Source organism: Serratia sp. PL17 (assembly GCF_017832355.1).
Lineage (GTDB): Bacteria > Pseudomonadota > Gammaproteobacteria > Enterobacterales > Enterobacteriaceae > Serratia.
In genome coordinates, this window is sequence record NZ_JAFIBY010000010.1 from 57,546 (window position 1) to 114,663 (window position 57,118).

Sequence of the window (57,118 nt, forward strand, 5' to 3'; positions counted from 1 at the left end):
CGCTTGGACGCAGCAGTGAATTGACACTGCAGAGTAATTGGCCGCATCCGAATTTCCTTGGCAACTTTTTGCCGGATGAACGTAAAGTGACGGAAAAAGGCTTCAGTGCTCGCTGGCGCAGCACCTGGTTTGCCAACAACATCAACAGCGCTTTCCATTACGACGACGAAATTCTCGGCGAAGAAAAATTGCCGACCTTCAGCACCAGCCTGATTGAACCGGTGGATCACTACCAACTGACCGAGCGCGCAGTGAAATATGCGGTGTTGTTTATCGGCCTGACGTTTATGGCGTTCTTCTTATTCGAAACCTTGACCGGTCTGCGAGTACACCCAATCCAGTATCTGTTGGTGGGGGCAGCATTAGTGCTTTTCTATCTGATCTTGTTGGCCTTTTCCGAGCATTTCGGTTTCGGCAAAGCCTATCTGTTGGCCAGCATTGCCTGCAGCGGGCTCATTGCCTTTTACCTCAGTGCGGTGCTGCGCGGCAGGCTACGCGGGGGGCTATTCGCCGTCAGTTTGTTGATGTTATACGGCGTGTTGTATCTGCTGCTGCAATCAGAAGATAACGCATTGGTACTCGGGGCCGGGTTGTTGTTCGCAATTTTGGCGGGAATTATGCTGCTGACGCGTAAATTAGACTGGTATCAGGTGGCCGATCCGGCACGGTTGAGCGGTGAAACACCGGTTGATGAAGGGGAGAGCCGTTTCCGTTTATGGAAGTAAAGATGGCGTGGGCGCGGTTACCGCGCCCATTGGCATTACAGCAGCGGTTCCATTTCCAACAGGATTTGTTCACACCATTGTTGCAGACGCTCGTCACTCATGTCGTATTGGTTCACATCATCCAGCGCCAGGCCGACGAAGTGTTTGCCGTCAGCGCTTAGCGGTTTCGGGCTGGTAAATTCGAAGCCGTCAATCGGCCAGAAGCCGATAAACTGTACGCCGAGTGGGGCAATGTGATCGTGTAGCATACCGAGCGCATCGAGGAACCATTCGCCATAACCGAGTTGATCGCCCATGCCATACATGGCGACAATTTTCCCCTGCAAATCCAGCGTGGTCAGCTGTGGCCAGATCGCTTCCCAATCTTCCTGCAGTTCACCGAAGTCCCAGGTTGGTATCCCGAGGATCAGGATGGAATACGCTTCCATCAGTGCGGGGGAGACGTCTTTCAGGTTATGCAGGTCGACCAGGTCTTCACCCAGAATCTCACGGATTTTTTCTGCCGCCATCTCGGTGTAGCAGGTGCTGGAGCCGTAAAACAGACCAATCTTCATGTGTAAACCGTTATATTGCCGTAGGTAGAATTGCGTCGAGTATACCCGATTTGTACCGGTTTAAGGCATAATGCCTGTGGCATAAACGCAACAAAGGGAGGACCGCGTGCAACAGCAAGATCATGCATTGATTGAGCAATTCCTGGATGCGCTGTGGCTCGAACGCAATCTGGCAGAAAATACGCTGGCCTCTTATCGGCTGGATCTGCAAGCGCTGGTCGCCTGGCTGAACCAACAAAATACTCCCCTGTTACAGGCGCAAGCGTTGGATCTGCAGGCCTTTCTCGCGGAACGGGTCGAAGGGGGCTACAAGGCCACCAGTTCTGCGCGTTTGTTGAGCGCCATGCGTCGCCTGTTCCAATACCTGTACCGCGAAAACATGCGCACCGACGATCCCACAGCGCTGCTTGCCTCGCCGAAGTTGCCGCAACGGTTGCCGAAAGATCTGAGCGAAGCGCAGGTCGATGCGTTACTGCAGGCGCCCTGCGTGGACCAACCGCTGGAACTGCGTGACAAAGCGATGCTGGAAGTGCTGTATGCCACCGGTCTTCGTGTTTCTGAACTAGTTGGGTTGACCATCAGCGACGTCAGCCTGCGCCAAGGCGTGGTGCGCGTGATCGGTAAAGGTAACAAGGAACGACTGGTACCGCTGGGCGAAGAGGCGGTGTACTGGATAGAAAATTACCTGGAGCATGGGCGTCCGTGGATGGTGAACGGCCAGGCACTGGATGTTTTGTTCCCGAGCAACCGTTGTCAGCAAATGACTCGACAGACGTTCTGGCATCGCATCAAACACTATGCGATCCTAGCGGGCATTGACAGTGAGCGGCTGTCGCCACACGTGTTACGTCATGCATTTGCCACCCATTTGCTGAACCATGGTGCCGATCTCCGTGTCGTACAGATGTTATTGGGGCATAGCGACCTCTCAACAACACAAATTTATACGCATGTAGCGACAGAAAGACTCAAACAGCTACATCAACAGCACCACCCGCGTGCCTGACACGCCGGGTTCAAAAGGATTGGAAGAATGAAGAAAGGTTTAATGCTGCTCTCCCTGCTGGTGGCGTCTGTGACTGGCGCGGCCCATGCCGACGATGCTGCAATCCAAAAAGCACTCGGCAGCCTGGGTATTCAGCAGGCAGACGTACAGCCTTCACCGGTTAATGGGTTGAAAACCGTGCTGACCGATAGCGGCGTTCTGTACGTGACTGAAGACGGCAAACACATTCTGCAAGGCCCGTTGTACGACGTGAGTGGCAAAGAGCCCGTGAACGTCACTAACCAGCTGCTGACCACCAAGCTGGAAGCGTTGAAAGATCAAATGATCGTTTACAAAGCGCCGAAGCAAAAACACGTGATCACGGTGTTTACCGACATCACTTGCGGCTATTGCCACAAGCTGCATCAACAGATGAAAGAGTATAACGATCTGGGCATTACCGTGCGTTATTTGGCCTTCCCGCGTCAGGGGCTGAATTCCCAGGCCGAGAAAGACATGCAATCAATCTGGTGTACCGCCGACAAAGCCAAGGCTTTTGACCTGGCAATGAAAGGCGACGCAGTTTCACCAGCCACCTGTAAAACCGACATCAGCAAACACTATGCGCTTGGCGTGCAGTTCGGTATTCAGGGGACCCCGGCCATCATCCTGGAAAACGGCATGATGATCCCTGGCTATCAGGGGCCGAAAGAGATGGCCGCTATGCTGGACGCGCACCAGACCGCAACCAAAACCGGTGGTTAATCGCCGGTGAGCATCAAAACACAACTACGCCGCCGTGCGGTGACGGACGAGAGCCATTTGCCTGCCAGCCTGCATCCGCTGCTGCGCCGTTTATACGCGTTGCGCGGCGTTCAGGCTGAGCAGGAGTTGGAACGCAGCGTCAAAGGTATGCTGCCCTGGCAGCAGTTGGACGGCATTGACGCCGCTGTTGGCATTCTGCAACAGGCGCTGGCCGATCATCGTCGCATTATGGTGGTGGGCGATTTCGATGCCGATGGTGCCACCAGTACCGCGCTGACAGTGCTGGCGCTACGCAGCATGGGGGGCAGTGCGGTCGATTACCTGGTACCGAACCGCTTCGAAGACGGCTACGGCCTGAGTCCCGAAGTCGTGGAACAGGCAGATGCACGTGGTGCGGAATTGATCTTGACCGTGGATAACGGCATTTCTTCCCATGCGGGCGTCGAAGTGGCACACGCCAAGGGCATGCAGGTGCTGGTGACCGATCACCACCTGCCGGGGGAAACCCTGCCGGCAGCGGAAGCGATCGTCAACCCAAACCTGCGCGGCTGCGCGTTCCCGTCCAAGTCTTTGGCGGGGGTGGGGGTGGCTTTCTATTTGATGCTGGCATTGCGTGCACGGCTGCGTGACAGCGGTTGGTTTGAACAACGCGCACTGGCGATGCCGAATCTGGCAGAGCTGTTGGATCTGGTAGCGCTCGGCACGGTTGCCGATGTGGTACCGCTCGACGCCAACAACCGTATTTTGGTGTATCAGGGCCTGAACCGCATTCGCGCCGGCAAGTGCCGGCCAGGTATCCGGGCTTTATTGGAAGTGGCTAACCGTGACGCGCGCCAATTGGCGGCGAGCGATCTCGGTTTTGCGTTGGGGCCGCGCCTCAATGCTGCCGGGCGTCTGGACGATATGTCGATCGGTGTGGCGTTGTTGCTGAGTGACGACATCGCGCAAGCACGTATGCTGGCCAACGATCTCGATGCGCTCAATCTGACACGACGTGAGATTGAACAGGGCATGCAGGTTGAAGCTCTGCAACTGTGTGACGAGCTTGAACGCAGCAGCACCACGTTGCCGTATGGGCTGGCGATGTATCACCCTGAGTGGCATCAGGGCGTGGTGGGCATTCTGGCATCGCGTATTAAAGAACGTTTTCACCGCCCGGTGATCGCGTTTGCGCCAGCGGGTGATGGCATACTGAAAGGTTCTGGGCGTTCGATAGCCGGTTTGCACATGCGGGATGCACTGGAACGGTTGGATACGCTGAATCCTGGGCTGATGATGAAGTTCGGTGGCCATGCGATGGCCGCTGGCCTGTCGCTTGAAGAGGCCAAGTTCGACGAGTTTCGCCAGCGCTTTGGTGAGCTGGTCGGCGAATGGCTCGATCCGGCAATGCTGGAAGGTGTGATCTGGTCTGACGGCGAATTGGCGATGCAGGAACTCTCACTGGAAACGGCTGAACTGCTACGTGAAGGCGGGCCTTGGGGGCAAGCATTCCCTGAGCCGACGTTTGACGGGACATTCCGCATTTTGCAGCAGCGGTTAGTGGGTGAGAAACACTTGAAGCTGATGGTTGAACCGATCGGCGGCGGCCCGTTGCTCGACGGTATCGCTTTCAATGTAGATACCACCCTGTGGCCGGACAGCAGCGTGCGCGAAGTGGAACTGGCATACAAACTGGACGTTAACGAGTTCCGCGGTAACCGCAACGTGCAGTTACTGATCCAACACCTCTGGCCACGTTAATTTACGGCGGCCTTAATCCGGGGTTTGCTCTGCCAAACCCCGGCATGTTTTCTTCCCCCCACAAAAACTAGCCAACTCGCTATAAACTGACGGCTGGATCCGCTAGAATTACCGGTTCTAATGGCATTTCGCCATCGACGCCATCAACGAAAAAGAACGCTAAAAACATGTTTGAAATTAACCCGGTAAAAAACCGAATTCAGGACCTGTCCGCGCGGACTGCCGTTCTTAGGGGGTATCTTTGACTATGATGCCAAGAAAGAACGCCTAGAAGAAGTCAACGCCGAGCTGGAACAGCCTGACGTTTGGAACGAACCTGAGCGCGCACAGGCGCTGGGTAAAGAGCGCGCTGCGCTCGAAGCCATTGTTGAAACCATCGATCAACTGGTACAGGGCGGCGAAGACGTCACTGGTCTGTTGGAATTGGCGATCGAAGCCGACGATGAAGAAACCTTTAACGAAGCGGTCGTTGAGCTTGATCAACTGTCTGCCAAGCTCGAGCAATTAGAATTTCGTCGTATGTTCTCTGGTGAATACGACAGTGCTGATTGCTACCTGGATATTCAGGCTGGCTCCGGCGGTACAGAGGCTCAGGACTGGGCCAGCATGTTGCTGCGCATGTACCTGCGCTGGGCTGAAGCCAAAGGCTTCAAGACCGAAGTGATTGAAGAGTCCGACGGCGACGTGGCAGGGCTGAAATCCGCCACCATCAAGATCATCGGCGACTACGCGTTCGGCTGGTTGCGTACTGAAACCGGCGTACATCGCCTGGTGCGCAAGAGCCCGTTCGATTCCGGCGGCCGTCGTCATACTTCGTTCAGTTCGGTGTTTATCTACCCGGAAGTGGACGATGATATTGATATCGACATCAACCCGGCGGACCTGCGTATCGACGTTTACCGCGCCTCGGGGGCGGGTGGTCAGCACGTGAACAAAACTGAGTCGGCGGTGCGTATTACCCACTTACCGACCAACATCGTAGTGCAGTGTCAGAACGACCGTTCTCAGCATAAGAACAAGGATCAAGCGTTTAAACAGCTGCGAGCCAAGCTGTACGAGTTTGAGATGCAAAAGAAAAATGCTGATAAACAGATGATGGAAGACAACAAGTCCGATATCGGTTGGGGTAGCCAAATCCGTTCTTACGTGTTGGATGACTCCCGTATCAAGGATTTGCGCACTAACGTTGAAACGCGCAACACGCAGGCCGTATTAGATGGCGACCTGGATAAATTCATTGAGGCAAGTTTGAAAGCCGGGTTATAAGGAACAGAAATGTCTGAGCAACAACCACAAGGCGCCGATCAGGCGCTGGATCTCAATAACGAGTTGCAGTCACGCCGTGAGAAATTGGCCGCGCTGCGCGAGAACGGCATTGCGTTCCCGAATGATTTCCGTCGTGACACCACGTCCGACAAGCTGCACGCTGCATACGGCGATAAAGACAATGAAGAGCTGGAAGCGCTGGGTGTAGAAGTCACCGTTGCCGGCCGTATGATGACCCGCCGTATCATGGGTAAAGCGTCATTCGTTACGCTGCAGGACGTTGGTGGCCGTATCCAGCTGTACGTCGCGCGCGACGATCTGGCGGAAGGCGTTTATAACGAAGAATTCAAGAAGTGGGATCTGGGTGACATCCTGGGTGCGCGCGGCAAGTTGTTCAAAACCAAGACCGGCGAATTGTCTATCCACTGTACCGAACTGCGTCTGCTGACCAAAGCCCTGCGCCCGTTGCCGGACAAGTTCCACGGTCTGGCGGATCAGGAAACCCGCTATCGCCAGCGTTACCTGGATTTGATCGCTAATGAAGAGTCGCGCAAGACGTTCAAGGTGCGTTCTCAGATCATGGCGGCAATGCGTAACTTCATGGTAGAACGCGGCTTCATGGAAGTCGAAACGCCTATGATGCAGGTGATCCCGGGTGGGGCTTCTGCGCGTCCATTCGTTACTCACCACAATGCGCTGGACATTGATATGTACCTGCGTATTGCACCAGAGCTGTACCTGAAGCGTCTGGTTGTTGGTGGCTTCGAGCGCGTGTTCGAAATCAACCGTAACTTCCGTAACGAAGGCGTATCTCCGCGTCATAACCCAGAGTTCACCATGATGGAACTCTATATGGCATACGCGGATTACAAAGACCTGATTGAACTGACCGAGTCACTGTTCCGCACCCTGACCCAGAACGTGCTGGGCAATACTCAGGTGCAGTACGGTGATGAAGTGTTCGACTTCGGCAAGCCGTTTGCGAAGCTGACCATGACCGAGGCGATCAAAAAGTATCGTCCTGAAACCGATCTGGCCGATCTGGCCGATATGGGTAAAGCGGTTGCGATTGCTGAATCCATCGGTATCAAGGTTGAGAAGAGCTGGGGCCTGGGCCGTGTAGTGACCGAGATCTTCGAAGAAGTGGCGGAAAGCCATCTGATTCAGCCGACCTTCATCACGGAATATCCGGCAGAGGTTTCACCGCTGGCGCGCCGTAATGACGTTAACCCAGAAATCACTGACCGCTTCGAGTTCTTCATCGGTGGCCGCGAAATCGGTAACGGCTTCTCAGAGCTGAATGATGCGGAAGACCAGGCGCAGCGTTTTGCTGACCAGGCTAATGCGAAAGACGCTGGCGATGACGAAGCGATGTTCTACGACGAAGACTACGTGACTGCGCTGGAGCACGGCCTGCCGCCGACCGCAGGTCTGGGTATCGGTATCGACCGTATGGTCATGCTGTTCACCAACAGCCACACCATTCGTGATGTGATCCTGTTCCCGGCAATGCGCCCACAGAAATAAGGCCATATACCGAAGAGATTTCAAACCGCAGGAAGGTATAGCCAACACCCCTGCGGATTGAAAGACAAAGGGTATTAATATCAGCCGGTACAGGTCACTGTGCCGGTTTTTTTTCGCCTGATGGGGGAGGAGAGAGGAAAGCTACGCTAACTGCCTAAAACATCAGCAGTTACATGCTATCTTCGCTTGCCCAGCGGGGATAACCGGTTATAATGGCAGCCGCACACCGATGCGGGTGTAGTTCAATGGTAGAACGGCAGCTTCCCAAGCTGCATACGAGGGTTCGATTCCCTTCACCCGCTCCAATCCAATCCAATCCAATCCAATCCAATCCAATCCAATCCAATCCAATCCAATCCAATCCAATCCAATCCAATCCAATCCAATCCAATCCAATCTGTTCCTTAAGTCCCTTTCGCTAACAACCCAAAAGTCATGACGTATTTGAACGTGTGTATGCCCACAACCGCATTGCGGGGAAGAGCTTCTGTGGTAGCGCGGTTTGGTATTATTACGCCTTCATATTGCTATGAAGGCGTTTTAGGGGACTCGACGGTGGGATATGCCTGGCAGGGCGGGAGCGTTTACTCCTGAAGACATTCCCGCTGGTTAGGTACAGAGACCAGCACGATGGTGTTAGCGATGCTGGAAAACAGTAACAGGAAAATCAGCATATTCACTGCACTCACGCCCAGCATCCCCATTATCCAGATATAACCTGCCGAGAACGCGATCTGGCAAATGGCCAGCACGGAACTTGCCAAACCGGCATTTTGCTTAAACGGATTCAAGGCTTGGCTCATCAATATCCCGAAGCCCATAGCAAAACCGACACCGATCATGGCGAACCCGACGAGGTTTAAATAAGCATTCAGGCCCAGGGCTTGTGTGAGTGCAAAGATAACAGCACAGGTTAAAAATAGCGCTTGTGATAATAGCAGGAGCGTTTTTTGCCCAAATTTTGACAGGAGATAGGGCGTTAAAAATGAAGTGGCCATGCTAAAGCCAGCCAGCCCTGTCATTGATATTGAATACTGCCCTGTAGACAACCCCATCTGCCCCATTAATATGATTGGCGAGGTGTTTACATAGGTCAAAATTGCAGTGATAGACAAACAGGTAATAAATAGTCGGCTGATGAATAATGTTGATAATAAACTTTCGCCACTGATTATTTTACTGTTCGGCTGCGTCTCTTTATTATTATGGTAGGTTTCATCTAACCAGAATATACAGACTAAACATGAAATCCCAGCGAAGATGGCCATACCGGTGAAGAGGCTTGGCCATTCAAAGCTCATTAACAGTAAATACCCCAGAACCGGTGCAATAACAGGAACGATGCAAGTAATACCATTAATTACTGACAACACTTTTGAGCGTTTATCATCGTCCAGGGTATCTCTAAGAATGGCAAAGGTGACAACATAGCAGAAGCCGGCACCCACGCCTTGCCAAAATCGTGCAAAAAGAAATTGTTCGGCAGAAACCGTCAACGCGGCTCCGTATGACGCGCAGACAAAAATCAACGCACCCAATAATGCGATGGGTTTCCGGCCGAATCGGTCGGATACCAGTCCTGCGATAATCATGGTCGATGCCATGCCGGCCAAATAAATAGAAAAAGCAGTATGAAGGTCAACGGCAGAGGCATTTAAGTCTTTGGCAATGTCGGGTAAGCCAACAAGGTATAAGTCCACGCCCAGGGGGTAAATTAGCACTAACATAAAGCAACATGCGAGGTATTTGAACATACTGACTTCCTGCAGATTTCAGATCATAAAGTGATAAAAACGCCTAATCAACACAAACACATGCTCAAAAAGTATTTGCACAGAATGTCGCACATACCTTATGTATCAGTCGTTACGATGGCCGCTGCGCTTGTCAGGCATCACATAAGATAAGTTACTTATTTTATCTTAATAATAGCCTTTTTCTTTGAAGATTAACGCTTAATGACGCTGAGCATGGTTCCAATTCATAGATAGATCAAGGTTTTTTTAAGTGATCGTGAATATATATAACAAGCAAATAATGTTTATTGTTATAGTTGCTATTTAAAATAAAAAAAATAACTTTACATTAAGTTGCGCGTTTGTATACTTTGTTCGGAATTTGTAACATAAAGTAATGGGTTGTTTGGTTTTTATTGTCCGTTATTGAATAAGCACTTGTAATGACAACACGGATAGTGACTGTAATAAATTGATAGGGAGTGTTATTCCCCCATGTATCCATTTTTCATACCATATGCATGTTTTTAAATTTTTGACATGCGCACTTCAAGATACAGCTTTTATACACCTATCAGTAATGATCTGTCATCGCATGAAAAATTGAAATTAAATATGACGTGTCCTGGGTTTTTACAGCGTATATCAAATTACTTTGATATTGAGTGTAATAGTAATATACGAAATTATTTTGTTATTAACTAACCTCAAAGGAGATAATGTGTGAGGCATTTATCACGGAATGTTAAGTTGTCATCACTGGGACTATTAATTGATTTATCTGATTTTAATCTTAAAGACATTATCACTAAAAATAAATTCACCCTTTACAATCAAGAGATTAGTCCATATATCGTTAAAAGTATCGCTGAGGAAAATATTCGCAAACAGTTAGCCAATGATGTTGATGTTTACTCTGAGCTATCGTGGTTCTCAGAACGGCAGAAATATGGCTATCTATTAATGAGGAATTGTTTTTCAACCGATAAATTACCGCCGACGCCTTGCAATGATGAAGCACCCGATGCGAGTTTATGGATTGAACCAGCGTCAACGCTAATGGCTATGTTAGGTGTCACAGGTCATACCGTGTCCTCTTATCTTAATGAAATGCAAGGCAGATTGGCGCATATGGTTATGCCCGCCAAGAATAATGAGAAATCGTGGTCTCGCTCTACAAAGTCCCTTTCCCCGCATACAGAAGTCGTCAATGGCCATTGGTCAGAAATGCTTCCTGATGACACAAGAAATCAAGTGATTGCCCCCGAGGTTTTTGCCTTGGCCTGCCTAAGAAACCCGATTCAGGCAGCGACAACGGTTTGGTCACTGGATGATATTTTGAATAACTTAAGTTATTCAACGATAGAGCAGCTGATGAAGCCTGAATATATCGCCAGTAGCCAGTCCAGCTTTGATGTTGATTCAAAAATAGAAAATATCAGTGTGATTGGGGATATCAATGGTCGACTGGTCATAAGATACAGCCATTCTAAGCTTGTCGGGATCAATGACGAAGCAAATGAAGCATTGGAAAAACTAAAAACACACCTGTCCGATCCGAAATACATCAACAGAGTTGTCCTACAGCCCGGTGATGTTCTTATCATAAATAACAGGATTGCTTTGCATGGCAGAGATAACCTTTCAAGTTCTGCAAATTATGATGGCAACGATCGCTGGTTAATTAGAATGTATGGTTTTTCACATAACTCGTGGAAAAAGCTAAAACACCTTCCAGAAAAACAACATATTGCTTCGGCTTGAAAACAAGGATGATAGGCATGATTTCACCATTAGTTGGCAGCGACAGACTTTTAGACTCACATGGGCAACCTATTCAGTTTAGAAAGGGGAAAGGGTATCGCATAGAGGACAGTAACGGAAATCAGTACCTGGATTTTGTTTTGGGTATCGGGCCGGTTATTCTTGGTCACAGTCATCCAGAATTTAACAGAAGGCTGACTGACGCCTTAAGCTTGGGGTTGTCGTTCCCAGGATTTGGAGAGGTACATAGCCAGGTATCAGACGTATTTGAAAACGTTTATGTCGGCTATAACGTTGTCTCTTTATTTAAAACCAGCTCCGAGGCAGTAACGGCTGCATTTAGATGTGCGATGATGCAAACAGAGCGAAAAAAAATCGTACGATGTGGTTTTTTGGGATGGCATGATGCCCAACTCTATATGTCGCCGAGCTGGCATGAAGCATTGGGCAGTGAGAAAAGAAACGATTTACGCTATTTGAATGGCATGCGCGGCGTCAGCGGTGAAGAGGCTGTTTTCAACTGGGTTAATGGCGACCTGACTGAGCTAGAACACATCTTGCAAGAACATGGAAATGATATTGCCATATTCGCATTGGACGTATACCAGCTGGCTTTCTTCTCAGAAGAGAAGATTAAAGCGGCAATCGCCATGTGCAAGAACTATGGCGTGAAGTTGTTATTAGACGAGACCAAGACTGCGGGGAGAACGAACCCGGGTGGCTATCTGGCGAATAACGCCTCTTTCGATCCTGATTACGTGGTTTTAGGTAAGGCGATCGGTAACGGTTTGCCCCTTGCAATCCTTATGGGTAAGCCTGATAGCATTGCTGTCTACCGTGAAGCCCGTATTGGCGGTACTCACACCAAAGAAATACTTTCCCCTCATGCCGCAATTGCTGTAGCAGAGATTATGGGGGAGTGTGACGGTTATAACCTGGTTTCCCAAGCGGGCAAGGCTATCGTCGCGACGCTCAACTTGGCACTTAAAGAAGCGGGTGCAGATAATTATGTGAACGCCAAGGCGCTTTTCGACAATGCTTTGTTTGACTTGGTCTTTAGTCAAGAGATCGTCAACAATTATGCGTTAAGAAGCCGTTTCAAGGCTGAGCTTTTAAAGAATGGCTTATTGATTATGGAAGGGCATAACTCCTTCGTTAGCCTTGCACACTGTGATCTAAACCATGACGAGTTGTTTAGTTTAACTTATGCAGCAGCGAAAAGTTGGGTAGCAGCGATGTAGCCTATGGCGCAAACAGCACATTGGGGTGGTATCGGGTGTTTTTTGATGCTGCACACCTCACCCTTTCACGGATTTAAAATATTGCCACGTGATGTGCATGAGTATTTTATTGGTTTCATTATTTTATAATGCAAAGTGAGTATAACGTCATGAAAAATGAAATATCCAGTTTGTTAGAAGGCTATAAAACAAGCTATGCGAAAGAAGAAGAACATAAATGCAATATGCTGAATATTCTTCGTGAGCAAGATAATGTCTTCTATGAAGAGTCAAAGCAGGGGCACTTCACTGCCTCCGCATGGGTGCTCAATCATGATAAAACGAAAGTGCTCTTGACGCTTCACGCCAAGCTAAATCGATGGTTTCAGTTAGGTGGGCACATCGAACCGACTGATTTGTCGTTTTTAGATGCTTGCTTGAGAGAAGCGCAAGAAGAAAGTGGTATCCAAAGTATTAGTGCAGACGACGCTTTCGTCATTGATGTTGACATACATAAAATACCGGAAAACCCTAAAGCCTCTGCGCATCTCCATTATGATATAACCCTGTGTTTTGTTGCAGGCCAGAATGCTGAAATCAGTATGTCCAAAGAATCAAAAAAATTGGAATGGATCCCGGTTAATAAGGTTAAAGATATCACCGACGATCTTGCTGTTATCCGCATGGCAGAAAAAACGCTGCAATTGTTTTAATTGTTATCGTTAGTGAAAGAAGGGGGCTTTGACATGTCGCGGAAGCACAGCTGTTATGTAAGCAGCCGAGGGCTTTTTAACACCTTTGCGGGGTGTTTTTCGCGGCATGTTCAATGTACCTCTTGTGGGGATGCCGGCGGGGCATGTGTTAATATTAACGGCTTGACGTGACGGCCCCAAATGTCTCAATGGAGGCGCTGCTATAAAATCCATTGTGGGGTTCGTTATCTTGAATTTTAAGTATGATTGATGTGGATATTAACAATGAACAAAATGGAACTCAGTGGCTTATTGCAAAACGTTAAAGAGATTGCTTTATCTTCCTTCTCCATTATTGAAAGCAGAAAAAATGAAGTAACATTTTTCGAAAAGAAAGACTTGAGCATTGTTAGTGAAGCAGATATTGAAACTGAAAAATATATCCGGGATAGCTTGCAGGCTCTGACCCCGCACATTCCTGTTTATGGTGAAGAACTGGGTTGTGACATTGCCGATGACTGCCAATTATATTGGCTTATCGACCCTATTGATGGCACCACATGGTACAAATTAGGCATGCCAGTATACGGTTCCCTGATTGCGCTAATCCAAAACGGTGAACCTATACTCGGCTCTATTGGGCTACCCGCAATAAATACGTTGGTATATGCAGGAAAAGATCTGGGGTGCTTTATGAGCGCCGGAAAAAACAATGCCAGGCAGTTGTTGAGTGAGCCAGCTCAAACCGCGCCAATAGGTGTAGAGCAAGCGACCATAACCTCCTCAGGGATGCATGGCACTTCCACATGGATTGAGAATGGCGATACGCCATGGAATCTGATTTCTGTTCTTGAGAGAGCAAAATTGTTTAAATTTTCCGCGGATTGTATCCAACACGTCTCAGTATTAAATGGGGCGTCAGATGCGGCTATTGATACCATAATGAAACCCTGGGATAGCGCGGCTATCATCATTTGCGCCAGAGAGGCAGGCTTAACCGTCATGGATCTTAATGGCAATCAGCACGGGATATTAAAAAGCGGTAACTTATTAACCGCCAAAAGCGAGCATTTAGCCAAATCGCTGGTTCAGTTATTAACGCCTTGATGATGAGCCACTCGGTTTATAGTTGGTCAACGAATACAGCAGGTGCCGTGCCGTAAAGGCCTTGAGTTTGTGCTCGCGCCTATCTCGTTGTAAAAAGCCCCTGTTCTCGCAGGGGCTTTTTACTGACACTACGTGGGTGATGTGGATTTTGGTTATTCTGCTGCCCATTACCCAGAAGTCTCTTTGCGTATGATGCTCCGCTACCTTTCGCTGGCGAGCACTTCAAACAGCATGTCAATTTCTTGCTGGGTATTGTAATGCATCATCCCGACGCGCAGCACGCCGCCGCAGTCCTGCAGCCCCAACTGTTGAATTAAACCCAGAGCATAGAAGTGCCCGCTGCCGACGCAGATATTGTGTTGGCCTAAGCGGCGAGCAACCTGTTCCGGGGTATGTTCCTTGAAGGTTAACGCAAAGGTCGGCGTGCGGCGCTGGGTATCCGCGGAAGGTGATCCATAGAGTTGGATACTGTCTATGTGCTGCAAACGCTGCAAAAAGTACCGGCACAGGCTCTCTTCATGTTGGTGATAACCGGCAAAGCTTTCTTGCAAGCGCTGCCTGAGTGGGGCCCCTGGCGTGCCCCATTGTGCCAGGTAGTCGATGGCTGCCGTCACGCCGGCGAGCCCTTCGAAGCTCTGTGTCCCCGTTTCAAAACGCCCTGGCCCGATGTCGGTGGCCGGCTCGACTTTATACGGCTGCAGACGCTGCAACCACTGGGGTGCGATATAGGCCATGCCGATATGCGGCCCGAAGAATTTATAGGCGGAACAGACTAAAAAGTCACAACCAAGCGCTTGCACATCGATCAGGTTATGCGGAGCGTAGTGCACGGCGTCGACATACACCTGTGCGCCGACACGGTGGGCGGCGTCGGTAATGGTTTTAATGTCGGCGATGCTGCCGGTAACGTTGGACGCATAGCTGACGGCCACGAGTCTGGTCTTGGCGGTGATGCTTTCACACAGCCGGGCCGCGTTCAACGAGCAATCCGCGCGCTCCAGCGGTATTTGATGCACCTTGACCTGTTTGTCGGCTGCCGCCTGCTGCCAGCTGGAGACGTTGGCGTAGTGATCTAACGCAGTGACGATAATCTCATCGCCGGCTTGCCAGTTACGGCTAATGATACGGCTGAGGTGGAACGTCAGCGAGGTCATGTTCATGCCAAAAACGACATTGTCGGGCGACGGCGCATTTAAAAAGGCACGTACCGATTCCCGTGCCTGGTTCATGACTTCGGTCGTCTTATGGCTGGAGAAATAGTGTCCGCCCAAATTGGCGTTATATTTCCCCAGATAATCCGTCATTTTTTCCAGCACGGCTTGCGAAACCTGAGATCCCCCTGGCCCATCGAAAAAGATCGCGGGTTTATCATCATAACGCTGGGATAGCGCACTAAATTGGGCTCGGGCGAGTTCGGGCGAAAAAGTCATGCTTTTTCTCCCCGAGCTGTCAGGACAAAGAGATCAAGATATCCTTCTTCTTCCGGGACGATGGTGCTGATCGGCGTAGCGTTATGCCATAGTTTACTGTCCGCCAGTAAAACGGCTTCGCCATCCGCCAGGGCTTTTTTAAAGAACGGCGGCTGGTGACTATCGGCGTATAGCATGATTTCGCCGCCGACAATGTTTTGCCTGTGGATAGCGATCATCGCGATATGGTCAAAACCATCTTGATGAATACCTTCCGGCGCTACCTGCGTTTCGTTATGAATGGCGACAACGCGCATCTGGTGAATTTCAATTTCGGCTCCTTCTGGCAGATCGTTGCTTTCTGCAAACAGATTACACATTTCCTCCAGCCCGGCGCTTTGCAGCACGGCACTGTCAATCGGCTCGAAGCGGCGTACCACGTTGCCCTGAAAATGGTTGATCTCATCAGACTGAACGAAATTGCGCGGTCCAATCTCGCTCACATGGCCATTGGCGTGCTTGACGACCGAATAGCGTCGTAAGCGGTACTTGCCGTCAGCGTGTTGTGTGTGGGGCAATGAAGAAAACGAGGGCATTAATTGTCGGGTGGCTTGATGGCTAAGTACAGTCATACTTATTACGTTTTCGTGTTTCTGCAACATAATCACCTCTAATATGAATCAATATTGTTTTTGTAGGGAGGTATTTCGATTGAATTGTAGTCGACACTATAGCCAGCGCAATTTTTAGTCGGTGTCGATCGCGGCCCTGCTGTTGCAGCTGTAAACCGCGGTGAACACAAGAAGGGTATAATCAAAGAACAAGGGGCGCCGAATGACGAGCTCAGCTTCACAAAATGATAAATTTGAGACGGTTATATGATTGAGATACGTGAGATAGATCGCGAAAATGTTTTTGATGTTTGTGAACTGACGTCGAACAAAGATGGTGTCGGGACATTATTTGAAGCATTTATTTGCTGCAATGCGATCTCCATTTCTGAGGCGGCTTATTTTCCTGAATGCCACCCCAGAGCGCTGTACCGCGACGGGGAGTTAATCGGTTTTTTCCTGTACAAACGCTGGGCGAATCAACTGACCGATGCTGAGATCTGTCGCTATATGCTCGACCACAAATTTATCGGCCAGGGGCTGGGCCGCGCTTCCTTTGAGGCAATGCTGAGCTACTTCAAAAAGAACGGCGTTAAGCAGGTAACGCTGATGATTGATGAACACAACCTGGTTGCGCAAAAAATGTATTTCTCTTTTGGGTTCACCTTTACCGGCAAAGTCGACAAGGATGAACATTACTACAGCCTGAACATCTAGTGCGCTGTCATCTGGTGTCCTCACAATGCTCGCTCGACACGCGGATGGCAGCAACGGCATCGCCCCACCCAGTCAGCACTTACTGCCGGCAATACCGGCAGTAAGACTAATGCTGGTCCTTTATAAGGTAGGGATAGGGGTATTAGCCATCGGTTGAGCGACTGACGGCTTCCCAGGCATTAATATCAGTGTTCATCTGATGCAGTTTTTCTCTGACATACATGACGGCGTCGCTGCCAAGCAGCAATGATGCCGGTGGCGCAGGGCTATCGAGGAGTTGCAGAATGGCTTTGGCGGCCTTAACCGGATCGCCAGGTTGATGGCCACTGCGTTTTTCACGTGTCTCACGAATCGGCCCAAAACTCTGATCGTAATCACTGATGCTACGCGGTGAGCGCACCATTGAACGCCCAGCCCAGTCTGTCCGGAAAGATCCTGGTTGAATCGCGGTGACCGCAATATTAAAGGGTTTAAGCTCTTTGGTCAGGGTTTCGGAGATACCTTGCAAGGCGAATTTGCTGCCACAATAGTAGCTGATCCCCGGTAAGGTAATGAATCCACCCATTGAGGTAATATTGATAATATGGCCAGCGCGGCGTGTGCGGAAATAGGGCAGAAAAGCCTTAATAACGGCTATTGCACCAAACACGTTGACCTCAAATTGGTGAATGGCGTCACTGATGGGGGACTCCTCCATTATTCCTTCATGGCCATAGCCGGCATTATTTACCAGCACGTCAACGGCGCCAATCTCTTGTTCTACATCGGCAACCAGCGGACCGACGTCGGTAAAATTCGTGACATCAAGGATCCGACCGAAACAGCGGCCAGGTGCCAGAGCGTCGAATTCATCTTTGGCTTGCTGGTTGCGCAGTGTTCCTACTACGCGGTGACCTGCTTCCAGTGCTGCTTCTGCCAGTGCACGGCCAAAGCCGCTGCTGACGCCGGTGATAAAAAATAATTTTGATGAATGCATGACGTTATCCTCGGTAAGGGGGACAAGCAGCATAGGGCGGGTAGGGCAAAATCCGTAGCCATGATCCTCTCTGATGTTTGCCTATTCCTCTGAGCTCGCTGGACGACCCCGTTACTGAGTGTCAAACTTACATTCCCTTCTACGTCGCTTTGCAGGTGTGTATGGCAATTTCTTCTTCTGGGGTTACCGGCCAGATGATCGCGCTGTTGGATAGGCTGACACCGCGTGAAGGCTACAACCTCACGGCTTTGGCTGACGTACGTTTTTTGCGTTCCAACCGTCCGTTGCTGCGCACGCCGGTATTATATGAGCCGGGCATCGTCATTGTTGTGCAGGGAAGAAAACGCGGCTTCTTGGGAAAGGATGTCTATTTATATGATGCACAACATTACCTGATGGTATCCATTCCTGTGCCGTTTACGATGGAAACGGATGCCAGTGCTTCAGAGCCTATGCTGGCTATTTATATGCGATTGGACTTCACCGTCGCGGCCGATCTGCTGTTGCACCTTGCCGATCGTGGGCAGAGCGTCAGCGCACCGCCTCGGAGTATGGTGTCGAGTCCGATGGATGATGCCATGAGCCATTCAGTTTTACGTTTCCTGCAGGTGATGGCGTCACCACTGGATGCCGAAATATTGGGGCAGGCGATGGTGCGGGAGATCTATTACCGTGTTCTGACGGGCGCTCAGGGGCAGACACTCCGCAGTGCACTGACCATGCAGGGGCAGTTTGGGAAAGTGGCTAAGGCGCTGCGCAAGCTGCATGCGGAATATGACTCGTATCTTGATGTGAATGCACTGGCAAAAGAGGCGGGCATGAGCCTGGCCACTTTTCATAGCCATTTTAAAACCATTACTGAGACATCCCCCATGCAATACCTTAAGTCCACGCGATTGCATCAGGCCAGATTGCTGATGTTGCGGAATAATCTCACCGCTTCAGCGGCAAGTGCACGGGTCGGGTATGAAAGCGTTTCGCAATTCAGCCGTGAATTTAAGCGTTTGTTCGGGTTAACGCCGATCGGTGAAGTGGCTCGAATGAAACAGAACTTCTCATTGCCTGCACCGGTTACGCCTTCTGATTTTATTTCTTCTCACTGATTAGCTTGTGCGGATACGCCGTGTTTATCTTCGCTAATATCTTATCGAGGAGGTTATGGCAGAGCGCCTCTTTGTCGCGTGAGCGTATAACGCTCACGATATTGCGATTAAAATACCGATAATGCTTATTATTGCAACCCAAAACCATTTAGAGGTTTTTTCCGGTTTCCACTCTTCACCATACTCAACCTGATAGCCGGGTTTACGATCCTTATTGTTCATCCTATTCCTTGGGATCCTGCATCCATAAATATGCCGCATTTATTTTAAGATGATTCTTAACGCAATTGAATTGAATCTGCTTTTTTAGGTAAAAATCCTAATGATAGGTGTCGAGAACAGCCACTGAATGAGGGTGGCATAAGGCTGCGATAATTACCGCTGGATTACCAATGTACTGTTTTCTGTTTCAAGAGATAGAAAGCCTAGTTCGCGATATTGGCTCATGGTCAGCCTTTCCTCATGTTAAATCAATGCTGACTATTATTTAAAATATTGTGTCTAAAATATATTGTTGCTGTCATTTTGGCTATTTCCTTCATTCCACACATTACGCCGTATAAGACGTTTATTAGGTCTTTTAATGATGTGCTTTTACATGAATGTATGGGTTTGGTAGCCATTCATTTACACGAAAAACATAATGATAACTTTAATAAAACAAACTGGTTTCCGCCTGATTTTATTGGGCTTTTTTAATGATGAAAACTAACTATCTGTGATCTTAATCCCTCAATGAAAATGAAAAGAAGTGAATTATTAATCATCTTAACAATAAAAATGAGGTTCACATGTTATTTACGATTCAACTTATTGTCATACTGATCTGCCTTTTTTACGGGGCCAGAAAGGGTGGTATTGCGCTGGGGTTACTTGGCGGTATCGGGTTAATTATACTGGTTTTCGTTTTTCACTTGCCGCCAGGGAAACCCCCTGTTGATGTGATGCTGGTTATCATCGCGGTAGTGGCAGCATCAGCGGCGCTACAAGCATCAGGGGGACTTGATGTGATGTTGCAAATTGCAGAGCGTTTACTGCGACGTAACCCTAAGTATGTCTCCATTGTTGCGCCGTTTGTTACCTGTATTTTGACCATTCTCTGTGGTACTGGGCATGTGGTATACACGATATTGCCCATTATTTATGACGTGGCAATCAAGAACAATATTCGCCCGGAAAGGCCGATGGCTGCCAGCTCTATTGGTGCACAGATGGGGATTATTGCCAGCCCGGTATCCGTGGCCGTTGTATCGCTGGTCGCCATGTTGGGCAATTTTACCTTTAATGGTAAACATCTGGAATTTCTCGATCTGCTGGCGATTACGATACCCTCTACCCTGTGCGGTATTCTTGCTATTGGCATCTTCAGTTGGTTCCGGGGTAAAGATCTGGATAAAGATGAGAAATTCCAGAGTTTCATTTCAGACCCGGAAAACTACAAATACGTATACGGTGATACAGCAACCTTATTGGATAAAAAGCTCCCAACCAGCAATTGGGTAGCGATGTGGATTTTCTTGGCGACCATCGTTATTGTCGCGCTATTAGGGGCTTTCTCTGAACTGCGTCCACTCATTAATGGCAAACCACTCTCTATGGTGTTGGTTATCCAGATGTTCATGTTGTGTTCTGGTGCGGTAATCATTATTGCTACCAAAACAAACCCAGCGTCTATCTCTAAAAACGAGGTTTTCCGTTCAGGGATGATTGCCATAGTGGCTGTTTACGGTATTGCCTGGATGGCTGAGACAATGTTTGGTGCTCATTTGAAAGAAATTGAGTCAGTGCTGGGCACCATTGTGAAAGAATATCCTTGGGCCTATGCCATCGTTTTGCTTATCGTTTCCAAGTTTGTTAATTCGCAGGCTGCTGCACTTGCAGCGATTGTTCCTGTGGCACTGGCCATCGGGGTTGATCCTGCTTACATCGTTGCTTCTGCACCGGCGTGTTATGGTTACTATATTTTACCGACCTACCCAAGCGATCTGGCCGCCATTCAGTTCGACCGTTCAGGAACGACAAATATCGGGCGGTTTGTGATTAACCACAGTTTCATCATGGTAGGTCTGATCGGGGTTTCTGTGTCGTGCGTGATGGGGTGGGTCTTGGCTGCCGCATACGGGTTCCTGTAACGGATCCGTCGCAGTGGTTGGTTATGCGGAGAGCAACCTCAGGGTCGATGAGATCGTGGGGTGGGAGCGGGGCTCTTCTCTGCCCAGAGTGCTACCTTCATCCCACATTACTGGCGTATGGATATAAAAGATAAAAGCCCTGACAATGTCTGCCAGGGCTTTTAAGGTACTATTGACTTCAAATTTAACATTAATGAACTTACTAATTTCTTACTGCTAAGGTTCTATCGTTAAATGTACAGGTTTAACACAGATAATATTGGGTTAACTCAATCCTCCCTCTATTTACCAGTTTAGACTTTAGGCCAATCTCAATACTCGAAGATTTGGCATATTAAACAGGTACATCTCCCCTCGCGATATAGACTCTTTGATGCGTGGCCTCACTTCCGTTGCGATCTTGTTGCACTGTCTTGAAAAATGATCGCAAACAAATAACAATTAAAACATGGCCTTACATCATCGCGTTTTGGTTCACACCCTGCGATTGTAGATACTGACTACGTGGCCTTAAAGCGTCATATAATGAGAGTGTTGTTTTCTCTACATTAATGGCCCATACAAAAATCACTTCGTGGCCTTTATCGCAAAAATAACTCTATCAACTTAACTTTAATACTTTCACTATTAACAGCAAGCTATTGTTTCGCTGCTGATGATTACTAATCTACTTGTTTTGATAGGGGTGTCAATACTGTTTTTAATAACATGTTTTTAATGACATGTCTTTATTAACAGTATTCATATTAATCATCAGTTAAACATCGCTGAGTGCATATTTTTTACCAACATGATCTCTTCAGAGGGTATCGGTTATGTTGGTTTTCCGTGTGGAAGGAGGCAGCAGCAGAGGGATTTTCCCGTTCCGCCAGTGAGGAAGAATGAGGGCGGCAGAGGGGGGGATATTTCGACGATGAACGCTGTCGGCGTCTGACACAGCCCACTGCAGGTGCAACGGGCTGTTTTCACAACATCACGGCTTGCTGATAAAGCGTGCCAGCCTTTGGTGTAACTGAGTGTTTTCTTTGCGTAGATGCTCGATCTCATCCAGCAACGTCAGCGTCACCGCAATGCCGGGCCAGTCGAGTGCCAGCTCGCGATGCAATTGCTCGGCGCGATGAAAAGTGATCAGTGCGCGATCGTCGAAGATCCACTCTTCAGTTGTGAGATCACGCGGTTGAATCATGCCTAACCCAACGATTTCAGTGAGTTCATCTTGTGTTACGCCGGTGTGCAGGCAAAACTCGGTTATGGTGAAAGTTACTTTTACGTTAGCCATTTTGCTTACTCCACTCTTTACGTGGATCAAAGGTCTTCTGAGCTTCTGCCAGCTGTTGCCACAGTGCAGCGCTTTTCTCGTCCGGTTTTGGTGGCATCATGACTTTGATCACTGCATATAAATCCCCGGTTTCTTTTTTCCCGACCAGGCCTTTTCCCTTGATGCGCAAACGCTGCCCGGTTTGGCTGCCGGCAGGGATGGTCAACAGAATACTGTCTTTTAGGGTCGGTACGGGGACCTTGGCACCTAAGGCCGCTTCCCAAGGCGTTACCGGCAGGACGATCTCAAGGTTGTGCCCGACAATGTCGAACAGCGGATGAGGAGCTATGCGGATAATCAGGTAGAGATCGCCGTTAGCGCCGCCGTCAGTGCCTGGTGCACCCTGGCCTTTCAGGCGAATACGCTCACCATCACCAACGCCGGCAGGGATTTTCACATTAAGGGTTTTAGGAATTTCCTGCTCTACCATGCCGAACGCGTTATACACCGGCAGGCTATAGCGAATAGTGCGGGTTTGCTCTGCCTGTGTTTCTTCCAGGAAGATAGCGACTTCCATTTCAATATCTTGGCCGCGCATGCCTTGGCGCCTTTGGCGATGTTGCTGAGCACGTGCATGTTCACCGAACATAGAGGAAAAGATATCGGAAAAGTCTTCAGCGCTGTGGGCATTGCCATGGCCATGCTGTGTCTGGCGGCCAAAGTTGGGGTCGTTACGGTGTTGCAGAAGTTGATCGTATTCAGCACGTCGTTCGTCGTCTTTCAGTACTTCATAGGCTTCGGCGACCAGTTTGAATTGTTCCTCGGCATTTGATTCGGTACTGACGTCGGGGTGATATTTTCGCGCCAGCCGGCGATAGGCGGTTTTGATTGCCTTAAGATCGTCTGACGGCTTAACCCCTAAAATGGCATAGTAGTCCTTGAATTCCATAGCGTTATCATCTCACTTCAATTTTTCGTCAGGGGAAATCGTTGAGCCTGCATTGGGTGAAACTTTACTTATAGTAGGGCAGTTGGCTGCCGAAGTACCAACCTAATTGTGTGGCTGGGCAGCCAAATGTCAGAGAAAGCGGAGCGGGGTAGCTCCGCTGAGAGATCATGCGCGTTTCAGCTGCCGGGCAACCTGGAATAAGCTGAACGAGCTGAACAGCATTTCGATACCCACAATGGTGGTGACCAGTACCACTGATGTCATTGGGTCAGCGCTGAACAACAGCCAGGCAATGGCCAGATCCAAAATGCCAATCACAAATTGCAGCCAGCTTCCCGGAAGCTCGCGCAGTTTATATCCGGCGATCAACCGTACAATCCCACCCAATGCAAACAAGACGGCGAGGTAAACCGCCATGGCGAAAATACCGACTGCAGGGTGGGTGATAAATACGTAGCCGATAATAAGATAAGCCACCCCGAGCAGAATGCCGCCGATCATCGGCCAGGTATTTTGCAGCCGGTTGGCAATCATACCGAAAATAAGTGCAAAGCCGCTTAGCAACAAGAAAATACCCACGACCACACTGATCGCCGCGCCGGAGGCAAAGGGGCTGAACAGGCAGAAAAGGCCGCCCAATAGCAACAATATTGAGATGATTAACAGCGGGGTACGTTGTTTCTTTAAACTCTGTTCATCGATAATCAACGAATGACGATGGCCCATGTTTAGCATGATAGAACTCCCTTGTTTTGAATGTCCTGTACAGTTTCACTGACAATTATAGTGGAACACGCCACTTTGGGGATGATGCTTCGAAACGGCATCTATTTTGTTGGGATCCAAAAGAGCTGTGTGGGTGGATTCCATAAGGTTTTTCATGGCAGACGTGCCAGAATAGATAAAAGCCAATGCGGCTATGTTGACTGAGATAATAGATACCCAATGATAGACCGCTCCCGCTTACTGAAATTTTTGCTGCCTTATCTCTGGCCCAAAGATAATCTGAAGTTACGTTATTACTTGGTTATCGCCTTTGTTTTCATGGTGATATCTAAGGTAAGCACGACGTTAGTCCCCCTGGCGTACAAAGCCATGATCGACGCCTTGAGCGGCGAAACGGCCAAAATGCTGGCCATACCCATTGGTTTGATCCTGGCTTATGGCGTTGCGCGCGTTGGCGCGGCGTTATTTGAAGAGCTGCGCAACGTGATGTTTGTGCACGTCAGTCAGAATGCTACCCGGTTGTTAGGGCTGCGAGTGTTTAGGCAGTTGCATGCGCTGAGCCTACGCTTTCATCTGGAGCGCCAGACTGGCGGGCTATCGTTATCGATTGAACGGGGTACTCAGGCCGTAGCGACAGTGCTTTCGCGGTTGTTGTTTTCCATTTTCCCCATCCTGTTTGAAATCACCCTGGTGTCGGTGATTATGTGGCATTTGCTAAACGGCTGGTTTGCTCTGGCAATTTTAGCGACGGTCGGCTGCTATATTCTGTTCACCGTGATGGCGGTCAGTTGGCGTACGCGTTTTAGACGCGAACTCAACCAAGCCAATGCCGATGCCAATACCAAATCTATCGACAGCCTGCTCAATTATGAGACGGTCAAATACTTCGGTAACGAAGACTTTGAGGCAGACCGTTTCAACATGTCGCGCCGCTTGTATGAATACGCCGCGATTAAGAACCAGTTCAGTTTTACCGCCCTCAACCTCGGGCAAACCGCCATTATCTCTATCGGGTTGATCGTGATGATGGCGATGGCGGCACAGGGTATCGTGCAGGGGCGGATGACGGTCGGCGACTTTGTGTTGGTGAATGCCTATCTATTGCAACTCTATCAGCCGCTCAACTTCTTCGGCTTTATTTATGCTGAAGTTAGGCAGGCGTTGATCGATATGGAAAACATGTTCGATTTGCTGCAGGAAGAGCAGGAGATTGTCGATAAACCAGATGCAGCGGCGCTGCGGTTGAAAGCCGGTGAAGTGTGCTTTGATTCGGTCAGTTTTGGCTATGATGTGCGCCGTCCCATCCTGAAAAATGTCAGCTTTACCATTCCAGCGGGCCACACGGTGGCTGTGGTGGGGGCCTCGGGTGCCGGCAAGTCTACGCTGTCCCGGCTGTTGTTCCGTTTCTATGATGTGAACAATGGCACCATTTCGATTGACGGCCAGGATATCCGCAGTTTGAAGCAGGCCAGTCTGCGTGGGGCGATTGGCATCGTGCCGCAGGACACCGTGTTATTCAACGATACGCTGGGCTACAACATCGGCTACGGTAAAACGGGCTCAAGCCAGGCAGAGATCGAACGGGCAGCCAAATTGGCGCATATTCATGACTTTATCGTCAGTCTGCCCGACGGGTATGAAACCCGAGTGGGTGAGCGTGGGCTTAAGCTTTCCGGTGGGGAAAAACAGCGGGTAGCGATTGCTCGCACTATCCTGAAAAACCCCGCGATTCTGGTGTTTGATGAGGCAACCAGTGCACTGGATACCCAGACTGAACGCGAGATTCAGGCGCACTTGCGCGAGGTGAGCCGCGATCATACGACGCTGGTCATTGCGCACCGCCTGTCCACGGTCGTTGATGCTGATGAAATCATCGTGCTAGAGGCGGGGGAAATCGTCGAACGTGGGCGGCATGAGGCCTTGCTGGCCAGCAATGGCCGCTATGCCGCCATGTGGCAAAACCAATATAACGACGAACAGCAGCCCTGACGATACACATCCCCAGGCGGCTTAGCCTGGGGAATCACAAGGGTTAAAGATCGCCGGTCAGGTACTGTGCCACGCCATTACCGAAACTCCAGTCGCCCTTGCTGTTAGTGGTAATTGAGACCATCAAGTCATTGCCTTCAATCCCGCAGCTTTCCCGCAGTTCACGGCTGAGTTCAGCATAAAATCGCTGTTTCTGTTCTTCAGGCCGCGGGCTGGTGATCACCCGAACGACCACCAGATTACGAGTGCGGGTCAAATTAAGGCCCGTGTCTTCTATCACCAAATGGTGAGCTTTGTTTTCATGAACAATTTGGTAGCGATCGCGCTGCGGCACGTCGAAGGCGCTGAGTACGGCACGGTGGGCGGCGTCGAGCAGCGTTTTCAGTTCGGCTTCATTGCGGCCCTCGATAACGTCAAAGATAAGTAATGGCATTTTCATAATCCTGTCAGTGAGTTAATGATTTCATGGAGGTGCAGGGCAGCGTTTTATCATCGCCTTTGAGAGCCCATCTTAGCCATGCACCCCTGTGGGAAGAAGCGCTATACTTGAATTCATTGTTTATATAACTGAACAGTCACGATGAAAAAACCCAAAATAGAAACCTTGTGGACCCATTTGCACTGGCTCACCGTATTGGCTGAACAGGGTAGCTTTACCCGGGCGGCAGAGCGGCTGGATGTCAGCAAAGCGGCAATGAGCCAAAAAATTAAAGAGATCGAAACGCTGGCCGGGGTGCCATTGGTACAGCGTACCACCCGCAGTGTCAGACTGACCGAGGCGGGATTGAGGTTGGTGGAAGAGCTACGCCAGCCTTTTGCGCAAATAAAGCAGAGTTTTTCTGGTATTTGTGATGCCGGCGGGCCACTACGTGGCACTGTTCGGGTGACAGCGCCGGTGGCGTTTTCTCGCCAGCAATTGGTACCGCGAATTACCGGTTTTCTGCATGCCAACCCTGAGGTGCGGGTCCAGCTTGAGGTTTCTGATCGACTGGTGTCATTAACCACCGAAGGGTTTGATTTGGCCATTCGCCACAGTGATAACTTGCCCGAAACGCATGTCGCCTGGCGCCTTTGTCAGACTGAAACGCTGGCGGTGGCGTCGGCAGACTATGTGAAACGTCAGGGGATGCCGCTATCGCCGAACGATCTGCAGGTGCATCAATGTCTTTATTACCCGCGTAAAGGGGAACAGCCCGGCTGGCGTTTTGTCACCAAACACCCACAGCAAGGCAACGTGGAAAAGGTTCACGTGCCCGTCAGTGGCCCGTTTGCGACCAATAACAGCGAATCGATACGGGATGCGGCCACTGAAGGCTTGGGGATTGCTCTGCTGCCGGACTTTAGTGCACAACAGGCGCTGGCAGACGGAAGGCTAATAGAGGTACTGCCTGATTGGCGGCCGGTCAATGCCTTTGCAGACAGCCTTTATGTCGTACGGCCCTATGCGCCCCAGGTGTCGCGAGTGGTAACGGAATTCAGTCATTATTTGCGCGGCGCGTTTGCCGACGGATTTTTCATCCGTTGATAATTCAGCCGTGATAAATCGTCCCAATCACCCCTGCAAAGCATTGTGGTCGGGTGTATTGCTGTGATTCACGTCACGCTACAGGTATTTTTACGATTCAGTCACGTTAATGTAATGTCCGGTGAATGGCTTACCCAATGGAGTTAATGAATAACGTTAATGCTGGGTAAATGGCATAAATTCAATAGATAAAAATGATTCGAAATATCGACGCGTTAAATTAAATAATAAACAAATCTAACATGTGAAACGTTAATATATTTATGAAAGTGACAAGCCAACGCAATTTGATGGCGTAAAGAGTACCGGTTGAGAGATGTAAATAGAGAAATAACAGTGCAGTAAAATAAACAATGTTAATAATAACCCACCTGTAATGTACCCACTTTCAAGATTTCCTGGCCGCCGCCATAGCCCAGTTGACAGCCCGCTCGCTTGCGATAAATTTAAATCGTTAACATATTAACAACAACCTCGAAAAAAGAATGGCCCGTTATTTTGGCTTGTCACTCAGGGGTTGCGAACAAGCAAATCGTCATTTATGAGCTTACTAACAGGCAGAGCACATCATGAAGAAATCGACGGGGTATGGTTCGGGAGTCAATGAAGAAAACAGATTACTGGTGATTCTCTTTTTCGTTTTTGGCTGCGTTTTTGTTGATCGTTTAACCATATCTTTCTTATTCCCTATGATTGCTGCCGATTTGCAGCTGAGTAATGTGCACCTTGGCACGTTGTCTGCCGTATTGGCGCTGACCTGGGCATTGTCGGGAGCAGGATTAGGCGCGATTGCCGATCGTTTTAATATCCGCAAGCCCATGCTCATTGCCTCTATTGTGGTGTTTTCTCTCTTTTCTGCCTTGTCGGGGTGGGTTAACGGTTTCGCCATGTTGCTGATATTCCGTGCGTTGATGGGGATTGCTGAAGGGCCCGTATTGCCGATTGCACAGTCATTGATGGTAGAAAAATCACAACCGCAGCGGCGTGGATTCAATATGGGATTGATCCAGGGGGCCGCACCGGGGTTATTGGGGGGCATTATCGCGCCGCCGCTCATTATTTATCTGGCTCAAAAGTGGGGCTGGAGCATGGCTTTCCATCTGACAGCCTTACCGGGGATTATTCTGGCCTGGTTAATTTATAAATATGTCGACGGCAAAAAGAATCCGTCTTTTGTTGACGAACCCGCGGCAAAAGATCGGTTGGAAAAGGCCGCTTACATCGAGCTGTTCAAAATTAAAAACGTGGTGTTGTGCATCCTGATTTCTTGCGTATTCGTCACCTGGTTTATGGTCATTATTACTTTTACGCCCAGTTTCCTGGTGACCGCGCGTGGCTTCAGCGAAGGGGCAATGGGCGGCATCATGAGCGCTATCGGCGTGGCCTGGGTTTTCTGGGGCGTTGCGGTGCCGGCAATTTCAGACCGCATCGGCCGTAAACCGACATTAATTTTCTTCTCACTGCTGGCGATTTGCTGCCCACTGTTTCTGAGTTACGTCGATAACCTGTGGCTTTTGGGTGGGTTGGTGTTTCTGTCGTATACCGGTTTGGGCTGCTTCACCTTGTTTATGGCGACGATCCCTTCAGAAACCGTATCAAAAGCCCGTATTGCCACCGCGCTGGGACTGGTGATGGGCATTGGTGAAGTCATTGGTGGCTGCCTGGCACCTTTTACCGCAGGTTTTATCGCCGATCGTTATGGCTTGGTCAGTGTGATGTGGCTGGCAGCCATTGGGGCTGCTTGCGCCGTGGTCTTAAGTTGTTTTCTCGATGAAACGGCTCCCGCAGTGGTTAGCCGAAGAACGTTGAAAAGTCAGGGTGTCGCCGACGTCTGAAACAGTCTTTTGCCCCCTATACGCAAGGAGAACGAGCATGTCTTTAAATCCGTCAGTATTGAACCAGAACGCCGAGCCAGAGTGGAAGAACTATGACGATTTCGCCAGGGGGATTGATACCAACCGCCTGCCACCGACCCAAGACTGGCGTGGCAAAACGTTGCAGATGGTGTTTGAACAGGGTGAAGAGATGACGTTGCATTTCAGTGCCGATCAACAACGGCTGCACTGGACTTGGCAGGGAGAACAAGGGGAAGACGCTTACGAGGAGGTACGTACTTGCCCATCACAATACTTCTTTAATATTCCTTTGCAGAAACCGGGAAATGAATGCCTGACATTGGTGCTCAACGCGGATAGCGGGCGGGTGTTGATGGTGCGTAGCACGCTGTTGCCTGAACAACAGGTGACGAATGGTTCCCGGTTGGGCCAAACATTCAGTGTGGGTCATCGGGTGGATATTACGCCGAGCGGCTTGGCGCCGCACCTGACCCGTGAGCTGCTTGGCTACCGTACGTTGAATATTTACAGCCCCAACCATTATTACGAACATTTCTACGTGAATACTGAGCGCTATGCCTGGCAGAATCTGCGCGGTGAGCAGTTTGGTCACGGTGATATGGATTACGCCACATACTATAAATTTGCGGAAGAGCAGTATTTGTTCACCTTCCGTGAAAAGATTATCCCGGTTTGCTCGGTGTTCTTTTTCGACTTTACCCTTGGCCGCTGCACAGGGATATTTCTGGGTCTGGATGCCGCCGGCAAGGTGCTAGTGTCCCCCGCCGGCGCTTTCATTCACAAGATGAGTTACAACAGCTACCCCGATGGGGTACAACCGCTGTAATCAGCGGTTACTCACCAGAGAGTCGGCGTTAATGTCCGCGATGGTTTTCGCACCGATCAACGTCATGGCGACGCGCATTTCTTTATCGATCAGTTCGAGCAGGTTGGCGACACCCGCCTGCCCGGCTGCCGCGAGGGCATAGGCAAAGGCACGCCCCAGCAATACACCGTCTGCGCCCAGTGCAATCATGCGTACCACGTCCAGCCCATTGCGAATACCAGAGTCGGCGAGGAGTGTAATATCGCCTTTCACCGCGTCGGCAATCGCTGGCAATGCGTGGGCCGTCGATAACACGCCGTCGAGCTGTCGGCCACCGTGGTTGGAGACCACAATGCCATCGGCACCGAATCGCACTGCATCCTTGGCATCTTCGGGATCCAGAATACCCTTGATGATCATTGGGCCTTGCCAGAACTCACGGATCCAATCCAAATCCTTCCACGAGATAGAGGGATCGAAATTGGCGCCTAACCAGCCGATATAATCTTCGAGGTTGGTCGGTTTGCCGCGATATGCCGAGACGTTGCCCAAATCATGCGGCTTGCCGCACAGCCCGACATCCCAGGCCCATTGTGGATGCGTCACGGCCTGCAGTATGCGTCGCACGGCAGCATTGGGACCACTCATCCCTGAGTGTGCATCACGATAACGCGCGCCAGGCACGGGCATATCGACAGTAAATACCAGGGTTTTTACCCCTGCAGCTTTAGCGCGCTCCAGCGCATTGCGCATAAAACCCCGATCTTTCAATACATACAGCTGGAACCACATCGGTCGATCGATTGCCGGTGCCACTTCTTCAATGGGGCAGACTGAAACCGTAGACAGGGTGAAGGGAATGCCTTTCTGCGCCGCGGCTTTGGCTGCCTGCACTTCACCGCGGCGGGCGTACATTCCCGTCAGCCCGACGGGGCCGAGGATCACCGGCATTGCCAGTTTTTCACCAAACAGGCTGGTTTCCAGACTGAGGTCTGACATATTTCTCAGTATGCGCTGGCGCAGGGCAATACCTGCAAGATCTTCGGTATTGCGTCGTAGCGTATGCTCCGCGTAGGCTCCGCCGTCAATGTAATGGAACAGAAAAGGCGGAAGCTTAGCCTGTGCTGCGGCCCGGTAATCGGTTGATGCGGAGATGATCATATTTTTACCTTATTTCGATAACGTGCTTTTACATTCATAAAGTCAGGATCTGCGCCATAACGGCGGCGATCCCCCCGTACACCAGCAAGGGCAACACGGTCTTTCTTATAATTTTTCCTTCAGCATTGCTGATCCCAAGGATTGAGCAGACGGCGATAATATTGTTCAGGCACACCATGTTGCCCATGGCGCCGCCAACGGATTGCAGAGCCAGCGTCAGATTGACGTTTAGCCCACTGCTCATGGCGATGGAATGCTGAATACCGCCAAATGTTAGATTGGACACGGTATTGGAACCTGAAAAGAACGAACCCAAGGCACCGAGGAACGAAGAGAACAGCAGCCAGCTTTCCCCCGTGAGCGAGGCCAGTGCTTTGCCAATGAGGATCACAGGCGCCTTGTCGCCACCCTGCATCATCAGATTGACCATTACCAAAGCGCCAAACAGGGCGATAAAGGGCTTGGCTATGCGCCCCCCGGTTTCTGTAAACATCTGTTTTACCTGTTTGCCGTTTAGCTTAAACAGGGGAATGCACAGCAAAACCACCAGTAAAAAAGGAATCAATGCAGGCACATACAGCGTTTTGTAGCTTGCGGCAGCAGACGTACCTAATACCTGTTGTAATTCAATGATCAGGGCATCACTGATGCGCAGCTCGCCCAAGCCGCCGAGTTTGCCATTCCATAAAGGTGCATTGCTGTTGAGCAGTGCCTTAATTCCCAACTGATGAATACGCGTGACTATCAAAATAGCAATCAGCAGCAGCGTTGGGGTCATTGCTTTGATGACCTGCACGAATGGCACAGGTTGAGAGGATGTTTTGCTTTCGCTGCGTGTCAGGCCAACCCCGGCGCGTGCCAATAGCACTGACAGCATCAAGCCAATCGCGCCGCCAACCAGTGCAGGAAATTCATAGTTAACCTGTGCCAACAGCAAGTAAGGCACAGTGCAACTCAAGACGCTGAGCAAAATAAAGGGCAGGTTGCGGCGAATCTCATGCCAGGACACGATAAAACGCAGTGCCAGCAACGGGATAACAAACCCAGCGACAAAGTGGATTAATGCGGTTTGGCGGCCAATGTCCAACAGGTCGGCATCGGGAAGCCCCAAATTGGCGAAACCGAACCAGGTGGGTGTGCCGACGGCACCGAACGACACGGGGACAGAGTTCATGACCAGCGTTAGCAGGGCTACGCGCAATGGGTTAAAGCCTAACCCGACGAGGATCGGGGCTGCAATGGCGGCGGGGGTACCAAAACCGCTGGCCCCCTCAATCATAAAGGCAAATGCCCAGCCGATGATCATCAACTGTGCGACCGGGTTAGGGCTGATATTTTCCAGCCAGTTCCGCACCACGTTTTCTGCCCCGCTGATCTGCATCAGCTTATTGAGCAAAATAGCGCCGGCAATGATGGTAATTGGCGTGAAAACCGAAACCAATGCGGTAATGATATTGGCATGCAACAGCAGTGGCAGGCTATCGAACCAAAACAGTTGTACGGCATACACGGCAGCCGCTGTCAGCGGTAGCGCAAAATAGGAGGGAACACCGTTCTTTTTGGTCATCATCCAGATCAGCAGGACGATGGGCGCAATACTGAAAAGCAGGGACATAAAAGCCTCAGGGTTATTATTGTTATTTGTGGCTGTATGTAGCCGAAAGGTTAATTACCGCAACATTTTCATTCTAATCACAACCTTGGGTGATGTTCCATTCAGCAATTATCCGGTATTGAAAAGAAGGGCAGCCTCATCACGTTATTGTTGGCGGTGTGCGTATTGAGGGTTTTTTTATTTGATTTAAAATCAATGCGATAGGTTTGTTTTTTATATGATGAATGTGCTGGCTCACATTAATTACACAATAATCATCAATAGATTATATTCAAAAGTGACGTAATCCCTGGCGGGCGCTATCGGCCCGCTTGGAATAATTATGTGATCTGGTTCAAAAATAGTGGCTGATGCTTTGGTAAGACGCGATGATATGTTCAATCAGAAGTCGGGTTTTTAGCGGTAAATTACGGGTATAGGGATAGACAGCGTAAATGCCTAATACTTTGCCGCAGTGACCAGACAAAATTTCCACCAGTTTTCCATCCTGTAAATCCTCATACACCATACAGCGCGGCACCATGGCAATACCATAACCACCGATCACGGCCTTGCGGATTGCTCTGGCATTATTGGCGGACAGGTTGCCATTAACCTGTAACTCATAAATTTTGCTGCTGCCTGGCTGTTTCATCAACCAGTTGTCGGTCCCGCTTTCCTGATACGTGTAGGTCAGGCAATTATGCTGGAGTAGCTCATCGGCCGAGTGAGGCTCAGGATGCTGCTGCAAATAGCCTGGTGAGCAGACGATCACCCAGCGTGAATCCAGAATAGGGCGAGCAATCAGGCTTGAATCTGGCAGGGTGCCGGTACGGATAGCCAAATCAATGCCTTCATTAACCAGATCAACGAAGCGATTCTCGAGCCGCATCTCAACCTTCAGATTGGGATGGCGGGCGCAGAATTCTGCCACGCTCTCACTCAGCAGCAATTCCCCTGAAATCGTCGGGACCGACATGCGGATCACGCCGGTCAACTCGTCGCTTTTTTCACTGACAACGTTCAGGGCTTGCTGAATTTGAGCGCCAATCTCTTTGGCCTGATGGTATAGGCTTTGGCCGTTTTCCGTCAGCGTCAGGCTGCGGGTGGTGCGGTATAGCAGGCGTGCGCCAAGGGATTTTTCCAGTCGGCCGATACGTTTACTGACCACCGAGCTGGTGATGCCGGCCGTTTCAGCGGCTTTGCTGAAAGAACCGCAGTCAACTATCAGAGCAAACAGGATCAGGTCGTTGGCATATTCATGTGTGGGCAGCATCAGTTGGTGTTTTCCTCATCCCAGAGCAACGCTCAGTGTATACCCGTCATACTTGAAGCGGCATCTTTGTTGGCAAGTTTGTGCGCCTCGATCGACGCGTTATCTCTGCGCCTGAAACTCATCCTCCGCGGAGATGGGCATTTTTGCGGCCAGAGTGCCATCACCAGAGACAATATGAGAATTGTTATTGATATCACTTTTGTGCCGCTTACAATGCCTGCCATCTCAAGATTTAGGGTAAGGGTTCTTCATGGAGTTGCTACGGGTGGTGTACCACCAGTATCGCTGGCCGTTTTTGGCGGTAATGGCGTTAACCATGGCCAGCGCGGCGTTGGGCATAGGTATCATCGCCTTTATAAATTTGCGGCTGATGACGGTAGCGGGCAACCCTCTGGCCGTATTACCCGAATTCCTCGGTTTATTGGCATTGCTGATGGCGGTAACGCTGGGCTCACAGCTAGCGCTGACCACGCTCGGCCATCATTTCGTGTTCCGACTGCGTGGCCAACTGGTCAAGCGCATCCTGGATACGCATATTGAGCGGATAGAACAGCTGGGCAGCGCTTCGCTACTGGCAAGCCTGTCCAGTGATATTCGTAATATCACGATTGCTTTTGTGCGCTTGCCGGAGCTGGTGCAAGGGGTAGTCTTGACGTTGGGATCGGCGGCCTATCTGGGGTGGTTGTCACCGAAGATGTTGGTGGTCACCGCGATATGGGTTGCTGTAACGGTATTGGGTAGCGGCTGTTTAGTGTCTCGCGTGTATCGCCACCTGACCAACGTGCGTGAAGCGGAAGAACGCCTTTATGAACATTACCAATCTGCAATTGATGGCCGTAAAGAGCTGACGCTGAACCGCGATCGTGCAAAAGCGTTGTACCAGCAAGCCTACCAGCCCGATGCCGAAGATTATCGACACCATATTATCCGCGCGGATACTTACCATCTCAGCGCGGTAAATTGGTCGAATATCATGATGCTGGGCGCGATTGGCCTGGTGTTCTATATGGCAAATAGCCTGGGCTGGGCTGATACTGCGGTGGCGGCGACCTATTCACTGACGTTGTTGTTCCTGCGTACGCCGTTGTTGCAGGCGGTGGGGGCATTCCCGACGCTGATTGGCGCAGAGGTGGCTTTCGGTAAAGTCAAAGCGTTACAGCTTGCAGATTACCAACCCGCATTTCCTGCGGTGAGCCCCAAAGCCTGGCAGACCCTGGAACTGTGCGATGTGATGTTCCACTATGGCGCGACGGAGCAAAAAGCCGGGTTCGCCGTCGGGCCTATCAACCTGACGCTGCGCCGCGGTGAGCTGGTATTCCTGATTGGCGGCAATGGCAGTGGAAAATCGACGCTGGCAATGCTATTAACCGGCTTATATCAACCGGTCAGCGGGAAAATTATGCTGGACGGTGTGCCACAGACCCCGGCAGATATGCATGATTATCGCCGTTTGTTCTCCGCTATTTTTACCGATTTCCACCCGTTCCACCACCTGCAGGGGCCAGAGGGGGAGCAACCGGATGCCGAATTGGTAGAACGTTGGCTTAATCGATTGAACATGAAAGACAAGCTGCAATTCGATGGTCTGCGGGTGACAAATCCGCAACTATCACAAGGCCAGCGTAAACGTCTGGCGTTACTGCTGGCCGTGGCGGAAAAGCGCGATGTGCTGCTGTTGGATGAATGGGCGGCGGATCAGGATCCGCAATTCCGCCGTATCTTCTACCGTGAGTTGCTTCCGCAGTTACGCGCACTGGGAAAAACGGTTTTTGCCATCAGCCATGATGACCATTACTTTGAACATGCCGATAGGTTGCTGCAAATGCGTGATGGGCATTTAAGCGAGCTGACCGGCAACGATCGTGAGCGCGCCAGCCGGGACTCGATTTCGCAGATTGACTGAGGCTTATCGTTCGGGCCGCATTGGCGGTCCGAATCGCCGTTGGTCAGCGTATGGCGCTATCCGATGAACACAGCATATAACGTCACTTCTCCAGCCAGCCCCAGTTTAACCTGCCGCAAATTCCCCTTACATAAAGTCAATTAATTGAGTATTGCTTTATTTACCGGTGGTTTAATTTTGATCTGTTGTGTTGTGTCACACTGCGCCATCGTTCACTAATGCAACACACATTCGCCGCCCATGACGCATTATCCAGACCCTTTCTCTATCCCTACCTCGCCTCAAGTGCATAGGTAGCAGATGTTTGTGAAATTACTAGGGCAACAAAACACTTTATTGATCGTTTAAATAGATCAATAATCACGTTTTAATTGATTTAATCTATTATACGGGGTGGCTGTGATAAGCAAGGATGATGCAAATATCAAACGTAAAGCTTGGCTATGCGTATTTATCGGCTGCGGGATGTTTTGGCTGGCCGTCGCCGCCGTGATTTATTGGCTGTTTATTTAGGAAATGTGTCGATGGACAAAAAACGCGTAAAGAAGACGGGGGGCGCCCGGGATGATAGCCCGGCCAAGATCCCCCCTTCCTGGCAGTTGACTCGTGAGCAACGTGAGTTTATCAACGACCTATGGCAAGACGACGCTGTAGAGCCTACATCGGAGCAACCCACGCGGCCCGGTGTTAATGAATAACCCGGTTGCGCCCGGCCAACATGCCGAACAGCACCTGCAGCAGCGTCAAACCCAGCAAAATGGCCAGTGGCAACTGCCAGCCTTGTGTCAGATCGTGTAGCAAACCGAATAACGTGGGCCCCAATGCCGCCAAAAGATAGCCTACCGATTGCGCCATTCCCGACAATTGTGTTGCCTGGTGATGATGACTACTGCGTAGGCCAAAGAAGGACAATGCCAGCACCAAAGAACTCCCCGCCCCCAACCCGGCAAAAATCAGCCACACCAGCGAATTTTCAGGCCTCAGTAACAGGCCGGCTACCCCAGTAAAAATCAGCAGTGAACTGCACAGTGCGATAGTTCGCTGATCCCGTGCGCGCGGCAAAATAAATACCATGACGAAGTTAGCGGCGATCGCCACCAGTTGATAAATAAACAGCTCAAAACCCGCTTGCTGTGGCGAGGTGCCGTGGCTGGCGGCAAAGGCACTGAACCAGCCGATAATGGTGTAAAAGGTGATGGACTGTAAGCCCATAAACAGCGCGACTTGCCAACCGAGTGCACTGCCCCAGGGAGAGCGAGAGGGAATAGGTTGAACACCGGGTGTGGTACTGCTCACGGCAGTGGCGGGGCGTCGCAGCTGCGGCAGCCAGATAATCAATGCCAATAGGGCCGGAAGGCTCCAACACAGCAGAGAAAAACGCCAGCCTAGATCGTTCATCGCTGCCAGCGGCACGGCCAAGCCGGAGGCCGTCGCCGCGACCAGCGACATTACGGCGGCATAGCCTGCAATCATCGCCGCGGCACGCTGCGGAAAGTCGCGTTTGACCAGTGTCGGCAACACCACGTTGGCAAATGCGATGGCGGCGCCAATTAAAACGCTGCCCAGCCACAGCATGCCGTGTTGCGGCAGGGAGCGCAGCACAATGCCGATAACCAGCAGTAATAGTGCCATACCCAGAGTGCGTTCAATGCCCATACGCTTGGCCAGGCCGGGAGTCACTGGCGATAGCACGGCAAACAGCAGCAGTGGCAGTGAGTTAAGCAGGCCGGCAGCGGTAGCGGACAGTGCTAACTGCTGTTGGATTTGTTCAAGCAATGGGCCTACGCTGGTCAGCGCGGCGCGCAGGTTGGCCGCGACCAACATAATGCCGCTGATCAGCAATAATGGATGGCGTAACCGACGGCGTTTTATGGCGGCAGATGTTTGGGGTAAGGCAGAATGGGGCATGAGTTCCTCGCACCAGGGCATGCAGTCAATCAATGCTGCACAGCATGATGCGTTGATTGACGTTAACGCTTACGTACCGACCCTTGGCCGATATCTGCGCGCAGTGTAGGGGAAGATCCCCCGGCCTGACAAGAGGTCACTTGAACGCCGGCGACGCAATTCGGGCATTTGCGATGCCATGCTGGGGAAGCATAATTGCCAATATGTGATCCCGATCACCTGATGAATTAAAAGTCAGCCTGCCAGGCGGTTACACCGCCGCTTTCGTTTTCCGCCTATCATCCGGCTCCTCACCCCGGCAGCTGCGCCCGCTCTGATATTTCACTTTGCTTTTTTCTGCGCTTATAAATTTTCACTTCATTTCGATTCGAAAGGTTTTTAGCCAGTTTTTCTGCTAAAACAGCGCTGTAACCCCGATCACAATTTCATTGCTTTCGCTTTGCTGTAATGCCAGCGCAGTAGAGCGAAAGCCATCTTCTCCCCGGCCCGGCCGGAAAACTGAGGACCGCAGCTCATGCCAGTGAATACCGCAAAACGACGTGAACACATTATCGATCTGTTATGCGAGCACGGTAGCGTGCGCGTGGAGCAGCTCAGCAAGCAATTTGCAGTATCCACGGTAACGATCCGCAACGATCTGCGCTTTCTGGAACGAAAAGGGTGTGCGTTGCGGGCTTACGGCGGCGCCATGCTCAATCAACAATTTGCCTTCGATCGCCCGTTACATGACAAGGGGCGGTTAAACCGCGACGTGAAGTCGCAGATCGCGAGCGTAGCGGCAAGCTATGTGCGTGATGGTGACGCGTTGATTCTCGATTCCGGTTCCACCACCACTCAAATCGTGCCGTTCCTGAAAGGGCGACGCGATTTGGTGGTGATGACCAATGCGCTGAACATTGCTTATGAGCTTTCAGGCAACGATGGGGTGGAAGTGATGGTGCTGGGGGGCAGCGTGCGCCGCAACTCCTACTCGCTCTATGGTCCGGCTGCCGAACAGCAATTGCGCCAGTACCGTTTCGACAAACTGTTTTTGGGGGTCGACGGCTTCGATCTGGCTGCCGGTATCACCACGCCTCACCCCGGTGAGGCACACCTCAACCGTGTGATGTGTGAGGTGGCGCGCGAGATCATCGCCGTGGCGGATGCCAGCAAGTTTGGTCGCAAGAGCTTTTGCATGATTCGTGAAGCTGGACAAATTCATCGGCTGATTACCGACAGCCTTCTTCCGGACGATTACGAGCGGGCGTTAACCGAGTTGGGCGTGGAGGTTGTCATCGCCGATCGGTAGTACGGCGCCTGCGTGGGGGATTCATGCAGCAGTTGTTACAGCTTATTGAGCAGCACAAGGCCGGAAAACCGGTTGGGATATTTTCCGTTTGTTCCGCTCACCCCTGGGTGCTGAAAGCAGCCCTGCGGCAGGCCAAAGAGCGTGGTACACCCGTGCTGGTGGAAGCCACATCGAATCAGGTCAATCAGTTTGGCGGTTACACCGGCCAAACCGCGGCGCAATTCCGCGATGCCCTGTGGCTGCTGGCCGATGACGTGGGGCTGGCACGGGATCGTCTCTGGTTAGGGGGCGATCATCTCGGCCCGAATGCCTGGCAGGATCGCCCGGCTGAAGAAGCGATGATGCTGGCAGAAAGGCTCATCGACGATTATGTCCGTGCCGGCTTTCGTAAAATCCACCTTGATTGCTCCATGTCTTGCGCTGGCGATCCCTTCCCTCTGAATGATGAAACGGTGGCCATCCGTGCTGCACGATTGTGTGCCGTCGCGGAACGCGCCTGGCAGGAAAGCGGCGGTGAGGCGCCGGTCTATGTCATCGGTACAGAAGTGCCGGTACCCGGTGGCGCACAGGAAGCGCTGGAAGGCATGCAGGTCACTACGCCGCAGGCCGTACAGCAAACGCTGGACGTACACCGGCTGGCGTGGCAACGCGCTGAATTGGTCGATGCCTGGACGCGAACCATTGCGCTGGTGGTGCAGCCGGGTGTCGAGTTTGATCATCACAGCGTAGAACACTACCAGCCGCAACGAGCCCAAGCGCTGAGCCACTTTATCGAAAAGCAGCCGGGCATGGTCTACGAGGCACACTCAACGGATTACCAACCGCCTCAGGCTTACCGGCAATTGGTGGGCGATCACTTCGCTATCCTGAAAGTCGGCCCGGCGTTGACCTTTGCACTGCGCGAGGCGTTGTTCGCCCTTGACCATATCGAACGCGAATGGCTGGGCGAGCATCAGTCGGCGCAGCTTTGCGCCACGCTGGAACAGGTAATGCGCGAACAGCCGCAGCAGTGGAGTCGTTATTATCACGGCAACCCGCATCAACAATATCTCGATCGCCACTACAGCCTGAGCGATCGGGTGCGTTACTACTGGCCGCAGCCGCAGGTTCAGCAGGCAGTGGAACACCTGGTCGACAATTTGCGCCGTCATCCGGTCCCGTTGGCGCTGTTGAGTCAATATCTGCCCGATCAGGCCCGTGCAATGAATGCGGGTGAATTGAGCCAGGATCCGCAGGATTGGGTGATGCACAAGGTGACGCAGGTGCTCGATGATTACCATGCCGCCTGTTACCCGGAGGTGCATTGAAATGCCAAATATCCTGATGACGCGTATCGATAACCGCCTGGTGCATGGCCAAGTCGGTGTGACCTGGACCAATACTTTGGGGGCGAATCTGGTGGTGGTCGCCAACGACGAGGCCGCCGCCGATCCGGTGCAACAGAACCTGATGGACATGGTGGTGGCGGAAGGGGTACAGACGCGCTATTTCACGCTGCAGAAAACCATCGACGTGATCCACAAGGCGGCAGATCGGCAGAAGATCTTTTTGGTGTGTAAAACGCCGCAGGATGTGTTGCAGCTGGTGCAGGGCGGGGTGCCGATCCGTTTCGTGAACGTCGGCAATATGCATTTCGCCGAGGGGAAGCGACAGGTGCATAAAACGGTCTCACTGGATGACGATGACGTTGCCGCTTTTCGTGAGTTGGCAGCGCTGGGTGTCGAGTGTGAGGTACGCCGGGTGCCGGATGAAGCGGGTGAGGCGATCGGCAAACTGTTGTTTTGAGGTCGGGGGTAATCATGTTGACTGATGCGTTATTGATTGCACTATTGGCAGGATTGGCAGGGGTCGATTTGTTTGACGGTCTGACCCACTTCCATCGTCCGGTCGTGCTGGGGCCGCTGGTTGGTCTGATTCTGGGGGACGTTTACACCGGCCTGTTGGTCGGGGGCACATTGGAACTGGTGTGGATGGGCATGGTGCCGCTGGCGGGAGCTCAGCCCCCGAATGTGGTGATTGGTGGGGTGATTGGCACGGCATTCGCCATTCTGACCAAGGCTGACCCCAAGGTTGCGATCGGCGTTGCAGTGCCGTTTTCGATTGCAGTACAGGGCTGCATTACGCTGCTGTTTACGCTGTTTTCGCCGATGATGCACCGTTGTGACCGCATGGTGAAAGAACTGAACTGGCGCGGCATTGAACGGGTGAATTATCTCGGTATTACCATCCTGTTTGCGTTCTATTTTGTGGTGGCGTTTCTGCCGATTTATTTCGGTGCTGATGCGGCCAGCGCCATGGTGCAAAAAGCACCGGTTTGGCTCCTGGATGGCCTGGCGGTAGCGGGCGGTATGATGCCGGCGATTGGTTTCTCATTGCTGATGAAAGTGATGATGAAAAAAACCTACGTGGCCTATTTCATCCTCGGTTTCATTTCCGTCACCTTCCTGAAATTGCCCATTCTGGCCGTGGCGCTGGGTGCGCTGGCGATCGCACTGATCGATTTCTTTAACAGTCAACGGGCCGGTGCGGATTCGCTCAAACAGCCTGTACAACAGGAGGATGCTGAAGATGGCATTTAATGATTCCGACGACCTGCTGGCACAAAAAGCGGAACACCGTTTAGCACAGGCGCTGGCCACCAGCCAGGTCGAGCAGGACGACTACGTCGATAGTCAACCCGCTGAGGCGTTGACCCGTGGAGATATCAACCGCATGGCCTGGCGTTCGTTGCTGTTGCAGGCGTCGTTTAACTATGAACGAATGCAGGCCGGTGGCTGGCTGTACCAACTGATCCCGGGTTTGCGCAAGATCCACCGCAATCCACAGGACCTGGCCAACTCGATGAAAATGCACATGGAGTTTATCAATGTGCACCCGTTTGACGTCACCTTCCTTTCCGGACTGGTGTTGGCAATGGAGCAAAACAAGGAGAAGATTTCCACCATTCGCGCAGTAAAAGTGGCGCTGATGGGCCCATTGGGCGGTATTGGCGACGCGTTGTTTTGGCTGACGCTGCTGCCGATTTGTGCCGGGATTGGGGCCTCGCTGGCGCTGGAAGGCAGCCTGTTCGGGCCGATCGTCTTCCTCTTGCTGTTTAACGTTTTCCACTTCGGTTTGCGTTTCGGGCTGGCGCACTACGGTTACCAGGCCGGCACCAGTGCGTTGGCGCTGCTGAAAACGCACACCCGACGAATATCCCACGCCGCGTCGATTGTCGGCATGACGGTAATCGGTGCATTGGTGGCCTCATACGTTCACCTTTCTACCCCGCTGGTGATGCATGCCGGCAAGGCCAGAGTGGCGTTACAGACCGACGTGCTGGACAAGCTTATGCCCAACCTGTTGCCCCTGTGTTTTACGCTGCTGATTTTCTTCCTGATGAAGCGGGGTTTTTCACCCGTCAAATTGATTGGCGTGACAGTGGTGATTGGGGTCGTGGGCAAATTTATCGGTTTATTGTGAGGAAAGGGCTATGCCAGGCATTGTGATTACCGGTCATGGTGGCTTCGCCAGTGGGCTGTTGCAGGCGGTTGAGCAGGTCGTGGGGCCGCAAGAGAACTGCGTCGCGGTCAATTTTCCCGAACAGATGAGCACCGCCCAGTTAAATGTGGCGCTGGGTGCTGCGTTGGCTGAGGTGACGCAACCGGACGGTGTGGTGTTCCTGACTGACATGCTCGGTGGTTCACCGTTTCGCTGCGCCAGTGAACTGGCGGACTTGCATGGCGATTGTGAGGTGCTGACGGGGGTGAATATGCAGTTGGCGGCAGAAATGATGCTGGAGCGAGAAGGGTTGAGTCTGGACGAGTTTCGCGAAGTGGCACTGGCATGCGGCAAGCGTGGCCTCACCAGCCTATGGCATGAAAGACGCCGGGTAAAATGCGAGGACGTGCAAACCGACGGTATTTGAGAGGAACCGGGCGCCGCCATGGTAGGGGGCGCCCGGTCGGTCGGTTAGCCCGCGATGGGCAGTGGGCTCAGTGACATGCGGGCCGGTTGGTTTTCTTCCACACGATTAAAACGCCAGCAGCTTTGATGGTATTTCGCTACGCTGTTGCGGTGCGCCACGCTGACTAAGGTCACCTGCGGTAACTCATCCACCAGTAAACAGTACATCAGTTGTTCTGTCTCGTCGTCCAGCGCACTGGTGGCTTCGTCGAGGAACAAAATGTCTGGGCGGGTAAGAATGGCGCGGGCGAATGCCAGCCGTTGTTGTTCACCCGGCGACAGGCGCTGACTCCAGTTGGCACTGGTATCCAGCCAGCGCTGCAGATGCTTCAGCCGGCAATTTTCCAACACCTTCAACAACTGCTCATCAGGGTATTCGGCTGCAAGATGCGGATAGCTCAGCGCTTCCCGCAGTGTACCGATCGGAATATAACTGCGCTGTGGCAAAAATAGGGTACTGCTGGCGGCGTCGCGCCCAATCGCACCAGAGCCATATGGCCAGATACCGGCGATAGCGCGTAGCAGCGTGGATTTACCGCAGCCCGATGGGCCGACAATCAGCACGCGTTCGCCGCGTTTCAGGGTCATCGACGTGGGATCCAGCAAAGGCTGGCCGTCTGGTAACTGCAGGCTGAGACGATCGAGGATCACCGGTTGGCCGTTTTCCTGCTGCAATTGAATGCCGCGTTGCTGATGGTGTACCTGATCCACGGCGGCGTTAAAACCGGCCAGACGGTTTACACAGGCTTTCCAGGTTGCCAAATCGCTGAAAGCGTCGATAAACCATGATAATGCGCCCTGGACCTGACCAAAGGCGGAAGAGATCTGCATGAGTCCCCCCATCTCGATGGCGCCAGAGAAGTAACGCGGCGCAGCCACCAGCATTGGGAAAACAATGGCGAATTGGCTGTAAAAGTTAGTGGCAATGTTGAGCCGTCGGGTGATGTGCATAATTGACCACCAGTTGGCGCGGATGGTGTCAAAGCGGTCGCCCAACTGTTGTGCTTCGCGCGGTTCACCCTGATACAGGGCAATCGCGTCGTTGTTTTCACGGATGCGGATCAGGCCGAAACGAAAGTTTGCCTCATAGCGCTCCTGATTAAAGCCGAGCTGGACCAATGGCTTGCCGACCCACCAGATCAAGAGCGAACCCAGCACCGCATACAAGAGGGCGAACCACACCATGTAACCAGGCAGGGTGATGGCATGCTGGTGAATGATAAAGGTCATTGGCCCACTGACGTGCCAAAGAATGGTAATAAAAGAAAACAGTGTCACCAGACTGGAGAGCAGCCCGAGCGACAAAGAGAGTGTGTACTGTGTCAGGACGTTGAGATCTTCGGCGATACGCTGGTCCGGGTTATCAACGATCTGCTGTTGCTCGGTGTGGTAATAGGCCTGATGTGCCAGCCATTTGCCCATGAATTTCTCTGTCATCCAGCGCCGCCAACGCATTTGCAGGCCTTGTGTCAGATAAATTTTATACACCGCCAGCACGATGAAAATGAGTGCCAAATAGGTAAAGCGCCACAGCTGTGCCTTGAATACCGGGTAGTTTTTGTTTTGCAGCGCGTCATAGAACACTTGGTTCCATTGGTTGATCAATACGCTGATATACACCAACCCGAGCGACAGGACGATGATGGCGATCAGCATCGACCAGGCCCGCCATTTTTCTTCCGAAACCCAGAATGGCTTTATCAATTGCCAGACGGCATGTTTGGAGGTAGGGGTTGTGTTCATGGGATCCCATAAATTATGCATTTTCTTCAGCATGGGCCGGGGGCAAGTAACAAACAAACCTGGACTGTAAGCAGTTTTAACGCAGCTAACCGTTTGAAATATTGCGACTGAATCGTCAGGGGTGATGCCATGCCCGATGGCGGTTATACTGGCGCCGAAATTGGGTTTTTTTATTGCGGAAAGGATAAGTGATGAAGGCGTTGGTCCCCTTGCTGTTGGCCTATGGCGTGCTCGTTAGCGACCAGGCTATGGCACAGATTGATGAGCCGGATATTAATGCCGATTGTCACAAAGTGGCGAGCTACGCTGAACTGGGGAACAGTGCCTATAAGCGCGGCGACTATTCGCATGCCGCCGATATTTTCCGCGATCAGGCTGCCTGGAGCGAGTTTTGTGGTCTGGACGAACAGGCAACAGCCACGGCCTACAATAACGTGGCGTTGGCCCTGATGCATGCAGGTGAATTGCTCAAGGCTCGGGCTTATTTAGAGCTGGCGCCGCAAGACAGTAAATCCCGGCATAATCTAACGCTGTTGCAGCAGCGGTTAGCGAAGCAGCCACCGCTGGACGGGCCCGGCGGTGTCTACTGGCAATATGCCGGACGTGGCGTATGGAGCGAAGTGGACATCAAACCGCAGGATGGGCACTGGCTGATAAGCTATTCCGGCTATTACATGCCGCAGATGGGCCTGTATTACGGACCGAATATGGGGGAGTTCGCCGAAGTGCTACCGATTGAACATGGCAAAGCGGTGTACCATCAACGGGAACCGGAGGACGCAACGACCTGTGATGTGTCCATGCAGTTCAGGGCTGATTCGCTGGACATGCGCACCCATGGCGACTGCGGTTTTGGCTTTAACGTGCGGGCTGAAGGGCGCTTTGTGCGGGTTGAATAGTGAGCCCCGGGTATTCAATCGCATGAACGCCCGGGGCTGTGGCCGCTTTAAGCCCAGGTGGTGGCACCACTGAGCAACTCTTTCCAGGCCTCGACATTGCCCAGATAGTTACCCACAGGGAGTTGGCGCAAATGACCTTCGCTGTCTTCCAACGCAAAGGTCGGGAACCCTTGACCGTGAATTTTGGCCAAAAGCGCCCGGCTTTGCGCAATGTGCTGGGCGGTCGGCGCACCGGCGTTAAAACGCATTTCGGCGATGAACGGCGCAGAGGCTAAGCCTAACTCCTTCGCCAAGGCTTCCAACACCGGCGTGTCGGCGATACGTCGGCCTTCCTTATAATGCGCCTCTTGAATGCGATGCAGCATATCCAGCCCACGCCCTGCCAGCGCTTGGGCCGCCAGTATTGCAGTAATTGGCGGCTCAGAGTCCATGACTGCGGTGGTGTCACGCAGTAGCCCGTTGAAATAGGCCTCACCGAAAGGTTGCCCGGTTAACTCCGCAATACGTTTATCGTGCGGAATGACATAGTTGCGCCATTCGTCCGTGATCTGACGGCGATTGTTGCCGGTCATCATGCCGCCAGCGTGCAGGGCGATGGTCAGCCCTGGAATAGTTTTGGCCGCTTTTACCAGTGGGGCAGCGCCATAGCACCAGCCACACAGCGGATCGAAAATATAATGCAGAGTCGTGCCGGTCATCTTTATTCCTCGTTATACCTCTTGTCTTCCAGGCGGCAGCATTGCCACCTGGAAGAGGTCAGGTACTTATCTGTGCAATCAATAACGCCTTAGCCTGCTTTTTGTTGCACGCTTATTGAGGCCACTTCATTTCGCCTTTCAGCACTTTGGCGCTCAGTTCCAGACTCGATTCATCTTTCAGGTTCGGGTAATGCTTTTTCATCGCCGCAATCAGTTCTGCAGAGTTTTTGGTCTTCGGCAGCTCAGCTTCCAGCGTGGTCAGGTAATTCTGGGTAAAGGTGACGGACTTAAGTGTCTGATCGGCACCCGGCAGGAAGTGACCAGGAACAACGACGTTTGGCTTCAATGCTTTGATGCCTTCCAGCGTTTGTTGCCAGTGTGCACGTGATTCAACCGTTTGGTTATCGGCGACCCACGGGTGGATATTGTCACCGGCAACGGGAACACCGCCCACGACAGCCTTCAGCGCGGGGATCCACACATAGGTGCGCTCTGGTGTTGGGCCCGTCAGGCCTTTCACTTCCACTTTCTGGCCGTCAACGGTGAAACTGTCACCCTGCAACGCCTGAGGTACAACGACCGCTTTTGGTGCGTTATCTTTCAGGATCGGGCCCCAGTACGCGACTTTGCCGTCTTTGGTTGCGTTGATTTCTTTGATCGTGCCAGGTGACGCGATGATTTTTGCCTGTGGGAAAGCGGCCTTAATGACGTCCAGACCGAAGTAGAAATCAGGATCTGAATGGCTGATATAGACGGTGGTCAGTTTTTTACCGGTCGCTTTGATCTTTTTCACCAGTTCTTCCGCGTCGTTGCGCTGGAACTGGGCATCGATCAAGGCCACTTCGTGTTTGCCGCTGATGATTTCAGATGACACAGGGAACACGCTTTTCTCGCCTGGATTGTACACTTCCATGGTCAGGGTATTGGCCGCAGTGGCGTAGGCACTGAAGGCCGTGATGCCGGCGAAGGCCAGAGTCAATAATGATTTGTTAAACATGGTTAGAGATCCTTGAGTCGCGATTAATGTTGTACAGATGTTAGGTTGCATAAAGCGATAGAAAAACCGGATAATAAGCAATTATTCATTGCGTAAATCGGACGAATCATGGATCGCATTACCGCAGCTGAGGTTTTTATCACCATTGTTGACCGTGGCAGCATGATTGCCGCCGCAGAAACGTTGGAAATGTCGCGAGCGATGGTGACCCGTTATCTCGCCCAGATGGAGCAATGGGCCGGCGCACGTTTACTGCACCGTACTACCCGTAAGCTTAGTCTGACTGACGCCGGAGAGCGCACATTGGAGCGTTGCCGACAGATGCTGGCGCTGGCAGGTGAGATTGATCTGGTTGAAAGTGAACAGAGCGACGAACTGCGTGGCTTGCTGCGCATCACCTGTTCGCAGTCCTTGGGTCAGACGGTGCTGGTGGGGGCGGTTGCGCAATACCTCAAGCGCCACCCGCAGGTTGCGGTGGATCTGCAAATGAATAATCGCACGGTGAATTTGGTGGAAGAGCGCATTGATTTGGCATTGCGTATCACGAATGAACTGGATCCCAATTTAATCGCTCGGCCATTGTCATCCTGTGCATCCGTAGTCTGTGCGTCTCCGGCTTATCTGGCGGCGCAGGGTACGCCACGTCACCCACAAGATCTGGCATTGCACAACTGTCTGACGTATTCCTACTTCGGTAAAAGCCTGTGGCATTTTGATCACCAAGGGGTGAAATCGGCGGTCGCGGTGAGCGGTAATCTCAGTGCCAATGAATCCGTGGTGTTGATGGCGGGGACCGTACAGGGGGCCGGTATTTCCATGCAGCCTTATTATTCGGCAGCGCCGTTGTTGGCCAGTGGCGAGCTGATTGAGCTGATGCCGGATTACCAGCCCCAATCTATGGGGATTTACGGTATTTACACCTCACGCCGGCAAATGCCGGCCACTTTGCGCACCATGTTGGATTTTCTGGTGGAGTGGTTTGCCAATGATGCCGACTGGCGGGCGACGCTGCGCTGATATCGTTAACAACACGGTAATATTTGTACACATTTTTCATCATCAGCGCATTCAAGCGGTTAGACGGCTGAGGGGATCTTTTTGTGCCCTGTCACGGCCCGGTCACTGGTTCTCATACTGACCATCATGTTATTCCTGTCGTGTGAGAAGGGTGAATAAGACTTAATAATTATAGGGTTAAGCAGATTCCCTGGCTCTTTGAACGCCATTTCTGATTCTTCACGGGCAACCTGTCAGGCTGGCCGGCGATTTTTTGTGTTTTTATCTGCCTCGTGCGACTGCCGCCGGGGCTTTGTTGATTGGGAGCGTTACACATGCCTGTTTCTCTGCTCGCACTGGCATTAAGTGCATTTGCCATCGGCACGACCGAGTTCGTTATTATGGGGTTGCTGCCTGAAGTTGCCAGGGATCTGCAGGTCTCTATTCCTTCCGCCGGTTGGTTGATCAGCGGCTATGCGCTGGGTGTGGCTATCGGCGCGCCGATCATGGCGCTGCTGACCGCCAGGCTGCCGCGTAAAAAAACCTTGTTGCTGCTGATGGTGATTTTTATCTTTGGCAACATTATGTGCGCCCTGGGTTACAGCTACGATTTCCTGATGCTGGCGCGCATTATCACTGCACTGTGCCACGGTGCGTTTTTCGGTATTGGTGCGGTTGTGGCGGCTAACCTGGTGGCACCTAACCGTCGTGCCTCTGCGGTCGCGCTGATGTTCACCGGCCTGACGCTGGCTAACGTGTTGGGTGTGCCACTCGGCACCGCATTGGGGCAGGCATTGGGGTGGCGCTCGACGTTCTGGGCGGTGGCCGTGATCGGCGTATTATCCTTGATGGCGCTGTACAGCAAGCTGCCAACGGTGAAGGATGAAACACCGACCGATCTGAAAAAAGAGTTGGCGGCGCTGCGCGGCGGCGGTATCTGGCTTTCGCTACTGATGACGGTGGCCTTTGCCGCATCGATGTTCGCGCTGTTTACTTATATCGCCCCCTTGTTGACTGAAGTGACCGGCGTTTCGTCGCACGGCGTGAGTTGGACGCTGCTGCTGATGGGCGTGGGCCTGACGCTGGGCAATATCCTTGGCGGCCGTCTGGCTGACTGGCGTTTGCCGCTGACGTTGACCTGCACTTTCCTGGTGATTGCCTGCTTCGCTGCGCTATTTAGCTGGACCAGCCATGCGATGGTGCAGGCAGAAATCACGCTGTTCCTGTGGGCGGCTGCGGCATTTGCTGCGGTACCCGCACTGCAAATCAACGTGGTGACTTACGGTAAGAAAGCCCCCAATCTGGTGTCCACGCTGAACATTGCCGCGTTTAATGTCGGCAATGCTATTGGTGCCTGGGTAGGTGGAGTCGTGATCGCGCAAGGACTGGGATTGACCAGCGTACCTCTGGCCGCTGCGGGGATCGCATTGCTGGGGTTGGTTCTGTGCCTGATCACCTTCAGCCGTGCCAAGCGCCCGGCTAGCGCGTAATTACCGCGGCCAAGCGGGCGGGGAGCGTCTCCGCCTGCTGTTGCAAATGCTCGGTAAAGGCGGTGACCAGTGCCGAGGCCGGACGATGCAACGGCCGGATCAAACTGACGGTGAAGGGGACGTCAACGCTGAATGGGCGGATGTGAACGCCGCTGTGGGCGTAGTCAAGCGCCGTTAACGGGTTGACGATCGATACCCCGACCCCGGCTTTAACCATTGCGCAGACTGATGCGGCGCTGTGGGTTTCCATCACCAGACGGCGGTTCACCCCTTCCTCACTGAACAGCGAATCCAGCAGTTGGCGGTAACTGTCGGTGTTTGACAGGCTGACGAAGTGTTGATCAGCAAAGTCCTGCGGTGTCAGCACCGTTTTTGCCAGCAGTGGGTGCCCTGCCGGTAGCACACACACTTCGTTCAACGTCATCAGCGTCATGCGCTCGGTGCCTGCCGGTGTCAGGGTATTTTCCGTCAGGCCCAAATCGTGGCGCTGTGCCGACAACCATTCTTCCAGCAACGGTGACTCCTGCGGGATGACGCTGAAGCTCACTTCTGGATAGCGATCAATAAAGGGTTTGCACACGGCGGGTAACAGCGACTGCGAGAACACCGGCAGGCAAGCGATCGAAAGCTGTGCTTGCTGAAACTGGCGGATGCCCGCGGCGGCGTTAACGATGCGATCCAGGCCATAATAAGAGCGTTGAACCTCCTCCAACAGCCTCAAGCCTTGAACCGTTGGGGACAAACGGCCCCGCACCCGCTCGAATAATTGCAATTGAATCAGTTTCTCAAAGCGTGCCAGCTCGCGGCTGACGGTGGGCTGAGAGGTTTGCAGCAGTGCAGCGGCCTCGGTCAGATTGCCGGTCGTCATCACCGCATAGAAGATTTCAATCTGGCGCAGGGTTATCGCGTGCATCGAGAGGGTCCTTAACGAGCAAAGCCATATCATAAATGAATAGACTCTGGCTAAATAGATATTTTCCACCCGAGAAAGAGTGCGGCAATATTAAGGTCATTAACCAGCCCTAGGGATTTCCAATCGCAGTTAACAGCGCCGCGATGTGAAATACGACGGCCAGACCACTTTCGAACCGGGGACATCACCATGCCACGCGCTTTGCACGACACTTCGACGGCTCTTAATGCCGCTAACCTGCTGGCTTTGCCGCAGCGTTTTGGTTGCCCTGTATGGGCTTATGATGCTGCTATCATCAGTGAGCGCATTAGCCAACTGCGTCATTTTGATGTGATCCGCTTCGCCCAGAAGGCGTGTTCGAATATCCATATTTTGCGCCTGATGCGTGAGCAGGGCGTTAAAGTGGATTCAGTGTCGCTCGGTGAGATCGAACGTGCATTGCAAGCAGGGTTTCAGCCGGGCGGCGAGCCAAGTGAAATCGTGTTTACTGCCGACGTGCTGGACCATGCAACGCTGGCACGCGTCAGTGAGCTGAAAATCCCGGTCAATGTCGGGTCGATCGACATGTTGGAGCAACTGGGTCAGGTGTCTGCAGAGCATCCCGTGTGGCTGCGTATCAACCCAGGCTTTGGGCATGGTCACAGTCAGAAAACCAATACCGGCGGCGAGAACAGCAAGCACGGCATTTGGTATGCCGATTTGCCGCAGGCAGTAGAAAAAATTCAACAATATGGCCTGAAGCTGATCGGCGTGCATATGCATATCGGCTCGGGCGTTGATTACCAACACCTGGAGCGCGTGTGTGACGCCATGGTGCAGCAGGTCATTGACCTCGGTCAGGATATCAGCGCCATCTCAGCCGGCGGCGGCCTGTCTATCCCGTATCAATACGGTGAAGAGGCGATTGATACCGAACACTATTTTGGCCTGTGGAACCGCGCCCGTGAGCGTATTGCCGCCCATTTGGGCCACCCGATAAGCCTGGAGATTGAACCGGGCCGTTTCCTGATGGCGGAAGCCGGGGTGCTGGTCGCTGAGGTGCGCGCGGTGAAAGATATGGGTAGCCGCCACTTTGTGCTGGTGGATGCCGGTTTTAACGATTTGATGCGTCCGGCGATGTACGGCAGCTACCACCATATTTCTTTGTTACCGGCCGATGGCCGCGATACTGCCAACCAGCCATTGCGCGATACCGTGATCGCCGGGCCGCTGTGCGAATCGGGTGATGTCTTTACCCAGCAGGCCGGTGGCGGTATTGAAACCCGCGAACTGCCGCCAGTGCAGGTTGGCGATTATCTGGTATTCCATGATACCGGGGCGTATGGCGCCTCAATGTCATCGAACTACAACAGCCGTCCGCTGCTGCCGGAGGTGCTGTTTGAGAACGGTGAACCGCGCTTGATCCGTCGTCGACAGACGATTGAAGAGTTGATAGCGCTGGAATTGCTCTGATTGTTTTGGGCGCAGCCTGCTGCACCCGTTTCACAGCGTCATGCGTCGATGTTGGCCGTTGGGGAGTTGGACGTCCAGCGACAGCGTGCCTCCCATTGCTTCAATGTAGCGCTTCAGCGAAGAGAGTTTGATTTCGCTGCCGCGTTTCTCCAGATTAGCAACCGAAGGCTGGCTGATACCCAGCCGCTTGGCCAGTTCTGCCTGGGACACGGCCAGTTCTTCTCGCAGCATTGCCAGCCGTAGCTCAAAAATCTCGTTGTCCGCTTTTTGTCGTGCCGCTTCAACGACGTTTGGGTCGAGTTTATCGATCAGATTTGATAATGGCTTGGCCATATACGTTACCTCAGGGTTGCCAGATAATATGAAAATTCTCTCACGGCGATGGGCAACATTTGCTGATAGAAGCGTTTATTGCCGGTTTCATCGCCACCACATAGCAGGACGGCCTGCCGTTGTGGGTCGAAGGCGAAGAAAACCCGAAATGGGCGCCCACGGTGCTGAATACGCAGTTCTTTCAAATGCTGTATTTTGCCATGGTGATGCAGCGTGTCGGCATGCGGACGTGCCAGCAAAGGGCCAAACTCCTGCAGTTTAAAAATGCCCACTAAGAGGCTTTCTTGTTCATCCCCGTTTAATGATAAAAACCAGCTGTCGAATCGTTCGACGGTCACAACCTGCCACATGTCACGCTCCGAATATAGCTTCAGGGCTATATAGTGTAAAGGCTATCGTGGTGACAATATGCTGCCAAGTTGCAGGTAAGGGAAATTGCAGTGGAAGAAATGCGGCGCGGTGCGCAACCGACAACAACGCCAGTGGGAATCAATCAGCGTATGGCCCTGGAATCACTGATTCACGTAGCCGTAATTCACCGGTAAAAGGCGGGAGCGGCTGGATGTCTTCTCGGTTGATCAAGCGGAAAGCCTGGCTGATGGCGGCTTCGATCATGACATCGATCGGCAGATAAACCGTGGAGAGCGCAGGTTGTAAATAGGCGGCGCTGGGTTCGTCGTCAAAGCCGAACAGCGAGACATCCTGTGGCAGGCGTTTGCCGGCATCGTGCAGCGCCTTCATCGCGCCCACCGCCATATCGTCGTTGCAGGCGAACAGGGCGCTGAAATTGCTATTCTCGTCCAGTAAACGCTGTACCCCCTGATAACCACTTTGTACGCTGCTGTCGCCATAGGCCACTCGTGAGGCATCGAAGGCAATCTGATGGTGCTCAAGCGCCTGTTGGTAACCTGCCAGCCGCGCCTGAGCAGTAGGCGTCCTGATGGGGCCGGTAATGCAGGCGATCTCGCGGTGCCCTTGTTGAATCAGATAATCAACCGCATGGAAGGCAGCCTTTTGTTGTTCGAAGAACACGCAGCGTGCTCGCGCTTGCGGCAAATCGCGGTTGATCACCATAATCGGTACCGGCAGGCTGTCCAGCAAATCCATCAGTGCAGATTCGGACATGAAGCGAGTATAGAGAATAATGGCATCACAGCGCCGATCGGCCAACAGCTGCACTGCCTGGAGCTCATCTTCCGGTGTGTCGTGGCCGTCGGTGACAATCAAGTGCTTGCCGCTGGCTTCAATCAGCTTAGCTGCACGGCGGAGCAGTCGCCCGAAGTAGGGGCCGTCGAAATTGGACACGACCAACCCGATGCTGTTGGAGCTTTTGTTCGCCAACGATTGGGCAAGGAAATTCGGGCGGTAACCCAGTTCGTCCATCGCTTTGAACACGGCTTCTCGGGTACTATTTTTCACCTGGCCGGTGCCATTTAACACGCGTGAAACTGTGGCTTTAGATACCCCCGCGCGAATGGAAACATCCAACATGGTGATCATCAGTGGCTTACCCCTTTCAACATCCGCTGGTGGCAAATAATGCTCAGTCTAGCATAGGGTTAGCTGTTGGCTGTGCGGCTTTTTATCGTGGTGACGGTGTCGCGGGCAAACGTGTGTAGATGAGAATCAAGCAATGAAAAAAGGGCGGTAGAATGACAAGTATTGTGCTGTTGGCTGACTTTCCTCAGTACCGTGAGCAGGTGATTGACTGGCAATGGCGGGCGTTCGGCAGCGAGAGCAGCCGGGCATTTTTCGCCAGTGTGGTAGACAGCGGCCTGCGTGGGGCGGATTTGCCCGTCACCTTTATCGCTCTGCTGGGGGATAAACTGGTTGGCACTGTCGGCTTATGGCGCTGTGATCTGATTAGCCGCCAAGATTTGACGCCTTGGCTGGCGGCGTTGTACATCGACGAAAGCCAGCGTGGCACTGGCCTGGGCCTGCAGTTGCAGCAGCATGTGCAGGATTACAGCCGGCAGCTTGGTTTCAGCGAGCTGTATCTTTACGCTGACTTCAGCGGTTATTACGAACGCCATGGCTGGCACTATATCGGTGACGCGCTGGATTATCCTGACCGCCCGGTGCGGCTGTATCACCGGGCGTTAGGCTAGTTCTGCTCGTACACGTTATTGATGCTGGACACCGAATGGCGGCGCACCAGCGTCGGGCTAAACATGTTGGTAATTTCGGGCCGTGGCAGGTTATTGGCCAGCGCCAGTGCCAATTCAGCCGCCTGGGTCGCCATGGCCACGACAGGATAGCGAATGGTTGTCAGGCGTGGTCGCAGGTAGCGTGAAATCAGCACGTCATCAAAGCCAATCAACGACATCTGTCCCGGCACGTCGACGCTGTTATCGCTGAGTACCGATAACGCGCCCGCAGCCATAGAATCGTTGTAGCAGGTCACTGCGGTAAAGTTTTTTCCCCGGCCAAGCAACTCGGTCATGGCGTGCTCACCCCCAATTTCGTCGGGTTCGCCGTAGGTAATCAGCTTTTCATCCACCGGGATGCCATGTTCCTGCAATGCATCGAGATAGCCTTGCAGACGGTCTGCTGCGTCAGAAATCTGGTGGGTGGAACAAATAATGGCAATACGCTGATGCCCTTGCTGGATCAAATGGCGGGTTGCCAGCCAGGCACCGTAACGGTCGTCAAGTGCGACGCAGCGAGATTCAAAACCTGGGAGCGTACGGTTAATCAGCACCATGCCAGGGATTTGCTGCATCCAGCCGCTTAATTCACGATCGGTCAGTTTTTTGGCATGCACCACCAGCGCAGCACAGCGATGGCGCACCAGTTGTTCGATCGCCTGACGTTCTTTTTCCGCATCGTGGTACCCGTTGCCGATCAGCAGAAAATTGTGGGTCGCGTAGGACACCTGTTCCACCGCTTTGACCATGGCGCCAAAGAAAGGATCGGACACGTCAGAGACAATCAATCCGAGCGTTTCGGTCGATTGCTGCGCCAGCGCGCGGGCGTTAGCGTTGGGGTGATATTGCAATTGTTCCATCGCGGCTTGCACGGCGGTGCGTGAGCCTTCGCTGGCTTTTGGGGAGTTATTTATTACACGGGATACCGTGGCCACGGAAACACCCGCCAGCCTGGCAACATCCTTTATGGTAGCCATATCTGTCATACATCCTGGGTAATCGCTTACATTCCTCAGTTTTGCGGAAAAAGTCCGGTGCTGCAAGCGCTGGCGATCGCAACTTGTGGTGGCTGTTGCAGATATGTGCGATTTATCGTGCGCTTAGACTTACCGGACGCATTAATAGCGCAATTTGTGCTTTGGTTCCGGGCACTGGCTGATGTTACTTTTGTGCATCTTTTCTTGTTCGAGAACCGCATGTCGATTAAACGTTATCCGCAACTCGCGCATTGGGGGGCTTATACCGCCGTGGTTGAAGACGGCAGGCTTATCCGTTGTGAGCCTTTTGCCGATGATCCGGATCCTTCTCCATTGCTCGACTCCATTGCGCCAATGGCCTATTCCGATAAGCGTATCCGCAAGCCGGCGGTGCGTCGTTCCTGGCTGCAAAAACGTGAAGGCAGTGACCACACGCTACGTGGTCGTGAGGATTTTGTTGAGGTTGACTGGGAGCTTGCACTTGATCTGGTGGCGGAAGAAAACCGGCGCGTGCGCGATCGTTACGGTCCTTCAGGCCTGTTTACCGGTTCCTACGGCTGGTCGTCCGCCGGCCGTTTGCATCATGCGCGTTCGTTGGTGCGGCGTTTTTACTTCAGTGGCGGTGGCGGCGTTGATCAGTTGGGTAACTACAGCTGGGGGGCGGCGCAGTTTTTCCTGCCGTATGTGATCGGCACCTTCACCCCATTGACCGGACGTGTCACCAGTTGGCCCAGTGTGATCGCGCACTGTGAGCTGTTTGTGGCCTTCGGTGGGCTGGCGTTGAAGAATGCCCAAGTGTCTTCTGGAGGGGCTGCTGAACATTCACTCAAGCCCTGGTTGCAAAAACTGGTTCAGAAAGGCACCCCGGTTATCAACATCAGCCCGATGCGCGATGACTGCCCGGCATTTGTTAATGCCGAATGGATCCCGATCCGTCCGAACACCGACGTGGCGTTGATGTTAGCGTTAGCGTACGAAATTCAACGACAAGGGGCGCAGGACGAAGCCTTCCTTTATAGCCACTGTACCGGTTACGACCAACTGGCGAATTATCTGCGTGGCGTGGATGACGGCGTGGCGAAAACGCCAGAATGGGCCAGCGCAATTACCGGCATTCCGGCGGCGCGCATTGCGTTGTTGGCGCAGCAACTGATTGGTGTACGCAGTTTTCTCACCTGTTCCTATTCAGTTCAGCGCGCCCACCGCGGCGAACAGCCCTACTGGATGATGATAGCGCTGTCGGCGATGCTTGGTCAGGTTG

Annotated in this window: 54 protein-coding genes and 1 tRNA gene (2 of these 55 only partly in view); 33 read left to right on the top strand and 22 right to left on the bottom strand. The window is 52.1% G+C overall.

The window, feature by feature from the left end; genetic code table 11:
- Positions 1–725, top strand: partial view of a cell envelope integrity protein CreD gene (gene creD / locus JOE25_RS23695; RefSeq protein ID WP_209639634.1) — the 3' portion only. 640 nt of this gene lie to the left of the window's left edge; 725 of the gene's 1,365 nt are visible here — the last part of the coding sequence; the start codon falls outside the window, past its left edge; its stop codon occupies positions 723–725.
- 35 nt (positions 726–760) lie between these two features.
- Here creD and fldB read toward each other — a convergent pair whose 3' ends face one another.
- Positions 761–1,279, bottom strand: a complete 519-nt coding sequence (gene fldB / locus JOE25_RS23700) for a flavodoxin FldB (RefSeq protein ID WP_209639637.1) — start codon at positions 1,277–1,279, stop codon at positions 761–763.
- Positions 1,280–1,385: 106 nt separating this feature from the next.
- Here fldB and xerD point away from each other — a divergent pair, with 106 nt between their 5' ends.
- From xerD to JOE25_RS23730, 6 genes are all read left to right on the top strand, one after another.
- Complete coding sequence (gene xerD / locus JOE25_RS23705; RefSeq protein ID WP_209639639.1) at positions 1,386–2,285, top strand: site-specific tyrosine recombinase XerD; 900 nt, start codon at positions 1,386–1,388, stop codon at positions 2,283–2,285.
- A gap of 27 nt (positions 2,286–2,312) precedes the next feature.
- Entirely contained in the window at positions 2,313–3,029 is a 717-nt protein-coding gene (gene dsbC / locus JOE25_RS23710; RefSeq protein ID WP_209639641.1) for a bifunctional protein-disulfide isomerase/oxidoreductase DsbC, read from the top strand.
- Positions 3,030–3,035: 6 nt separating this feature from the next.
- Positions 3,036–4,769, top strand: a complete 1,734-nt coding sequence (gene recJ, locus JOE25_RS23715) for a single-stranded-DNA-specific exonuclease RecJ (protein WP_209639644.1) — start codon at positions 3,036–3,038, stop codon at positions 4,767–4,769.
- A gap of 167 nt (positions 4,770–4,936) precedes the next feature.
- A protein-coding gene (gene prfB, locus JOE25_RS23720; protein WP_115185178.1) for a peptide chain release factor 2 occupies positions 4,937–6,035 on the top strand; the annotation gives its coding sequence in 2 pieces (ribosomal slippage) (positions 4,937–5,011 and positions 5,013–6,035; 1,098 coding nt in all).
- A 9-nt stretch (positions 6,036–6,044) separates the two neighbouring features.
- Positions 6,045–7,562, top strand: a complete 1,518-nt coding sequence (lysS, locus tag JOE25_RS23725; protein ID WP_209639646.1) for a lysine--tRNA ligase — start codon at positions 6,045–6,047, stop codon at positions 7,560–7,562.
- 231 nt (positions 7,563–7,793) lie between these two features.
- A tRNA-Gly gene (locus JOE25_RS23730) sits at positions 7,794–7,867 on the top strand.
- Between the two features lie 279 nt (positions 7,868–8,146).
- Here JOE25_RS23730 and JOE25_RS23735 read toward each other — a convergent pair.
- Positions 8,147–9,316, bottom strand: a complete 1,170-nt coding sequence (locus JOE25_RS23735) for an MFS transporter (RefSeq protein ID WP_209639649.1) — start codon at positions 9,314–9,316, stop codon at positions 8,147–8,149.
- Positions 9,317–10,048: 732 nt separating this feature from the next.
- On the opposite strand from JOE25_RS23735, the gene JOE25_RS23740 reads away from it, so the two are divergent.
- The 4 genes from JOE25_RS23740 (at position 10,049) to JOE25_RS23755 (ending at position 14,081) form a co-directional block, all read left to right on the top strand.
- Entirely contained in the window at positions 10,049–11,062 is a 1,014-nt protein-coding gene (locus tag JOE25_RS23740) for a TauD/TfdA family dioxygenase (RefSeq protein WP_209639652.1), read from the top strand.
- Between the two features lie 17 nt (positions 11,063–11,079).
- Complete coding sequence (locus JOE25_RS23745; protein WP_209639655.1) at positions 11,080–12,303, top strand: aminotransferase class III-fold pyridoxal phosphate-dependent enzyme; 1,224 nt, start codon at positions 11,080–11,082, stop codon at positions 12,301–12,303.
- A gap of 149 nt (positions 12,304–12,452) precedes the next feature.
- The gene (locus JOE25_RS23750; protein WP_209639658.1) at positions 12,453–12,995 is read left to right on the top strand and encodes an NUDIX hydrolase; all 543 of its coding nucleotides are present in this window, start codon (positions 12,453–12,455) and stop codon (positions 12,993–12,995) included.
- A 264-nt stretch (positions 12,996–13,259) separates the two neighbouring features.
- A complete protein-coding gene (locus JOE25_RS23755; protein WP_209639661.1) occupies positions 13,260–14,081 on the top strand; it encodes an inositol monophosphatase family protein in 822 nt (273 codons plus the stop codon).
- A 200-nt stretch (positions 14,082–14,281) separates the two neighbouring features.
- Here the strand turns inward: JOE25_RS23755 and JOE25_RS23760 are convergent, their stop codons facing one another.
- Both JOE25_RS23760 and JOE25_RS23765 read right to left on the bottom strand, forming a co-directional pair.
- On the bottom strand, positions 14,282–15,511 hold the full coding sequence (locus tag JOE25_RS23760) for a cysteine desulfurase-like protein (protein WP_209639664.1): 1,230 nt from the start codon (positions 15,509–15,511) through the stop codon (positions 14,282–14,284).
- A complete protein-coding gene (locus JOE25_RS23765) occupies positions 15,508–16,086 on the bottom strand; it encodes a 2OG-Fe dioxygenase family protein (RefSeq protein ID WP_209639944.1) in 579 nt (192 codons plus the stop codon). Before JOE25_RS23765 ends, JOE25_RS23760 begins: the two co-directional genes overlap by 4 nt.
- A gap of 282 nt (positions 16,087–16,368) precedes the next feature.
- On the opposite strand from JOE25_RS23765, the gene JOE25_RS23770 reads away from it, so the two are divergent.
- Positions 16,369–16,818 (top strand): GNAT family N-acetyltransferase, encoded by a 450-nt coding sequence (locus JOE25_RS23770; RefSeq protein WP_209639666.1) that lies wholly within the window; start codon positions 16,369–16,371, stop codon positions 16,816–16,818.
- Between the two features lie 142 nt (positions 16,819–16,960).
- Here the strand turns inward: JOE25_RS23770 and JOE25_RS23775 are convergent, their stop codons facing one another.
- The gene (locus tag JOE25_RS23775) at positions 16,961–17,794 is read right to left on the bottom strand and encodes an oxidoreductase (protein ID WP_209639669.1); all 834 of its coding nucleotides are present in this window, start codon (positions 17,792–17,794) and stop codon (positions 16,961–16,963) included.
- A 161-nt stretch (positions 17,795–17,955) separates the two neighbouring features.
- On the opposite strand from JOE25_RS23775, the gene JOE25_RS23780 reads away from it, so the two are divergent.
- Complete coding sequence (locus tag JOE25_RS23780) at positions 17,956–18,897, top strand: AraC family transcriptional regulator (RefSeq protein WP_245210081.1); 942 nt, start codon at positions 17,956–17,958, stop codon at positions 18,895–18,897.
- Positions 18,898–18,990: 93 nt separating this feature from the next.
- On the opposite strand, the gene JOE25_RS26705 is transcribed toward JOE25_RS23780, so the two are convergent.
- Positions 18,991–19,119, bottom strand: a complete 129-nt coding sequence (locus JOE25_RS26705; protein ID WP_265566785.1) for a hypothetical protein — start codon at positions 19,117–19,119, stop codon at positions 18,991–18,993.
- A gap of 569 nt (positions 19,120–19,688) precedes the next feature.
- On the opposite strand from JOE25_RS26705, the gene JOE25_RS23785 reads away from it, so the two are divergent.
- Complete coding sequence (locus JOE25_RS23785; protein ID WP_209639672.1) at positions 19,689–21,029, top strand: anaerobic C4-dicarboxylate transporter; 1,341 nt, start codon at positions 19,689–19,691, stop codon at positions 21,027–21,029.
- A 973-nt stretch (positions 21,030–22,002) separates the two neighbouring features.
- Here JOE25_RS23785 and cbpM read toward each other — a convergent pair.
- The 3 genes from cbpM to JOE25_RS23800 all read right to left on the bottom strand — a co-directional run bounded on the left by cbpM (position 22,003) and on the right by JOE25_RS23800 (position 23,971).
- Entirely contained in the window at positions 22,003–22,308 is a 306-nt protein-coding gene (gene cbpM, locus JOE25_RS23790) for a chaperone modulator CbpM (RefSeq protein ID WP_209639677.1), read from the bottom strand.
- Positions 22,301–23,236: a curved DNA-binding protein gene (gene cbpA, locus JOE25_RS23795; RefSeq protein ID WP_209639680.1), complete on the bottom strand. Its 936-nt coding sequence runs from the start codon at positions 23,234–23,236 to the stop codon at positions 22,301–22,303. Before cbpA ends, cbpM begins: the two co-directional genes overlap by 8 nt.
- 165 nt (positions 23,237–23,401) lie before the next feature.
- Positions 23,402–23,971 (bottom strand): HdeD family acid-resistance protein, encoded by a 570-nt coding sequence (locus JOE25_RS23800; RefSeq protein WP_209639683.1) that lies wholly within the window; start codon positions 23,969–23,971, stop codon positions 23,402–23,404.
- 213 nt (positions 23,972–24,184) lie between these two features.
- Between JOE25_RS23800 and JOE25_RS23805 the strand changes: the two genes are divergently transcribed.
- Complete coding sequence (locus JOE25_RS23805) at positions 24,185–25,951, top strand: ABC transporter ATP-binding protein/permease (protein ID WP_314592620.1); 1,767 nt, start codon at positions 24,185–24,187, stop codon at positions 25,949–25,951.
- A 43-nt stretch (positions 25,952–25,994) separates the two neighbouring features.
- Here JOE25_RS23805 and JOE25_RS23810 read toward each other — a convergent pair whose 3' ends face one another.
- Positions 25,995–26,384: a tautomerase family protein gene (locus JOE25_RS23810; RefSeq protein ID WP_209639689.1), complete on the bottom strand. Its 390-nt coding sequence runs from the start codon at positions 26,382–26,384 to the stop codon at positions 25,995–25,997.
- A gap of 147 nt (positions 26,385–26,531) precedes the next feature.
- Here JOE25_RS23810 and JOE25_RS23815 point away from each other — a divergent pair, with 147 nt between their 5' ends.
- The 3 genes from JOE25_RS23815 to JOE25_RS23825 all read left to right on the top strand — a co-directional run bounded on the left by JOE25_RS23815 (position 26,532) and on the right by JOE25_RS23825 (position 30,158).
- Positions 26,532–27,476, top strand: a complete 945-nt coding sequence (locus JOE25_RS23815; protein WP_209639692.1) for a LysR family transcriptional regulator — start codon at positions 26,532–26,534, stop codon at positions 27,474–27,476.
- A gap of 569 nt (positions 27,477–28,045) precedes the next feature.
- Positions 28,046–29,311, top strand: a complete 1,266-nt coding sequence (locus JOE25_RS23820; protein ID WP_209639695.1) for an MFS transporter — start codon at positions 28,046–28,048, stop codon at positions 29,309–29,311.
- Positions 29,312–29,348: 37 nt separating this feature from the next.
- The gene (locus JOE25_RS23825; protein ID WP_209639698.1) at positions 29,349–30,158 is read left to right on the top strand and encodes a MoaF C-terminal domain-containing protein; all 810 of its coding nucleotides are present in this window, start codon (positions 29,349–29,351) and stop codon (positions 30,156–30,158) included.
- Here the strand turns inward: JOE25_RS23825 and lldD are convergent, their stop codons facing one another.
- From lldD to JOE25_RS23840, 3 genes are all read right to left on the bottom strand, one after another.
- The gene (lldD, locus tag JOE25_RS23830) at positions 30,159–31,298 is read right to left on the bottom strand and encodes an FMN-dependent L-lactate dehydrogenase LldD (protein WP_209639701.1); all 1,140 of its coding nucleotides are present in this window, start codon (positions 31,296–31,298) and stop codon (positions 30,159–30,161) included. It lies immediately after the preceding gene.
- A gap of 34 nt (positions 31,299–31,332) precedes the next feature.
- Positions 31,333–32,913: an L-lactate permease gene (locus JOE25_RS23835; RefSeq protein WP_209639703.1), complete on the bottom strand. Its 1,581-nt coding sequence runs from the start codon at positions 32,911–32,913 to the stop codon at positions 31,333–31,335.
- Positions 32,914–33,247: 334 nt separating this feature from the next.
- Positions 33,248–34,168, bottom strand: coding sequence for a LysR family transcriptional regulator (locus JOE25_RS23840; protein WP_209639706.1), 921 nt, complete (start codon positions 34,166–34,168; stop codon positions 33,248–33,250).
- A gap of 250 nt (positions 34,169–34,418) precedes the next feature.
- On the opposite strand from JOE25_RS23840, the gene JOE25_RS23845 reads away from it, so the two are divergent.
- The 3 genes from JOE25_RS23845 (at position 34,419) to JOE25_RS23855 (ending at position 36,769) form a co-directional block, all read left to right on the top strand.
- Positions 34,419–36,071: a multidrug ABC transporter permease/ATP-binding protein gene (locus JOE25_RS23845; RefSeq protein ID WP_209639709.1), complete on the top strand. Its 1,653-nt coding sequence runs from the start codon at positions 34,419–34,421 to the stop codon at positions 36,069–36,071.
- 399 nt (positions 36,072–36,470) lie between these two features.
- Positions 36,471–36,584: a YmiA family putative membrane protein gene (locus JOE25_RS23850; protein ID WP_209639711.1), complete on the top strand. Its 114-nt coding sequence runs from the start codon at positions 36,471–36,473 to the stop codon at positions 36,582–36,584.
- A gap of 11 nt (positions 36,585–36,595) precedes the next feature.
- Positions 36,596–36,769 (top strand): hypothetical protein, encoded by a 174-nt coding sequence (locus tag JOE25_RS23855; RefSeq protein ID WP_209639713.1) that lies wholly within the window; start codon positions 36,596–36,598, stop codon positions 36,767–36,769.
- Here the strand turns inward: JOE25_RS23855 and JOE25_RS23860 are convergent.
- Entirely contained in the window at positions 36,759–37,979 is a 1,221-nt protein-coding gene (locus JOE25_RS23860) for an MFS transporter (protein WP_209639716.1), read from the bottom strand. The two genes, JOE25_RS23855 and JOE25_RS23860, sit on opposite strands and share 11 nt — an antisense overlap.
- Before the next feature lie 514 nt (positions 37,980–38,493).
- Between JOE25_RS23860 and agaR the strand changes: the two genes are divergently transcribed.
- The 6 genes from agaR to agaF are packed head-to-tail and all read left to right on the top strand — an operon-like array spanning position 38,494 to position 43,174.
- On the top strand, positions 38,494–39,267 hold the full coding sequence (gene agaR, locus JOE25_RS23865; protein ID WP_037418365.1) for a transcriptional repressor AgaR: 774 nt from the start codon (positions 38,494–38,496) through the stop codon (positions 39,265–39,267).
- Between the two features lie 23 nt (positions 39,268–39,290).
- Complete coding sequence (locus JOE25_RS23870) at positions 39,291–40,574, top strand: D-tagatose-bisphosphate aldolase, class II, non-catalytic subunit (RefSeq protein WP_209639719.1); 1,284 nt, start codon at positions 39,291–39,293, stop codon at positions 40,572–40,574.
- A gap of 1 nt (position 40,575) precedes the next feature.
- On the top strand, positions 40,576–41,052 hold the full coding sequence (gene agaV, locus JOE25_RS23875) for a PTS N-acetylgalactosamine transporter subunit IIB (protein WP_037418370.1): 477 nt from the start codon (positions 40,576–40,578) through the stop codon (positions 41,050–41,052).
- A 14-nt stretch (positions 41,053–41,066) separates the two neighbouring features.
- A complete protein-coding gene (gene agaW / locus JOE25_RS23880; RefSeq protein ID WP_209639722.1) occupies positions 41,067–41,846 on the top strand; it encodes a PTS N-acetylgalactosamine transporter subunit IIC in 780 nt (259 codons plus the stop codon).
- Positions 41,836–42,729, top strand: a complete 894-nt coding sequence (locus JOE25_RS23885) for a PTS system mannose/fructose/sorbose family transporter subunit IID (RefSeq protein ID WP_209639725.1) — start codon at positions 41,836–41,838, stop codon at positions 42,727–42,729. Before agaW ends, JOE25_RS23885 begins: the two co-directional genes overlap by 11 nt.
- A 10-nt stretch (positions 42,730–42,739) precedes the next feature.
- Positions 42,740–43,174: a PTS galactosamine/N-acetylgalactosamine transporter subunit IIA gene (gene agaF / locus JOE25_RS23890; protein WP_209639728.1), complete on the top strand. Its 435-nt coding sequence runs from the start codon at positions 42,740–42,742 to the stop codon at positions 43,172–43,174.
- A gap of 44 nt (positions 43,175–43,218) precedes the next feature.
- Here the strand turns inward: agaF and JOE25_RS23895 are convergent, their stop codons facing one another.
- Complete coding sequence (locus JOE25_RS23895; RefSeq protein WP_209639731.1) at positions 43,219–44,955, bottom strand: ABC transporter ATP-binding protein/permease; 1,737 nt, start codon at positions 44,953–44,955, stop codon at positions 43,219–43,221.
- Between the two features lie 191 nt (positions 44,956–45,146).
- Here JOE25_RS23895 and JOE25_RS23900 point away from each other — a divergent pair, with 191 nt between their 5' ends.
- A complete protein-coding gene (locus JOE25_RS23900) occupies positions 45,147–45,854 on the top strand; it encodes a tetratricopeptide repeat protein (protein WP_209639734.1) in 708 nt (235 codons plus the stop codon).
- Positions 45,855–45,901: 47 nt separating this feature from the next.
- Here the strand turns inward: JOE25_RS23900 and JOE25_RS23905 are convergent, their stop codons facing one another.
- Complete coding sequence (locus JOE25_RS23905) at positions 45,902–46,552, bottom strand: DsbA family protein (protein WP_209639737.1); 651 nt, start codon at positions 46,550–46,552, stop codon at positions 45,902–45,904.
- 112 nt (positions 46,553–46,664) lie between these two features.
- The gene (locus tag JOE25_RS23910) at positions 46,665–47,549 is read right to left on the bottom strand and encodes an MBL fold metallo-hydrolase (protein ID WP_209639740.1); all 885 of its coding nucleotides are present in this window, start codon (positions 47,547–47,549) and stop codon (positions 46,665–46,667) included.
- 108 nt (positions 47,550–47,657) lie between these two features.
- Here JOE25_RS23910 and JOE25_RS23915 point away from each other — a divergent pair, with 108 nt between their 5' ends.
- Together JOE25_RS23915 and JOE25_RS23920 are read left to right on the top strand one after the other, a co-directional pair.
- Positions 47,658–48,566, top strand: coding sequence for a LysR family transcriptional regulator (locus JOE25_RS23915; RefSeq protein ID WP_209639743.1), 909 nt, complete (start codon positions 47,658–47,660; stop codon positions 48,564–48,566).
- Positions 48,567–48,880: 314 nt separating this feature from the next.
- Positions 48,881–50,035: an MFS transporter gene (locus JOE25_RS23920; protein ID WP_209639745.1), complete on the top strand. Its 1,155-nt coding sequence runs from the start codon at positions 48,881–48,883 to the stop codon at positions 50,033–50,035.
- On the opposite strand, the gene JOE25_RS23925 is transcribed toward JOE25_RS23920, so the two are convergent.
- Positions 50,025–50,948 (bottom strand): LysR family transcriptional regulator, encoded by a 924-nt coding sequence (locus JOE25_RS23925; RefSeq protein ID WP_209639748.1) that lies wholly within the window; start codon positions 50,946–50,948, stop codon positions 50,025–50,027. The genes JOE25_RS23920 and JOE25_RS23925 overlap by 11 nt on opposite strands.
- 189 nt (positions 50,949–51,137) lie before the next feature.
- Between JOE25_RS23925 and lysA the strand changes: the two genes are divergently transcribed.
- A complete protein-coding gene (gene lysA, locus JOE25_RS23930) occupies positions 51,138–52,400 on the top strand; it encodes a diaminopimelate decarboxylase (RefSeq protein WP_209639751.1) in 1,263 nt (420 codons plus the stop codon).
- Positions 52,401–52,430: 30 nt separating this feature from the next.
- Here the strand turns inward: lysA and JOE25_RS23935 are convergent, their stop codons facing one another.
- The 3 genes from JOE25_RS23935 to JOE25_RS23945 all read right to left on the bottom strand — a co-directional run bounded on the left by JOE25_RS23935 (position 52,431) and on the right by JOE25_RS23945 (position 54,233).
- A complete protein-coding gene (locus JOE25_RS23935) occupies positions 52,431–52,733 on the bottom strand; it encodes a helix-turn-helix domain-containing protein (RefSeq protein ID WP_209639754.1) in 303 nt (100 codons plus the stop codon).
- A 5-nt stretch (positions 52,734–52,738) separates the two neighbouring features.
- On the bottom strand, positions 52,739–53,083 hold the full coding sequence (locus JOE25_RS23940) for a type II toxin-antitoxin system RelE/ParE family toxin (RefSeq protein ID WP_209639757.1): 345 nt from the start codon (positions 53,081–53,083) through the stop codon (positions 52,739–52,741).
- 139 nt (positions 53,084–53,222) lie between these two features.
- Positions 53,223–54,233, bottom strand: a complete 1,011-nt coding sequence (locus tag JOE25_RS23945; protein WP_209639760.1) for a LacI family DNA-binding transcriptional regulator — start codon at positions 54,231–54,233, stop codon at positions 53,223–53,225.
- A 152-nt stretch (positions 54,234–54,385) separates the two neighbouring features.
- On the opposite strand from JOE25_RS23945, the gene JOE25_RS23950 reads away from it, so the two are divergent.
- Positions 54,386–54,841: a GNAT family N-acetyltransferase gene (locus JOE25_RS23950; protein WP_209639763.1), complete on the top strand. Its 456-nt coding sequence runs from the start codon at positions 54,386–54,388 to the stop codon at positions 54,839–54,841.
- Here JOE25_RS23950 and galR read toward each other — a convergent pair.
- Positions 54,838–55,857, bottom strand: coding sequence for an HTH-type transcriptional regulator GalR (galR, locus tag JOE25_RS23955; RefSeq protein WP_209639766.1), 1,020 nt, complete (start codon positions 55,855–55,857; stop codon positions 54,838–54,840). The two genes, JOE25_RS23950 and galR, sit on opposite strands and share 4 nt — an antisense overlap.
- Before the next feature lie 219 nt (positions 55,858–56,076).
- Here galR and JOE25_RS23960 point away from each other — a divergent pair, with 219 nt between their 5' ends.
- Positions 56,077–57,118, top strand: the start of a protein-coding gene (locus JOE25_RS23960) for a molybdopterin guanine dinucleotide-containing S/N-oxide reductase (RefSeq protein ID WP_209639769.1). 1,217 nt of this gene lie beyond the right edge of the window; 1,042 of the gene's 2,259 nt are visible here — the first part of the coding sequence; it begins with the start codon at positions 56,077–56,079; the stop codon falls past the right edge of the window.

What these genes read in the sequence shown, in the direction of transcription:
- fldB (WP_209639637.1), bottom strand. Translation starts at nt 1,279, where the DNA reads ATGAAGATTGGTCTGTTTTACGGCTCCAGCACCTGCTACACCGAGATG.
- dsbC (WP_209639641.1), top strand. Translation starts at nt 2,313, where the DNA reads ATGAAGAAAGGTTTAATGCTGCTCTCCCTGCTGGTGGCGTCTGTGACT.
- lysS (WP_209639646.1), top strand. Translation starts at nt 6,045, where the DNA reads ATGTCTGAGCAACAACCACAAGGCGCCGATCAGGCGCTGGATCTCAAT.
- JOE25_RS23735 (WP_209639649.1), bottom strand. Translation starts at nt 9,316, where the DNA reads ATGTTCAAATACCTCGCATGTTGCTTTATGTTAGTGCTAATTTACCCC.
- JOE25_RS23745 (WP_209639655.1), top strand. Translation starts at nt 11,080, where the DNA reads ATGATTTCACCATTAGTTGGCAGCGACAGACTTTTAGACTCACATGGG.
- JOE25_RS23750 (WP_209639658.1), top strand. Translation starts at nt 12,453, where the DNA reads ATGAAAAATGAAATATCCAGTTTGTTAGAAGGCTATAAAACAAGCTAT.
- JOE25_RS23755 (WP_209639661.1), top strand. Translation starts at nt 13,260, where the DNA reads ATGAACAAAATGGAACTCAGTGGCTTATTGCAAAACGTTAAAGAGATT.
- JOE25_RS23760 (WP_209639664.1), bottom strand. Translation starts at nt 15,511, where the DNA reads ATGACTTTTTCGCCCGAACTCGCCCGAGCCCAATTTAGTGCGCTATCC.
- JOE25_RS23765 (WP_209639944.1), bottom strand. Translation starts at nt 16,086, where the DNA reads ATGCCCTCGTTTTCTTCATTGCCCCACACACAACACGCTGACGGCAAG.
- JOE25_RS23770 (WP_209639666.1), top strand. Translation starts at nt 16,369, where the DNA reads ATGATTGAGATACGTGAGATAGATCGCGAAAATGTTTTTGATGTTTGT.
- JOE25_RS23775 (WP_209639669.1), bottom strand. Translation starts at nt 17,794, where the DNA reads ATGCATTCATCAAAATTATTTTTTATCACCGGCGTCAGCAGCGGCTTT.
- JOE25_RS23780 (WP_245210081.1), top strand. Translation starts at nt 17,956, where the DNA reads ATGGCAATTTCTTCTTCTGGGGTTACCGGCCAGATGATCGCGCTGTTG.
- JOE25_RS26705 (WP_265566785.1), bottom strand. Translation starts at nt 19,119, where the DNA reads ATGAACAATAAGGATCGTAAACCCGGCTATCAGGTTGAGTATGGTGAA.
- JOE25_RS23785 (WP_209639672.1), top strand. Translation starts at nt 19,689, where the DNA reads ATGTTATTTACGATTCAACTTATTGTCATACTGATCTGCCTTTTTTAC.
- cbpM (WP_209639677.1), bottom strand. Translation starts at nt 22,308, where the DNA reads ATGGCTAACGTAAAAGTAACTTTCACCATAACCGAGTTTTGCCTGCAC.
- cbpA (WP_209639680.1), bottom strand. Translation starts at nt 23,236, where the DNA reads ATGGAATTCAAGGACTACTATGCCATTTTAGGGGTTAAGCCGTCAGAC.
- JOE25_RS23800 (WP_209639683.1), bottom strand. Translation starts at nt 23,971, where the DNA reads ATGCTAAACATGGGCCATCGTCATTCGTTGATTATCGATGAACAGAGT.
- JOE25_RS23810 (WP_209639689.1), bottom strand. Translation starts at nt 26,384, where the DNA reads ATGCCATTACTTATCTTTGACGTTATCGAGGGCCGCAATGAAGCCGAA.
- JOE25_RS23815 (WP_209639692.1), top strand. Translation starts at nt 26,532, where the DNA reads ATGAAAAAACCCAAAATAGAAACCTTGTGGACCCATTTGCACTGGCTC.
- JOE25_RS23820 (WP_209639695.1), top strand. Translation starts at nt 28,046, where the DNA reads ATGAAGAAATCGACGGGGTATGGTTCGGGAGTCAATGAAGAAAACAGA.
- JOE25_RS23825 (WP_209639698.1), top strand. Translation starts at nt 29,349, where the DNA reads ATGTCTTTAAATCCGTCAGTATTGAACCAGAACGCCGAGCCAGAGTGG.
- lldD (WP_209639701.1), bottom strand. Translation starts at nt 31,298, where the DNA reads ATGATCATCTCCGCATCAACCGATTACCGGGCCGCAGCACAGGCTAAG.
- JOE25_RS23835 (WP_209639703.1), bottom strand. Translation starts at nt 32,913, where the DNA reads ATGTCCCTGCTTTTCAGTATTGCGCCCATCGTCCTGCTGATCTGGATG.
- JOE25_RS23840 (WP_209639706.1), bottom strand. Translation starts at nt 34,168, where the DNA reads ATGCTGCCCACACATGAATATGCCAACGACCTGATCCTGTTTGCTCTG.
- JOE25_RS23845 (WP_209639709.1), top strand. Translation starts at nt 34,419, where the DNA reads ATGGAGTTGCTACGGGTGGTGTACCACCAGTATCGCTGGCCGTTTTTG.
- JOE25_RS23855 (WP_209639713.1), top strand. Translation starts at nt 36,596, where the DNA reads ATGGACAAAAAACGCGTAAAGAAGACGGGGGGCGCCCGGGATGATAGC.
- JOE25_RS23860 (WP_209639716.1), bottom strand. Translation starts at nt 37,979, where the DNA reads ATGCCCCATTCTGCCTTACCCCAAACATCTGCCGCCATAAAACGCCGT.
- agaR (WP_037418365.1), top strand. Translation starts at nt 38,494, where the DNA reads ATGCCAGTGAATACCGCAAAACGACGTGAACACATTATCGATCTGTTA.
- JOE25_RS23870 (WP_209639719.1), top strand. Translation starts at nt 39,291, where the DNA reads ATGCAGCAGTTGTTACAGCTTATTGAGCAGCACAAGGCCGGAAAACCG.
- agaV (WP_037418370.1), top strand. Translation starts at nt 40,576, where the DNA reads ATGCCAAATATCCTGATGACGCGTATCGATAACCGCCTGGTGCATGGC.
- agaW (WP_209639722.1), top strand. Translation starts at nt 41,067, where the DNA reads ATGTTGACTGATGCGTTATTGATTGCACTATTGGCAGGATTGGCAGGG.
- JOE25_RS23885 (WP_209639725.1), top strand. Translation starts at nt 41,836, where the DNA reads ATGGCATTTAATGATTCCGACGACCTGCTGGCACAAAAAGCGGAACAC.
- agaF (WP_209639728.1), top strand. Translation starts at nt 42,740, where the DNA reads ATGCCAGGCATTGTGATTACCGGTCATGGTGGCTTCGCCAGTGGGCTG.
- JOE25_RS23895 (WP_209639731.1), bottom strand. Translation starts at nt 44,955, where the DNA reads ATGAACACAACCCCTACCTCCAAACATGCCGTCTGGCAATTGATAAAG.
- JOE25_RS23900 (WP_209639734.1), top strand. Translation starts at nt 45,147, where the DNA reads ATGAAGGCGTTGGTCCCCTTGCTGTTGGCCTATGGCGTGCTCGTTAGC.
- JOE25_RS23905 (WP_209639737.1), bottom strand. Translation starts at nt 46,552, where the DNA reads ATGACCGGCACGACTCTGCATTATATTTTCGATCCGCTGTGTGGCTGG.
- JOE25_RS23910 (WP_209639740.1), bottom strand. Translation starts at nt 47,549, where the DNA reads ATGTTTAACAAATCATTATTGACTCTGGCCTTCGCCGGCATCACGGCC.
- JOE25_RS23915 (WP_209639743.1), top strand. Translation starts at nt 47,658, where the DNA reads ATGGATCGCATTACCGCAGCTGAGGTTTTTATCACCATTGTTGACCGT.
- JOE25_RS23920 (WP_209639745.1), top strand. Translation starts at nt 48,881, where the DNA reads ATGCCTGTTTCTCTGCTCGCACTGGCATTAAGTGCATTTGCCATCGGC.
- JOE25_RS23925 (WP_209639748.1), bottom strand. Translation starts at nt 50,948, where the DNA reads ATGCACGCGATAACCCTGCGCCAGATTGAAATCTTCTATGCGGTGATG.
- lysA (WP_209639751.1), top strand. Translation starts at nt 51,138, where the DNA reads ATGCCACGCGCTTTGCACGACACTTCGACGGCTCTTAATGCCGCTAAC.
- JOE25_RS23935 (WP_209639754.1), bottom strand. Translation starts at nt 52,733, where the DNA reads ATGGCCAAGCCATTATCAAATCTGATCGATAAACTCGACCCAAACGTC.
- JOE25_RS23940 (WP_209639757.1), bottom strand. Translation starts at nt 53,083, where the DNA reads ATGTGGCAGGTTGTGACCGTCGAACGATTCGACAGCTGGTTTTTATCA.
- JOE25_RS23945 (WP_209639760.1), bottom strand. Translation starts at nt 54,233, where the DNA reads ATGATCACCATGTTGGATGTTTCCATTCGCGCGGGGGTATCTAAAGCC.
- JOE25_RS23950 (WP_209639763.1), top strand. Translation starts at nt 54,386, where the DNA reads ATGACAAGTATTGTGCTGTTGGCTGACTTTCCTCAGTACCGTGAGCAG.
- galR (WP_209639766.1), bottom strand. Translation starts at nt 55,857, where the DNA reads ATGGCTACCATAAAGGATGTTGCCAGGCTGGCGGGTGTTTCCGTGGCC.